General features: G+C 70.1%; 41 protein-coding genes and 2 riboswitches (2 of these 43 running past the window's edge). Of the genes, 13 read left to right on the top strand and 28 right to left on the bottom strand.

Features of this window, described 5'->3' with window-relative positions; translation table 11 throughout:
- Positions 1–211 carry the 3' end of a precorrin-2 C(20)-methyltransferase gene (locus E9536_RS20995; protein ID WP_059700239.1) on the top strand. It extends 524 nt beyond the left edge of the window, so 211 of the gene's 735 nt are visible here — the last part of the coding sequence; its start codon lies off the left edge, out of view; it ends in the stop codon at positions 209–211.
- On the top strand, positions 208–1,935 hold the full coding sequence (cobJ, locus tag E9536_RS20990; protein WP_136470541.1) for a precorrin-3B C(17)-methyltransferase: 1,728 nt from the start codon (positions 208–210) through the stop codon (positions 1,933–1,935). Before E9536_RS20995 ends, cobJ begins: the two co-directional genes overlap by 4 nt.
- A gap of 6 nt (positions 1,936–1,941) precedes the next feature.
- On the opposite strand, the gene E9536_RS20985 is transcribed toward cobJ, so the two are convergent.
- On the bottom strand, positions 1,942–3,141 hold the full coding sequence (locus E9536_RS20985; protein WP_060317892.1) for an MFS transporter: 1,200 nt from the start codon (positions 3,139–3,141) through the stop codon (positions 1,942–1,944).
- Positions 3,142–3,235: 94 nt separating this feature from the next.
- On the opposite strand from E9536_RS20985, the gene E9536_RS20980 reads away from it, so the two are divergent.
- Complete coding sequence (locus tag E9536_RS20980) at positions 3,236–4,138, top strand: LysR substrate-binding domain-containing protein (RefSeq protein WP_060317895.1); 903 nt, start codon at positions 3,236–3,238, stop codon at positions 4,136–4,138.
- A 216-nt stretch (positions 4,139–4,354) separates the two neighbouring features.
- Here the strand turns inward: E9536_RS20980 and E9536_RS20975 are convergent, their stop codons facing one another.
- Together E9536_RS20975 and E9536_RS20970 are read right to left on the bottom strand one after the other, a co-directional pair.
- On the bottom strand, positions 4,355–6,619 hold the full coding sequence (locus E9536_RS20975) for an Ig domain-containing protein (RefSeq protein WP_081080720.1): 2,265 nt from the start codon (positions 6,617–6,619) through the stop codon (positions 4,355–4,357).
- Between the two features lie 511 nt (positions 6,620–7,130).
- Complete coding sequence (locus E9536_RS20970; protein WP_027787415.1) at positions 7,131–7,454, bottom strand: H-type lectin domain-containing protein; 324 nt, start codon at positions 7,452–7,454, stop codon at positions 7,131–7,133.
- Between the two features lie 390 nt (positions 7,455–7,844).
- Here E9536_RS20970 and E9536_RS20965 point away from each other — a divergent pair, with 390 nt between their 5' ends.
- Positions 7,845–9,200: a chitinase gene (locus tag E9536_RS20965; protein WP_060205523.1), complete on the top strand. Its 1,356-nt coding sequence runs from the start codon at positions 7,845–7,847 to the stop codon at positions 9,198–9,200.
- A gap of 125 nt (positions 9,201–9,325) precedes the next feature.
- Here the strand turns inward: E9536_RS20965 and E9536_RS20960 are convergent, their stop codons facing one another.
- The 4 genes from E9536_RS20960 to E9536_RS20945 all read right to left on the bottom strand — a co-directional run bounded on the left by E9536_RS20960 (position 9,326) and on the right by E9536_RS20945 (position 14,050).
- Positions 9,326–10,069, bottom strand: a complete 744-nt coding sequence (locus E9536_RS20960) for an IclR family transcriptional regulator (RefSeq protein ID WP_060205525.1) — start codon at positions 10,067–10,069, stop codon at positions 9,326–9,328.
- 60 nt (positions 10,070–10,129) lie between these two features.
- Positions 10,130–11,296, bottom strand: coding sequence for an acyl-CoA dehydrogenase family protein (locus E9536_RS20955; RefSeq protein WP_021160073.1), 1,167 nt, complete (start codon positions 11,294–11,296; stop codon positions 10,130–10,132).
- 142 nt (positions 11,297–11,438) lie between these two features.
- Complete coding sequence (locus E9536_RS20950; protein ID WP_027787418.1) at positions 11,439–12,740, bottom strand: citrate:proton symporter; 1,302 nt, start codon at positions 12,738–12,740, stop codon at positions 11,439–11,441.
- Between the two features lie 113 nt (positions 12,741–12,853).
- The gene (locus E9536_RS20945; protein WP_247873477.1) at positions 12,854–14,050 is read right to left on the bottom strand and encodes a CoA transferase; all 1,197 of its coding nucleotides are present in this window, start codon (positions 14,048–14,050) and stop codon (positions 12,854–12,856) included.
- A gap of 277 nt (positions 14,051–14,327) precedes the next feature.
- On the opposite strand from E9536_RS20945, the gene E9536_RS20935 reads away from it, so the two are divergent.
- Together E9536_RS20935 and E9536_RS20930 are read left to right on the top strand one after the other, a co-directional pair.
- Positions 14,328–14,567, top strand: a complete 240-nt coding sequence (locus E9536_RS20935; RefSeq protein WP_136470539.1) for a hypothetical protein — start codon at positions 14,328–14,330, stop codon at positions 14,565–14,567.
- Positions 14,568–14,716: 149 nt separating this feature from the next.
- Complete coding sequence (locus E9536_RS20930) at positions 14,717–15,139, top strand: NUDIX hydrolase (RefSeq protein ID WP_059710208.1); 423 nt, start codon at positions 14,717–14,719, stop codon at positions 15,137–15,139.
- Between the two features lie 21 nt (positions 15,140–15,160).
- Here E9536_RS20930 and E9536_RS20925 read toward each other — a convergent pair whose 3' ends face one another.
- The 8 genes from E9536_RS20925 to E9536_RS41500 form a co-directional block, all read right to left on the bottom strand.
- Positions 15,161–15,487, bottom strand: coding sequence for a low molecular weight protein tyrosine phosphatase family protein (locus E9536_RS20925; protein WP_027787422.1), 327 nt, complete (start codon positions 15,485–15,487; stop codon positions 15,161–15,163).
- A gap of 13 nt (positions 15,488–15,500) precedes the next feature.
- Positions 15,501–16,073 (bottom strand): DUF1993 domain-containing protein, encoded by a 573-nt coding sequence (locus E9536_RS20920; protein ID WP_211097477.1) that lies wholly within the window; start codon positions 16,071–16,073, stop codon positions 15,501–15,503.
- 182 nt (positions 16,074–16,255) lie between these two features.
- Positions 16,256–16,708, bottom strand: a complete 453-nt coding sequence (locus E9536_RS20915; protein WP_021160082.1) for a YaiI/YqxD family protein — start codon at positions 16,706–16,708, stop codon at positions 16,256–16,258.
- Between the two features lie 60 nt (positions 16,709–16,768).
- Entirely contained in the window at positions 16,769–17,377 is a 609-nt protein-coding gene (locus E9536_RS20910) for a VWA domain-containing protein (RefSeq protein ID WP_059700221.1), read from the bottom strand.
- Between the two features lie 68 nt (positions 17,378–17,445).
- The gene (locus tag E9536_RS20905) at positions 17,446–18,522 is read right to left on the bottom strand and encodes an ATP-binding protein (RefSeq protein ID WP_136470538.1); all 1,077 of its coding nucleotides are present in this window, start codon (positions 18,520–18,522) and stop codon (positions 17,446–17,448) included.
- Positions 18,519–22,331 (bottom strand): cobaltochelatase subunit CobN, encoded by a 3,813-nt coding sequence (gene cobN / locus E9536_RS20900; RefSeq protein ID WP_136470537.1) that lies wholly within the window; start codon positions 22,329–22,331, stop codon positions 18,519–18,521. The genes E9536_RS20905 and cobN overlap by 4 nt, the downstream gene beginning before the upstream one ends.
- 6 nt (positions 22,332–22,337) lie before the next feature.
- Positions 22,338–23,426, bottom strand: a complete 1,089-nt coding sequence (gene cobW, locus E9536_RS20895) for a cobalamin biosynthesis protein CobW (RefSeq protein WP_136470536.1) — start codon at positions 23,424–23,426, stop codon at positions 22,338–22,340.
- Positions 23,427–23,451: 25 nt separating this feature from the next.
- Positions 23,452–23,766, bottom strand: coding sequence for a hypothetical protein (locus tag E9536_RS41500; RefSeq protein ID WP_168799542.1), 315 nt, complete (start codon positions 23,764–23,766; stop codon positions 23,452–23,454).
- Positions 23,755–24,020: riboswitch (cobalamin riboswitch) on the bottom strand. It overlaps the preceding gene by 12 nt.
- 113 nt (positions 24,021–24,133) lie before the next feature.
- Positions 24,134–24,371, top strand: a riboswitch (cobalamin riboswitch).
- A 166-nt stretch (positions 24,372–24,537) separates the two neighbouring features.
- On the opposite strand from E9536_RS41500, the gene cobA reads away from it, so the two are divergent.
- Genes cobA through E9536_RS20875 form a run of 4 tightly spaced genes read left to right on the top strand, consistent with a single transcriptional unit; the run spans position 24,538 to position 27,608 of the window.
- Positions 24,538–25,287, top strand: a complete 750-nt coding sequence (gene cobA, locus E9536_RS20890; RefSeq protein WP_136470535.1) for a uroporphyrinogen-III C-methyltransferase — start codon at positions 24,538–24,540, stop codon at positions 25,285–25,287.
- Positions 25,287–25,661 (top strand): cobalamin biosynthesis protein, encoded by a 375-nt coding sequence (locus tag E9536_RS20885; protein WP_136470534.1) that lies wholly within the window; start codon positions 25,287–25,289, stop codon positions 25,659–25,661. The genes cobA and E9536_RS20885 overlap by 1 nt, the downstream gene beginning before the upstream one ends.
- Positions 25,662–25,698: 37 nt before the next feature.
- Positions 25,699–26,301, top strand: a complete 603-nt coding sequence (cobO, locus tag E9536_RS20880) for a cob(I)yrinic acid a,c-diamide adenosyltransferase (protein WP_021160089.1) — start codon at positions 25,699–25,701, stop codon at positions 26,299–26,301.
- A 2-nt stretch (positions 26,302–26,303) separates the two neighbouring features.
- Positions 26,304–27,608, top strand: coding sequence for a cobyrinate a,c-diamide synthase (locus E9536_RS20875; RefSeq protein ID WP_027787431.1), 1,305 nt, complete (start codon positions 26,304–26,306; stop codon positions 27,606–27,608).
- Between the two features lie 26 nt (positions 27,609–27,634).
- Here the strand turns inward: E9536_RS20875 and bamE are convergent, their stop codons facing one another.
- Together bamE and E9536_RS20865 are read right to left on the bottom strand one after the other, a co-directional pair.
- Positions 27,635–28,174: an outer membrane protein assembly factor BamE gene (gene bamE, locus E9536_RS20870; RefSeq protein WP_027787432.1), complete on the bottom strand. Its 540-nt coding sequence runs from the start codon at positions 28,172–28,174 to the stop codon at positions 27,635–27,637.
- Between the two features lie 153 nt (positions 28,175–28,327).
- Positions 28,328–29,491, bottom strand: a complete 1,164-nt coding sequence (locus E9536_RS20865; RefSeq protein WP_059700208.1) for a M20 aminoacylase family protein — start codon at positions 29,489–29,491, stop codon at positions 28,328–28,330.
- Between the two features lie 341 nt (positions 29,492–29,832).
- On the opposite strand from E9536_RS20865, the gene E9536_RS20860 reads away from it, so the two are divergent.
- Both E9536_RS20860 and E9536_RS20855 read left to right on the top strand, forming a co-directional pair.
- Complete coding sequence (locus E9536_RS20860) at positions 29,833–30,906, top strand: type IV toxin-antitoxin system AbiEi family antitoxin (RefSeq protein ID WP_136470558.1); 1,074 nt, start codon at positions 29,833–29,835, stop codon at positions 30,904–30,906.
- A complete protein-coding gene (locus E9536_RS20855) occupies positions 30,875–31,780 on the top strand; it encodes a nucleotidyl transferase AbiEii/AbiGii toxin family protein (RefSeq protein WP_136470533.1) in 906 nt (301 codons plus the stop codon). Before E9536_RS20860 ends, E9536_RS20855 begins: the two co-directional genes overlap by 32 nt.
- A 54-nt stretch (positions 31,781–31,834) precedes the next feature.
- Here the strand turns inward: E9536_RS20855 and E9536_RS20850 are convergent, their stop codons facing one another.
- The 9 genes from E9536_RS20850 to E9536_RS20810 form a co-directional block, all read right to left on the bottom strand.
- Positions 31,835–32,251: a PIN domain-containing protein gene (locus E9536_RS20850; protein WP_060196455.1), complete on the bottom strand. Its 417-nt coding sequence runs from the start codon at positions 32,249–32,251 to the stop codon at positions 31,835–31,837.
- Positions 32,248–32,508, bottom strand: a complete 261-nt coding sequence (vapB, locus tag E9536_RS20845; protein WP_049096496.1) for a type II toxin-antitoxin system VapB family antitoxin — start codon at positions 32,506–32,508, stop codon at positions 32,248–32,250. The genes E9536_RS20850 and vapB overlap by 4 nt, the downstream gene beginning before the upstream one ends.
- 250 nt (positions 32,509–32,758) lie before the next feature.
- Positions 32,759–33,775, bottom strand: coding sequence for a GNAT family N-acetyltransferase (locus tag E9536_RS20840; RefSeq protein ID WP_060358145.1), 1,017 nt, complete (start codon positions 33,773–33,775; stop codon positions 32,759–32,761).
- The gene (locus E9536_RS20835) at positions 33,775–34,614 is read right to left on the bottom strand and encodes a formyltransferase family protein (protein ID WP_042975471.1); all 840 of its coding nucleotides are present in this window, start codon (positions 34,612–34,614) and stop codon (positions 33,775–33,777) included. The genes E9536_RS20840 and E9536_RS20835 overlap by 1 nt, the downstream gene beginning before the upstream one ends.
- An 86-nt stretch (positions 34,615–34,700) precedes the next feature.
- Positions 34,701–36,953, bottom strand: a complete 2,253-nt coding sequence (locus E9536_RS20830) for a TonB-dependent siderophore receptor (protein ID WP_136470532.1) — start codon at positions 36,951–36,953, stop codon at positions 34,701–34,703.
- Positions 36,954–36,975: 22 nt separating this feature from the next.
- Positions 36,976–38,340 carry a lysine N(6)-hydroxylase/L-ornithine N(5)-oxygenase family protein gene (locus E9536_RS20825; RefSeq protein WP_136470531.1) on the bottom strand — a complete coding sequence of 455 codons (1,365 nt, stop codon included), beginning with the start codon at positions 38,338–38,340 and terminating at the stop codon, positions 36,976–36,978.
- 32 nt (positions 38,341–38,372) lie between these two features.
- Positions 38,373–39,407 (bottom strand): GNAT family N-acetyltransferase, encoded by a 1,035-nt coding sequence (locus E9536_RS20820; protein ID WP_136470530.1) that lies wholly within the window; start codon positions 39,405–39,407, stop codon positions 38,373–38,375.
- On the bottom strand, positions 39,397–44,391 hold the full coding sequence (locus E9536_RS20815; RefSeq protein ID WP_136470529.1) for a non-ribosomal peptide synthetase: 4,995 nt from the start codon (positions 44,389–44,391) through the stop codon (positions 39,397–39,399). The genes E9536_RS20820 and E9536_RS20815 overlap by 11 nt, the downstream gene beginning before the upstream one ends.
- A gap of 9 nt (positions 44,392–44,400) precedes the next feature.
- Positions 44,401–54,084, bottom strand: a complete 9,684-nt coding sequence (locus E9536_RS20810; RefSeq protein WP_136470528.1) for a non-ribosomal peptide synthetase — start codon at positions 54,082–54,084, stop codon at positions 44,401–44,403.
- A gap of 272 nt (positions 54,085–54,356) precedes the next feature.
- Here E9536_RS20810 and E9536_RS20800 point away from each other — a divergent pair, with 272 nt between their 5' ends.
- Positions 54,357–56,102: a cyclic peptide export ABC transporter gene (locus E9536_RS20800; RefSeq protein WP_060205557.1), complete on the top strand. Its 1,746-nt coding sequence runs from the start codon at positions 54,357–54,359 to the stop codon at positions 56,100–56,102.
- 177 nt (positions 56,103–56,279) lie between these two features.
- Here the strand turns inward: E9536_RS20800 and E9536_RS20795 are convergent, their stop codons facing one another.
- Positions 56,280–57,311, bottom strand: a complete 1,032-nt coding sequence (locus E9536_RS20795) for an iron-siderophore ABC transporter substrate-binding protein (protein ID WP_136470527.1) — start codon at positions 57,309–57,311, stop codon at positions 56,280–56,282.
- Positions 57,308–57,671, bottom strand: the 3' end of a protein-coding gene (gene fhuF, locus E9536_RS20790; protein ID WP_059484560.1) for a siderophore-iron reductase FhuF. Its footprint extends 437 nt past the window's final position; only the last 364 of its 801 coding nucleotides appear in the window; its start codon lies off the right edge, out of view — the gene reads right to left on this strand; its stop codon occupies positions 57,308–57,310. The genes E9536_RS20795 and fhuF overlap by 4 nt, the downstream gene beginning before the upstream one ends.

The following is a 57,671-nucleotide window of genomic DNA, read 5'->3' as shown; positions in this document are numbered from 1 at the left end:
GCAGGCCGATGCGGCCGTCGTGATGAAGCTCGGCCGCAATTTCGACAAGGTGCGGCGCGTGCTCGACGAGCTGGGGCTCGCGAAGCGCGCGCTGTATGTCGAGCGCGCGACGATGGCAAGCCAGCGCATCGTGCCGCTCGATGAAGTCGATCCGATGGCGTCGCCGTATTTCTCGCTGCTCGTCGTGCCGGGGGAAAAATGGCAAGGATGACGACCCCGCCCGCGATCGTGATCCTCGGCGCGGGCGCGCTCGATACCGCGCGGCGCATCCAGGCGCGTTATCCGGGGGCGCGCGTGCACGGCCTCGCGTCGCGCGTCGCCGCCGACGTGCCGTTCGACGATCTCGGCGCGCACTTGCGCGAACTCTATGCACGCGGCCTGCCGATCGTCGCGCTGTGCGCGGCCGGCATCGTGATCCGCTGCATCGCTCCGGCGCTTGCCGACAAGGGCGTCGAACCGCCCGTGCTCGCGGTGGCGGAAGACGGTTCTGCGGTCGTGCCGCTGCTCGGCGGGCTGACGGGCGTCAACGTGATGGCGCGCGAAATCGCTGCCTGCGTCGGCGTCGCGCCGGCGATCACGACGAGCGGCGAACTGCGCTTCGGCGCGTGCGTGCTCAATCCGCCGGATGGCTATGCACTCGCCGATCTCGCCCAGGGCAAGCGCTTCGTGTCCGATCTGCTCGCGGGTGCATCGACGCGCATCGACGGCGCGGCGCCGTGGCTCGACGATGTCGCGTTGCCGCGCGACGCCGCCGCGGCGCATGCGATCCGCGTGACGCCCGAAGCCTGGCGCGGCACGCGTGACGAGCTCGTGATTCATCCGCGCAGCGTGGTGGTGGGCGTCGATGCGCACGCTATTCGCGCGGATGGCGCGCTCGCGGCGCGCATCGCGGCGTCACTCGACGCGCAGGGACTCGCCCGGCTGGCGCTCGCGGCCATCGTGGCGCCCGCAGCGGCGATCGGCGATGCCGCGCTGGAGGATGCGGCGCACACGCTCGACGTGCCGCTTCGTTTCGTCGATACAGACGTCGATGGCGACGGTGACGGCAGCGCACCGACCGACGCGGCCGCGCTGCTCGGCCGCGCGTTGCGTGTCGCGCACACGCTGCGGGCCACGACGAACGGCATCGCATGCGCGGTCGCGGCGCATCCGGTCGATCCCGCCACGCTCGGCCGTGCGCGCGGCCGCCTGACGGTGCTCGGGCTCGGCCCGGGCGCCGCCGCGTGGCTCACGCCGGCCGCGCGCGCCGCGCTCGCGGACGCGACCGACATCCTCGGCTACACCACCTACGTGAACATGGCCGGCCCGTTCCGCGACGACCAGCGCGTGCACGGCACCGACAATCGCGAGGAGATGCAGCGCGCGCGCCATGCGTTCGAACTTGCGGCCGAGGGCCGGCGTGTCGCGGTCGTGTCGTCCGGCGACCCGGGCGTGTTCGCGATGGCCGCGGCCGTGCTCGAGGCGCTCGACGAAGCGCGCGACCCGCACTGGGCCGCGGTCGACCTGCGCGTGGAGCCCGGCATCTCGGCGTCGCTCGCGACGGCCGCCCAGGCCGGCGCGCCGCTCGGCCACGATTTCTGCGCGATCTCGCTGTCGGACAACCTGAAGCCGTGGGACGTGATCGAGACGCGCCTGCGGCATGCGGCGCAAGCCGATCTGGTGATGGCGTTCTACAACCCGATCTCGCGCGCACGGCCGTGGCAGCTCGATCGCGCGCTCGATGTCGTGCGCGCGCATCGCACGGCCGATACGGTGGTCGTGCTGGGCCGCGACATCGGCCGGCCGGGCGCGACGCTCGCGACGACGACGCTCGGTGCATTGCGCAGCGACCAGGTCGACATGCGCACGATGGTGATCGTCGGCTCGTCGACGACGCGCCGCTTCGCGATCGGCGAGGGTCGCGAGTGGGTCTATACGCCGCGCTGGTATCGCTGAACCCGGTCAGCGCGCCGGCCTGACGCCGTGCGCGCGGGCATACGCCGTGCCGCCCGCCCCCCAGAACCGGTACACGAGCACGCCGACGACGGCCTGCGCAGCGACCACGAACGCGACGCAGCCGGCCCATCCCCACCGGTGCCAGCCGGGCACCGGCAGGATCGAGCCGAGGCTGCCGCCGAAGTAATAGCAGGACAGGTAGATGCCGATCGCCGTCGAGCGCGCGCTCGACGCCGCCTGCGAAATGAACGTGTTGGCCGACGCCTGTTCGACGAACACGGCGGTCGAGCCGAGCGCGAGGCCGGCCAGGATCACCGGCACGTGGTCGGACAGCGTGAGCAGCGCTCCGCCGATCGCGAGCGCGGCCGCGGCGAGCCCCGGTGCGCGCGGGCCGCGATGCCGCGCGAGGCGCCCTGCCAGCGGCGTCACGACCACCGCCACCAGGAACACCGCATAGATCGCGCCGATCCCGACCGTGCCGAAGCCGAACGGCGCGCGGGCCAGGCGCAGGCCGACGAACGTGAACGTCGCGACCTGCGACGCGAGCACGCACGCGCCGATCGCGAACGACGCGAGCAGCGGGCCGCGCGTGACGATGCGCCAGGCCGGCCCCGCACCGGCGTCCGTGTCGGGTTCGACACGCCGCGCGATCGCGCCGGACGCCGGCAGGCTCGCGTAGATCGCGACGCCCGTGACGAGACACAGCGCTGCGACGACGTCGAGCGCATGCCGCCAGCCCCACATCGACGTCATCAGGTTGGTCGCGAAGCGGCCGGCGAAACCGCCGAGCGTCGTGCCGGCGACGAACAGCGCGCTGATCTCGGCCGACGTACCGCGATCGAAGCGCTCGGCGATATACGCGATCGACAGCGCGAAGACGAACGGCATCACCAGGCCGGCGGCAAAGCGCGCGCCGAGAAACGACGCGAAACCTGCCGCATGCGCGGACCACACGACCGGCAGCGCGACGGCCATCGCGGCCAGCGAGATCGCGATGCGCCGCTCGATGCGCGCGGCCAGCACGCCGACGAACGGCGCGATAATGGCGACGGCCGTCGTGGTGGCGCTCACGCCCTGCCCCGCGCGTTCCGCGCTGACGCCGAAGGTGGCCGCGAGTTCGTGCAGGATGCCCTGCGTCGAATACAGATTGAGAAACGCGGCGAAGCCGCAGAGAAAGAACGCGATGCGCGTGGTCCTGTCGTTCATCGGAGCTGCCTGGTCGTCGATGCCGACAGTCTGACGAGCGCGCCGTGCGCACGCCAATACCGTTTTCATCGCGATTGATACCGGAACGACAACAATGCTCGACCTGCGCCGCCTCCGCTATTTCGTGGTCGTCGCCGACGAACTGCACTTCGGCCGCGCGGCATTGCGCCTGCGCGTCGCGCAGCCGCCGCTCACGCGCCATATCGCCGCGCTGGAAAGCGAGCTCGGCGTGCGGCTGTTCGAGCGTTCGACGCGCGCGGTGCGGCTGACGCCGGCAGGCGCCGCGTTCCTCGAACAGGCGCGCAACGTCGTCAGCGCGGCCGCCGAGGCCGAGGCGAGCGCGCGCAAGCTCGCGCAAGGCATCGCCGGACGAATCGTGATCGGCTACGCGAGTGCCATTCCGATGTCCGACACGTTCCCGGACGTCATCCGCGCCGCGAGCCGCACGATGCCCGACGTCGAATTCGCGTTCCGCGAGGCGGCGACCGCCAGCCAGCACCGGCAGATCGCGGACGGCACGATGGACATCGGTTTCGGCTGGGCATGGGGCGACGCGCCTGGCGTGCCGGTGGCGTCGCTCGTCGTGTCGCGTGAACCGCTCGTGGCCGCCGTGCCGGCCGGGAATCCGCTCGCGGGCCGCGCGAGCATCGACGTCGCGGCACTGGCGAACGAAACCTTCGTGACTTTTCCGCCGGGTTACGGCTCGGCATTGGCCGCGGCACTGGACGACCTGTGCGCACAGTCCGGATTCGCGCCGCGCATCGGCGCGACCGCGGCACAGATCACGACGCTCGTATCGCTGGTGGCCGCCGAACGCGGCATCGCGATCGTGCCGGGCTTCACGGCGACGCTGCGGCGTCCGGGCGTCGTGTACGTGCCGCTCGCCGGCGCGTGTGCGGTCGAGCAGATCATGTCGTGGGGCGAGCCGTTTGCGTCGGCGTGCGTCGAACGCTTCGTCGCACTCGCGCGCTCGCTTGTGCAGCCCGCATCGGCTTGATGCGAATCAAGCGATCCGGATCGACCTTCCCCGTGGTTTCCGCGTTCCGGCCGCGCGACACCCTCTTCCGTACCGATCACGTTCGCCGGAACGGTTGATCGCCCTCACCGAATGCCGCGGGTATCGCCGGAATGACGCGCGCCGCACAGCCGCCGCGACGCGCGTCCCGAATGCCGGCGCGCTCGCCCGCGAAATCGACGAGGGCTGCTCGCTACCTCACTGCACCACGATGGTGTAAACCGCTCGCGCGTCAGCCAGTCCTCCGTCATTCGTGGCCGTGACGGTAAACGTGTACCGCCCGGTCTTCCTCGGCGTACCAACGATCCCGCCCGTATCCTGATTGAACTGGAGACCGGGGGGCAAGCCCCCGTTGGTCACCGTGAAGCGGACGGTCGCAGGCGTATTCGTCGTGATTTTCGCTCCGTAGAGCGTGCCTTGAGTGGCGACCGGCAGGACGGCGGGGCCCAGTTGCGGTGTGGGTGCCGATACGGTCTGCGGAGTGCCGATCGGGACGCCGTCGGCATTCACCTGCTGCAACGACCAGCGTTGCCCGGGGGTGACGGCGCTCAGGGTCCACGAGGTCGTCTGGTCGCGAAGCGCGGCCCTCTGCTTTTCGGTGAACGCGCCGAGATTCCTGGCGGTTTCCCACTGCTTGATCTTGTCGAGGATATCCGGCGTCGACTCTGCCGAGAGCAGGAATGCCACCGTGCTCTGGAAGCCAATGCCGGCGTTGAGCGCCGCGCCGCGTGCGAGCCTGGTTTCGATCATGGTCAACGAGACGCCCGTGATATCGAACCATCCAAGCATGCCCGGCAGGTAGTTGGCCTGGTAGAAGGCGTTGTCGCGATACAGCTGATCCACGTCCGGGTTGGACCAGCTCGCGCGGGTCAGCGTGTCCCATGCGTTCGAGGTCATCCGGCTCGTCTCGCTGATGTATCCGTCGTGCCCGGTCTGGGCGGCGTAGGTGCCGTTGATCAACCGGGCAATGCCGAAGCTGCCCCAGCCGGTATCGCTGGCGGATTCCACCCCGTCGAAGGAGTGGGACCGGATGCCGACGTTGTTCCTGATGGCGCCCAGCCGGGTGGCGATCTCGTCGATGATGCCGAGGCCGCCGATGGCCCCGCCGTACGAATTCACGATCACCCTCGCAACGGGCGTGCCACGCGCGGCTTCGGCCGGGACGGAGCCCCACTGGCCTCGGGTCAGTCCACTGACTTGCCATTCGGTGACGCCCCTTTGGACCGCGTTGAACGAGATGAACTCGTTGCCGATACGCAGCATCTGCTCGTTGATCCCGTCCCGCACCGGCGCGAATCCGCTCAAGTAGAGCATCGTGCTCGTCATGCTCAACTGCCGGGACAAGGCGGCTTGACCGCCCAAGGCCAGACGAGGGTCCGCGGGCGGCGAAACGTACGGATCGATGGAGGTGGGCTGGCCGACGCTGATGAAGTCCGACATGGTATGGACGCCGACGCGGACGCCGTACTCCTTTGCGGTTTCCACCAGCTTTTCGGCTCCGCTGTCGCTGTCGCCGAAGGTGAAGTCGAACTGATAATGCCCGGTGTATTTCCAGGGGCCGCGAAAATTCCGTGGCGAGTAGATGTAGTTGATTCCCGCGCTGCTGGCGAATCGGGCTGCCTTGCCGACATTGCCGGTGTCGAGATCGTCCAGCACGAAAGACGACTGGCCGCTGGCCTGCGCCACTTTCTGCCACTGGCCGTTCTGGGTCGGATACGGGAGGTTTTCACCCGAGGCAATGAACGACAACAGGGTCGTCACGAGTTCCGGTGCGCTGCCGTACAGCGCAATCTTCGATCCGATGACCGAGCCTGCGCTGTCGAGCGGGCCGAGCGGGATCGGATAGCCATTGGGATTGAGCCGGTCGCGCCGGCGCGTATAGTCGAACGTGAAGGCGCGCAGCACGGCCCCCCACGACGTCTTCGCCGCCGCGCACCACGGCTCCAGCGCCGCCACGTCCACGTTGTAAGGATTGGGGATGACGTCGCTTTCCCAGCCGTATTGCGGATATTCCTTGGGCCACGCACCTTCGGTGCGGTCGTTGAGCGGCTTGAGGCCGATCGCGAATTCGTTGTCTCGCACCACGCCCGCGGCTTCGCCGACGGTCTGGTTGATCGCGACAGGCAACGGCCCCCACAGCAGCGTCTGAACGTCGGAAGCGAGATCGGTCGACACGCGGGTGACTTCAAAGGTGGCGTAGCCGTTTTTCTGCAGGACGCGGACGTCGACCTCGAATGCGAGGCCGGCATCATTCACGAAGGACAGCGTGTTGTCGGCGGACGACCATCGGACGCCGGCGGGCTTCGCCAGTACGCCGTTGATCACGAGCCTGACGAGCGGGACGGACTTCCCGGGCGAGATGTAGTTGCGGCCGCTGCGCGAATCGATGAGTTCGACGACAGCGCCGGTGGAGTCCAGGCCGAGCGTCAAGTAGCCGGCCGGAATGTGTAGAGTGCTTGTCATGTTTCGACTTTCCTGACGAAAATGGCGGGGCCGCGTGCGGCGCAGATGCACCCGTGCCCCCGTCCTTGGCGTGCCGCGAGCCAATGTTGGAATTCCGAATCGATCGACCCGACGGACAGATGGCGACGGTCGGCGGATACCCCGGACATTGGGCGTAGCGGGTCTGCCCGACCGATTCGAGCGCTCCCGCGTGCCGTCGATGCCGGCATTTTTCATTGGAAGGCCACCGTGCCGGCTATCGAGCGCGATCCTTTGCGGCATCTGGATCGCGGGATCTGCGTCGCGAGCCCTGGGTCCGACAACACACCGTCACCGCCTCAACTGCCCTCGACCGCCCTCGCCTGCGCAAACAACCTGCGCGGAGCATGCGGCGCGACAGGCGACGCCGATGGCGGCCAGCCGCAGTGAATGGCTGCGGCTGGCCGGCCGCCGGAACTGCCTCGTCAAACTTCCGGCGGTGAAGCCGGCGCAATTGGAAAGAGGCAGCGGCCGCGTGATTCCGGTTCGGGTTTTACTGGCTCGGCACTTCGGCGATATACGAAACGTAGAGGTTTTGCCCCCAGTCGCTGCCCGAATAGTTGGGGAACACCCTGTCTTCGCGGGTGATGTTGACGTTGAATCCGGTCGTCGTGACCTTGGTCACCGTCACCGAGAACGTGTCCGGATAACTGGATGCGTCGTTGGGGTCCTGGAGGGCCGTCACGACCACGATGGGAGCGGTCGAAAACGTGCCCGGAAACGTGATTTGGGCATTGAAAGGCGGGTTGATCCAGGAATCCTGATTGCCGCCTTGAACGCTTCCGACTGCCTGCTTTGCTACGATTCTTTCCAGCATGTTGAGCTCCTGATGGTTGGAACGACGTGACGTCGTGAGTGAGCCTCGCGCGAAAGCACTTCGCTCGAAGACAACGTTATGCCGCGCATGCGTCGAAAGCGATTACACGTGATTACATGCTTGAGGCGGCCATCAAGGGGCGTCGAAAGCGTCGATTTCATGTCGAAATCGACGGCAATTTTGTCCCGCTCCACGCCCGATGCATGACGGAACGATGTCGAATCGGCAAGATCGTTACGTATCGAGAATCAAATAACAAAAAGAACAACTAAGCATTCACTATTCGATGCGAATCCTCCAAGATGGGCACGCCGCCGGCCGGGCATGCCCGGTCGCCCGACCGGCGGCGATACGCGGGCCAGCGTATCCCTCTTCCACTTGGAGAACACAATGCACAACAATGTGTTGCCGCGTTTCATCCCGCGCGCGCTTGCCGCGGGTTGCCTGCTCGCCGTGGCGAGCGTGTCCCAGGGCGCCGGCGTCTATGCGCCCTACGTCGACGTGACGCTCTATCCGACGCCGCTCGTCGACCAGATCGGCGTCCGGCAAGGCATCCAGCAGTTCACGCTCGCGTTCGTGGTCGCGGGCAACGGGTGTACGCCGTCGTGGGGCGGCGTGCAGCCGATCGGCAACGGCGCGAGCGGCGGCCTGCTGACCGCGCTGTCGACGTCGATCGCGAGCTATCGCGCGAAAGGCGGCGAAGTCGCCGTGTCGTTCGGCGGCGCGAACGGCACGCCGCTGATGCAGGCATGCTCGACGGTTCCCGCGCTGGCGGGCGCGTACCAGACCGTGATCGACACGTACGGCCTCACGCACATCGACTTCGACATCGAGGGCGCGTCGCAGCTGGACACGGCCGCGGTCGCGCGCAACTTCCAGGCCGTCGCCCAGCTGCAGGCGAGTTATGCGGCGAAAGGCAAGCCGCTGCACGTCACGCTGACGCTGCCGACGATGCCGACCGGGCTCACGCAGGACGGCCTGAACGTCGTCAACGCGGCGATCTCGAACAAGGCCGTGTTCGATGCGGTGAACGTGATGGCGATGGACTACGGCCCCGCGAACATCGATATGGGGGCGGCCGCGATCAGCGCCGCGCAGGCGCTGTACGCGCAACTCGATACGGCCTTCAAGTCGGCCGGCCAGCCGAAGACCCATGCCCAGCTCTGGCAGATGGTCGGCGTCACGCCGATGATCGGCGTGAACGACGTGCAGGGCGAAACCTTCACGCTCGCGAATGCGCAGAGCGTGCTGAACGCGGCGGTCGCCAACGGCTACGGCTTCTTCGGCAACTGGTCGGTCGGCCGCGACCAGGCGTGCCCGTCCGGCGGCACCTATGCGTCGCCGACCTGTTCGGGCGTCGCGCAGCAGCCGTACGCGTTCGCGACGATCTTCAAGCAGCTCGACGGCAAGTGGGGCGCGGGCGTCACGCAGGATCCGAACTACGGCGGCGGCTCGGACGGCGGCACGCCGCAACCGGGCGCGCCCTGGGCGGCCGGCCAGGTCTATACGGCCGGCGCGACCGTCACCTACCAGGGCACGACGTATCAGGCGCAATGGTGGACGCAGGGCGACGTGCCCGGCCAGGCCGCCGTGTGGAAACCGGTCGGCGGCGGCACGGCCACGTGGTCGGCGACCACCGCGTATTCAGGCGGCACCTGCGTGATGTACCAGGGCGCGAAATACTGCGCGAAATGGTGGACGCAAGGCGACAACCCGAGTGCGGGCGGTGTGTGGGTGAAATCGTGATGCCGCGTACCGTCCGTCGCTAGGACTGCACGCTCATCGGGGGCCGTTCACGGCGATCGCGACCCGATCGCCGGCGGACGGCCCGCTTCGCTGGCCGGCCCTCCTCCGGCGCGCCCCGCCCGCCGTCAGCCGCGCGCGTGCTCGGCGAGCAGCCTGGCCTTCGCGTCGACGAGCAGCGCCGCATGCGTATCGCGATGCTGGCGGATCCGCTCGGACGGCCCGACCACCGACAGCCCGTACCAGTCGCCGTCGAGCGTCAGCGCGACCGCGATCGCCGACAGCTCGGGCGCGCTCTCGCCGAAGTTCTCGGCCCAGCCGAGTTCGCGAAACCGGGCGGTTTGCGCGACGAGCGCGGGCAGGTCCGCCACCGTCGCGTCGGTAAAGCGCTCGAACGGCAACTGCGCGCCGAGCGCCTGCTGCGCGTCGCCGGTCAGTTCCGCGAAGATCGCCTTGCCGATCGAGTTCGCATGCAGCGGGCGCAGTTCGCCCGGCTCGCGCGTATAACGGATCGCCTGCTCCGACTCGACGACGTCGAGGTAGGTGACCGACACGCCCTGGATCTTGCCGAGCACGGCCGTCTCGCGGCTCGCGTCGCGCAGCGCGACGAGATGCGGATGGACGATGTCGACGACCGGGTCGGTCGCGTCGATCGCCGCGGCGATCGTCTGCAGGCGGCGCGTCGGGTAGTAGCCGCCGCGCCTGCGCACTTCGTACAGGTAGCCGCGGCTCACGAGCGTGCGCGCCATCGCGAGGCAGCTCGACGCCGGCACATTGAGCAGGCGCGCGAGTTCGGTGAGCGGCAGCGGCCGCCGTTCGGCGGCGAACAGCTCGAACAGGTCGAGCGTGCGGGCAACGAGTTTGACGTCCATGACGAGCGCTTGAATCGGAACGGGAAACCGCGCGCCGGGCCGGCCGCCGGGTCGGTACGGTCAGTACGACTTCGGCAGCCCGAGCACCTTCTCCGCGATGTAGCACAGGATCAGTTGCGGACTCACGGGCGCGAGCCTCGGAATCATACACTCGCGCAGGTAGCGTTCGACATGGTATTCCTTCGCGTAGCCCATCCCGCCGTGCGTCGCGACCGCCGTCTGGCACGCCTGGAACGCGGCTTCCGCGCCGAGGTATTTCGCGGCGTTCGCTTCCGCGCCGCACGGCTGCCCCGCGTCGTAGCGCGTCGCGGCCTTCATCACCATCAGCCACGCGGCCTCGAGCTGCATCCACGCCTGCGCGAGCGGATGCTGGATCGACTGGTTCTGCCCGATCGGCCGGCCGAACACGACGCGCTCGCACGCATACTGCGTCGCGCGGCGCAGCGCGGCCTGCCCGAGCCCGATCGCCTCCGCCGCGATCAGGATGCGTTCCGGATTCAGCCCGTGCAGCAGATAGCGGAAGCCGTCGCCTTCGTTGCCGATCAGGTCGCCTTCCGGCACGCGCAGGTTGTCGATGAACAGCATGTTCGAATCGACCGCCTTGCGACCCATCTTCTCGATCTCGCGCACCTCGACACGCGACCGGTCGAGATCGGTGTAGAACAGGCTCAGCCCGTCGGTCGGCTTCGCGACCCGGTCGAGCGGCGTCGTGCGCGCGATGATCAGCATCTTGTTCGCCACCTGCGCGGTCGAGATCCAGATCTTGCGCCCGCTCAGCACGTAGTGGTCGCCGTCGCGGCGGGCCTGCGTGCTCAAGTGCGTGGTGTCGAGGCCCGCATCGGGTTCCGTCACCGCGAAGCACGCCTTGTCGCGCCCGGCGATCAGCGGCGGCAGGAAACGCGCCTTCTGTGCGTCGTTGCCGAACACCTGCACCGGGTTCAGCCCGAAGATGTTCATGTGGACGGCCGACGCGCCGGACAGGCCGGCTCCCGATGCGCTGATCGTGCGCATCATCAGCGCGGCCTCGGTCATCCCGAGCCCGGCCCCGCCGTGCGCCGGGTCCATCGCGATGCCGAGCCAGCCGGCCTCGGCAAGCGCCGCGTGAAAGTCGGCGGGAAATCCGCCCGCGCGATCGCGTTCGAGCCAGTAGTCGTCGCCGAAGCGCGCACAGATTTTCTCGATCGCGCTTTCGATTGCGCGCTGGTCGTCGGTCAGGTCGAACTGCATGGATGGCTCTCCGGGAAAAGGCCGAGCGGCCGCGCCGCTCTGAAGAAAATGCCAGGCGACGCCAGGGGGTGCGCCCGGCGGAACGTTCCCTCGCGGGATCGCCCCGTCGGAGCGCCGGCACGACGCGGCAGGCCTGGGGCGCTCACAACGGAAACACGCCGACGATCACCGCGGCGAACACCATCAGCACCGTGGCGGCGAACAGGAACGGAAGCGTGAATTTCTGATGCTCGGCGAGCTCGACGCCGGTCAGACCGACGATCAGGAACGTCGCGGGCGTGAGCGGGCTCACCGGGAACCCCGTCGTCATCTGGCCGAGCAGCGCGGCCTGCGCCATCTGGATCGGCGGCACGCCGAGCAGCTTCGCGCTTTCCGCGAGCACCGGCAGCACGCCGAAGTAGAACGAATCGGGGTCGAACAGCAGGCTGAGCGGCATCGACAGCAGCCCGAGCACGAACGGCATGTGGCGCGCATGCTCGACCGGCACGTGCGCGACCACCACGTCCGCCATCGCCTTCAGCATCCCGGTGCCGGACATGATGCCGGTGAACGCGCCGGCCGCGAGCAGCACGCTCGCCATCATCAGCGCGGCCTTCGCATGCGCGTCGATCCGCTCGCGCTGGGCCTGCACGTCCGGGTAGTTGATCACGAGCGCGGCGACCGTGCCGAGCATGAACATCACCATCGGGTCGACGATGCCCGACACGAGCGTGACGAGCACCACGAGCGTCAGCGCGAGATTGATCCGGAAGCGTTCCGGCCGGCGTAACGCGCGCTCGGCATCGGTCAGCGCACGCGGCGCGATCTCGAGCGGCGCCGCGCCGGCACGATCGAGCCCGAGGCGTTTTGCCTCGCGCACGCCGAGCACGTACGCGGTGCCGAACACGAACACGAGCCCGACGATCTGCACCGGAATCATCGGCATGAAGATCGCGGAACCGGGAATGTGCAGCGCCGCCGACGCCCGCAGCATCGGCCCGACCCACGGCAGGAAATTGACGCCGGCCGCCATCGACGCGACGCATGCGAGGATGCGGCGATCCATTCCGAGCCGCGTATAGAGCGGCATCATCGCGGGCAGCGTGACGAGAAACGTGACGGCGCCGGAGCCGTCGAGGTGAATCAGCAGCGCGAGCAGCGCCGAGCCCATCACGATGCGCGGCGGATGGCAGCCGATCACGCGCAGCACGCCCGCGATGATCGGGTCGAGCATCCCGGCGTCGGTGAGGATACCGAAAAAAAGAATCGCAAAAACGAACATCCCGGCGATCGGGCCGATGTTCTGTACGCCGTGCACGATGAACTTGCCGGTCGCGAGCCCGAAACCGGCCGCGAGCGACGCGGCCACCGGCACGACGATCAGCGCGACGAGCGGCGACAGCCGCTTCGTGATGATCAGGCCGAACAGCGCGACGATGGCGATCGCGCCGATCCATGCAAGCATGATGCGTCTCCTCTTCAGCCGGTGCGCCCGTGGGTGGGCCGGCGTGGGGTTCGAATGGTCGTGCGGCACAGCGCCGCCGGTCGCGCGGTACGCGCCGGCGGCCGTGATGCCGGTCAGTTCCGGCGCGGGGTGTTGTCGCGGTCGTTATCGCGTTCGGTCGCGCAGCCGGTCGTGCCGGCGTCGGCGAATACCTGCGCCGCGTGTTCGTTCAGCGCGGGCGGCGGCCGCCGGTAGGTGGCCGGCGTGCGGCCGAGCTTGATCGGCGACGCGATGCCGCGATGCCGGCCCAGCTCGACTTTCATCGCCCGATGCGCGACATGCGGATGATCGAGCGCCGCATCGAGCCCAAGCACCGGCGCACACGGCACGCCGCGGCGCATCAGCTGCTCGGCGAGCGCCGCGCCGTCGTGCGCGGCCAGCGCCGTTTCGAGCAGCGTGCGCAGCACGGCGCGGTTCGCGCTGCGCGCGCGGTTGTCCGCGAAACGCGGATCGCCGGGCCAGTCGCGCGTGCCGAGCACGTCGCACAGCGCCGCGAACTGTCCGTTGTTGCCGACCGCGAGAAAGATGTCGACGCTCGCCGTCGGAAAGCTGTCGTACGGCGTGATGTTCGGATGCGCGTTGCCGGTGCGCACGGGCGCGTTGCCCGAATGGAAGAAGTTCGGCGTGTGCGGATGCAGGATCGACAGCGCGCAGTCGAACAGCGTCGCTTCGACGAACTGGCCGCGGCCGCTCGCGTCGCGCTCGCGCAGCGCCATCAGCACGCCGAGCGCCGCGTTCAGCCCGGTGACGAGATCGACGATCGGCACGCCGACCCGCAGCGGCGCGCCGCCCGCTTCGCCATTGACGCTCATCAGCCCCGCGAGCGCCTGCACGGCCGCGTCGTAGCCGGGCAACCCGCCGAGCGGGCCGTCCGCACCGAAGCCCGACACGCGGCAATGGACGAGGCGCGGAAACCGCGCATGCAGCGCGTCGAAACCGAGCCCCCAGCGCTCCATCGTGCCGATCTTGAAGTTCTCGACGATGGCGTCCGCGTCTTCGAGCAGGCCGAGCAGCCGCTCGCGGTCGGCCGCTTGCGTCAGGTCGAGCGCGATGCCGAGCTTGTTGCGGTTCACCCCGAGGAAGTACGACGCGGTATCGCCGTCGAACGGCGGCCCCCACGTGCGCGTTTCATCGCCGGACGGCGGTTCGACCTTGATCACCTCCGCGCCGTGGTCGGCAAGGATCTGCGTGGCGTACGGGCCGCCCAGCACCCGCGACAGATCGATGATGCGCAATCCCGCCAGCGCGCCCTGCTGCTCGTATTCCGCCATGCGTCCCGCTCCTGGTTCCGGTTGATCGGACTGCCGGTTCCGGCAGGCCAGGCGCCTGCGGCGCGACCGTCCGGATTCGACGAATAATTCTTGTGTGTGAATTTATATTCACACTGGGGAATTATGTTGTCAACCCCGGCGGCACCCTGAGACCGTGCGGAAGACGTCGCCGTGCGCAAGTGGGGACGACACCGAACACGGGCCGGTTGCGAGGGCGCCCCGCCTTTCGCTAAGCTGGCGGGAAACCTCTATCTCGAAAAATTCAGGCGGACTATTCATGAAACGGATGCTGCTGGCGGCCCTCGTGCTGGCGTCGACACTGGGTGTCGGACACGCGCAGACCCAGACGTTCCATTTCGGCGAGGGACAGACGCAGATGCCGGGGGGAGCGCCGCACGCCACCGCGCCGACCGCACGGCACGCGAGCCCGCCGCCTCACCATCGGCGTGCCGTTCACAAGCGCCGCCATCCGCGCCACGTGAAGCCGACGCGCAACGGGATCTATACGCACACATGACCCGGCGTCCGTTGCGCGACGCCGTGCACGGAACTGTCATGAACGACCGGTAGGATCGCTGCGGCTGCCTGCAAGCCGTCGCGGCCGCGGCCGGGCAACGCGCCGCCGACGCGCACTTTCTCCACGATTCAGCACCTGTTTTGCCGAACATGAGTACCGGGCCGGACACCCTCGCCGTCATCAAGGAACGCGCCACGATCGTGTGCCGCCAGCACGGCAGCGTGCTGCTGGTCGCTCGCACCGCGTCGCGCTGGTCGCTGCCGGGCGGCACGATCCGGCGCGGCGAGACGCCGCTCGACGCCGCACTGCGGGAGCTTGCCGAGGAAACACGGCTGGAGGGGCTCGCACTCGACTACGCGGTGCAGTTCGGCGGGCTGACGAAGCTCCACCACGTGTTCGTGGCCGACGTGCCGGCGCACCTGACGCCGCGCGCGAGCAACGAGATCGCCCGCTGCAAGTGGTTCACCGTCGACCGGCTCGACACGCTCCGGGCGAGCGTGCCGACGCGCAAGATCATCGAGTTGCTGCGGCTCGACTGTTTTTCGGCGATCGCGAACGGCCGGCTGCGCTGACGTCGATCCCGCCCGCGCCCGTCACGTGCGCAGGAACGGGCCGGCCTTGCGTTCGAGCAGCATGACGAGTTCGGGCTGCATGTACGTGTAGCGATCGGGAATGTCGAGGCAGACGACCTTCTTGTGCCGCAGATGCGTACCGAATTGCGCGGCCAGCCTGGTCTTGTGCGCGCGCTCCATCACGAACACGACGTCGGCCCAGTCGAGCTGCTCGGCGCACACGTGCGTGTCCGCATCGGGCGCGAGGCCCGCCGAATCGGTTTCGACACCCGGCCACGCGGCGAATACCGCTTCGGCCGTCGGGCTGCGCAGCCGGTTGCGGCTGCAGATGAAGAGTGCCCGTGTCATGTCGCTGCGAGGTTCAACCTTGCGGAATCGTGCCCGGCCGGACGTACGCGAGCATGTGCGACACGTAGTCGGCCTTGCCGAGTTCGACGCCATGGTGGCGCAGGATCGCGTAAGCGGTGATCGCGTGGAAATTGAACTGCGGCAGTGCCCAGTCGCGCGCGTACTGTTCGCCCGTCATGTCGAATGCGACTCCGTTCGGCAACTCGAGCGCGATCGGCAGCGCGCCGCCGCCGTCGAGCGCGTCCGGCGCGAGTTCGCCGAGAAATGCGAGCGTGCCGGCGATGATCGCCTGCGCATCGGCGAGCGAGCCGGGCTGCGCATCCGCATTCCATCCCGCCTCGCGCAAGGCCAGCAGTGCAGCCGGCAACGGTTCGCCACGCAGCCGGTGGATGGGCTCCATGGCCTGGAAGCACGAGAAGCGCACCTGCGCCGCGAGCGGATACATGTCGGGCGCCAGCTTCAACGTCATCGCCATGTCGGGCGCGTCGCCCGCGGCCTGCCGGTGCGCAGCGGCCTTGTCGAGCCACGCGGTCTGTGCGCGCAGCATGTGGGTGAAGGTCGGAACGAGAAGTTGGGTCGGTGTCACGCGTGCGCTCCTGGGTCGGGTTGTCGTTTGCGCCACGATAGCAGCGTCGGTGCAAACGTGCATCCCGGCCCGGGTGACGAGCGCGATTCGATGCGGATTCAACGATCCGGCAAGGTGACGCAAGCGTGCGCGTGTTCCCCTACCGCAAGACGATCACGGCGCGCGGCCGTTGCTGCCCGGCCTCAAGGCTTGCCGTGCCGGGCCAGGAACCGGTCGAGCTGCGATGCAAACGCCTTGCCGTCGCGCGCGCTGAACGGCGCCGGCCCGCCCGTGTCGATCCCGGCGCTGCGCAACTGGTCCATCATCGCGCGCGTCGACAGGCGTTCCTCGATGTTCTCGCGGCTGAACCAGTTGCCGCGCGGGTCGAGCGCATGCGCGCCCTTGTCGAGGACGGCGGCGGCCAGCGGGATGTCGGCGGTGATCACGAGGTCGCCGGCTTCCGCCAGCTCGACGATCCGCGCATCGGCGACGTCGAAGCCGGCCGGCACCTGCACCGCCTTGATGAACGGCGAAGGCGGCGTGCGCAGGAACTGGTTCGCGACCAGCGTCACGCAGATTTCGGCACGACGCGCGGCGCGAAACAGCATGTCCTTGATGACGGCGGGACACGCGTCGGCATCGACCAGTACTTGCATGGCGGTTTTTTCCAGTGGGCAGAAGCAGAAGCGGCGATCATAGCGCACCGCGGCCGGCGATCAGCCGGTGCGGCCCGTGCACAGCGCGTCGGCCGTGACCCACTGCGCGCCCCACGCGGCGGCCAGCCGCTCGCCCTGCCCGATCCGCACGGCCGCATCGTCGAAGTCGACGAACACGACGTGATCGGCCGCCGCGGGTTTGGCCGGCATCTCGCGCGTGCGTCCGTCGGACAGCACCCACAGCCAGCGCTGCTTGTCCGGATCGCGCCGCGCCGCGCGCGCGAGCAACTGCGCGGCGGCCGCGATGCCGTCCGCGAGCGGCGTACCGCCGCCACCGTCGACCGGTTCGAGCCAGCGCGCATTCCACCAGCGCGGCACGGCCGGGCCGAAGCGCCGCGCCGCGCCGTCGCCGCCGAAACAGACCAGCGCGGTTTCGACCCGATCGCGCGCGGCCTGGTCGAAATACGCGACGATCAGCCCCTTCGCCAGTGCGAGCCGCTCGTGCGACAGCATCGACGCCGAACAGTCGAGCACGAAGCAATGCAGTGCATCCGGTGCGCCCGCCCGCTTGCGGAAGCGCAGATGGCCGCGATGCAACGGATCGCCGCGCTTCGCGGCGAACGTCGCCGGCCATGCGACGGCCGTGCCGGTGCGCGCCGTGCCCGGCACGCGCGCAGCTGCGCCTGGCTGCCATCGAGGACCGCGAACGGCGTTCGCGGCGGCGCCGGCTCGATGGCTCAGAGTTTTTTTAGCGGCAGCGGCACCACGCTTTTCACGTCGCGCAGCCCCGCCGGCTCGGGCCGCAGGTAGCCCCAGTCGCCTTGCGCGACGGCGGCGCCGTTCCCGCTGGCGGCCGGTTGATCGTCCGGCTGCTGGCGTGCATCCGGCGGCGAACGGTCGTCGCGTGCATGATCCGGCTGCGACGCGCCGGACGACGGCGGCGCGCCGGCATGGCGCCGGTGCCGCAGCACGGCTTCGGCCACGCGCGCCACATGCGACACCGTCACCGCATCGGCCTGCTCCAGTGCGGCGAGCGCGCGCGCCGCGCGCAACATCACGAGATCGGCACGCAGCCCGTCGACGGCCGCGTCGATGCACAGCGCGCTGACGTGCGCATGCACCGCATCGCCGAAATCGAATGTCGCCAGCCGTGCGCGCGCCGCGTGAATCCGTTCGCCGAGTGCGCGCTGCGCGGATGCATGGCGCGCGCGGAACGCCTCCGGATCGAGATCGAAGGCAAGCCGCGCCTTCACGATCCGCTCGCGCTGCGCGGCGTCGAAGCAGTTCTCCAGTTCGACCATCAGGCCGAAGCGGTCGAGCAGTTGCGGACGCAGCTCGCCCTCCTCGGGATTCATCGTGCCGACGAGCACGAAGCGCGCGTCGTGCGCATGCGACACGCCATCGCGTTCGACGATGTTCACGCCGCTCGCGGCGACGTCGAGCAGCGTATCGACGAGCCCGTCGGCGAGCAGGTTCACCTCGTCGACATACAGCACGCCGAGATGCGCCCGCGCGAGCAGGCCCGGCCGGAAGCGCACGCCGTTTTCGGCGAGTGCATGCGCGAGGTCGAGCGTCCCCGTCACCTGCTCGTCGCTCGCCGACAGCGGCAGCGTGACGAACTGCCCTTCCGGCAACAACTCGGCGAGGCCGCGCGCGGCGGTCGATTTCGCGGTACCGCGCGGGCCGCTCACGAGCACGCCGCCGAGCGACGGGTCGATCGCGGCGAGCAGCAGCGCCTGCTGCAGTGCGTCCTGTGCGACGAGCGCCGCAAACGGAAAAACCGCGCGCGCGCGGTGCGTCGTCGGATCGGTCATCGCCGTCCCCCTTCCTGAAGTTGTTCGCTGTCGAGCCAGACCGTTTCGATCCGCTCGCGATAGTCGCCCGGCTGCTGCCACAGGCCGCGCTGCATCGCCTCGACGAAGCGTTCGCAGATGCCGTGCAGCGCCTTCGGATTGTGCCGTTCGAGGAACGCGCGGGTGGCGTCGTCGAACAGGTACGCGTCGGCGACGAGCGCGTACTGGTGGTCGGACAGCACGCGCGCGGTCGCGTCATAGCCGTACAGGTAGTCGACGGTCGCCGCCAGCTCGGCCGCACCCTTGTAACCATGGCGCTTCACGCCGTCGAGCCATTTCGGGTTGACGACGCGCGAACGGATCACGCGCGCGATTTCCTCGCGCAGCGTGCGCATCTTCGGCGCGACCGGGTTCGCGTGGTCGCCGTGGTAGATGCTCGGCTGCTGCCCGGACAGGTATCGCACCGCCGCGGTCATCCCGCCCTGGAACTGGTAGTAGTCGTTCGAATCGAGGATGTCGTGCTCGCGGCTGTCCTGGTTCTGCACGACCACGTCGATCGTTGCGAGCCGCTCGCCGAACACGTCGGCCGCGGCGTCGCCCGCGCTGTTCTGCGCATACGCATGGCCGCCCCACTGGCGGTAGGCCTCCGCGAGATCGGCATCGGTCTGCCAGCGGCGCTGGTCGATCAGGTCCTGCAGGCCCGCGCCGTAGCTGCCCGGCCGCGCGCCGAACACGCGCCAGCCGGCGCGGCGGCGCGCTTCGTCCGGCGCCACGCCCTGTGCGACCCACTTCGCGCGTTCGCGCTCGATGCGCGCGCGGATCGGGTTCAGTTCCTCCGGCTCGTCGAGCGCGGCCACCGCCTGCACCGCTGCGTCGAACAGATGCATCAGGTTCGGGAACGCGTCGCGGAAGAAACCCGATACGCGCAGCGTCACGTCGATGCGCGGCCGGTCGAAGATCTCGATCGGCAGGATCTCGAAGTCGGTCACGCGGTGGCTGCCGTGCGCCCATTTCGGCCGCACGCCAAGCAGCGCAAACGCCTGCGCGATGTCGTCGCCGCCCGTGCGCATCGTCGCCGTGCCCCACACCGACAGCCCGATCGCGCGCGGATAGTCGCCGTGATCCTGCAGATGGCGCTCGATCAGCTGCTGCGCGGATTTCAGGCCGAGCGTCCATGCGGCCTGCGTCGGCACCGCGCGCGTGTCGACCGAGTAGAAATTGCGGCCGGTCGGCAGCACGTCGGGGCGGCCGCGCGATGGCGAGCCGCTCGGCCCCGGCGGCACGAAGCGGCCGTCGAGCCCGCGCAGCAGCTGACGCATTTCCTCGCCGCCGCACGCGTCGAGCGCCGGCAGCAGCGTCGCGCGGACGCGCTCGATCACGGCGAGCGTGTGCGGCCAGTCGCCGGGGGGCGTCGCGTCTTCCGCGCCCGTATGGCTGCCGTCGGCTGCACACAGCCTGTCCAGCCATTGCTGCGCGAGCCGTTCGAGCCGCTCGCGCGTATCGCCCGCGTGGCGCCACGGCGATGCGTCGAGCGCCTGCAGGATCGCCGGTCGCGGGCCGCCCCACGGCGCGGCCCAGTCGGCCGCGAGCGGATCGAAATCGTCGCCGAGGGCGAGATCGCGCGCGAGCGCGCCGATCAGTCCTGCGCGTGCGCCCTTGCCGTCGCCGACCGGAAAGCGCGCGAGCGCCAGCAGCGTGTCGCGCCGCTGGCGCCCGGCCGGCGACGCGCCGAACACGTGCAGCCCGTCGCGAATCTGCGCTTCCTTCAGTTCGCACAGCCACGCGTCGACGCGCGTCAGCAGCGCGTCCTCGTCGCCCGCGTCGCGCGGCGGCGACACGCTCAGTTCGTCGTGCAGCCGGTGTTCGGCGATCGTCGCGAGGATCGTCTTGCGCAGCAGCTTCGCGCGCCGCGCATCGACCATCAGCGCTTCGTAGTATTCGTCGACCTGCCGCTCGAGATCCTGCAGCGGGCCGTAGTTTTCCGCGCGCGTGAGCGGCGGCATCAGGTGATCGACGATCACGGCCTGCGCGCGGCGCTTCGCCTGGCTGCCCTCGCCCGGATCGTTGACGATGAACGGATAAAGATGCGGCAGCGGCCCGAGGGTCAGGTCGGGCCAGCACGCGTCGGACAGCGCGACGCTCTTGCCCGGCAGCCATTCGAGGTTGCCGTGCTTGCCGAGGTGGATGATCGCGTCGATGCGATACGCATCGCGCAGCCAGAAATAGAACGCGAGATACGCATGCGGCGGCACGAGATCCGCGTCGTGGTAGCTCGCGTAGTCGTTCTCGCCGCGCGAGCGCGACGGCTGGATGCCGACGAACACGTTGCCCGCGCGCCAGCCGGCGATCGTGAAGCGCCCTTGCCGCAGCGTCGGATCGGCTTCGGGCGGGCCCCAGCGTGCGTTCAGCGCGTCGCGCACGGCCGCCGGCAGCCGTGCGAAATGCGCGACGTAGTCGGCCAGCGGGAAGCTCTGGAAGGCGGGGCGCAGCGCATGCACGGCCGCGTCGTTGGTCACGCCTTCGGTGAGCCGCGCGATCAGCGCGTCGCCGTCGGGCGGCAGGTCGGCCACCGCATAGCCCGCGTCGCGCAGCGCCGCGAGCACGCGCAGCGCGGACGCCGGCGTATCGAGCCCGACGCCGTTGCCGATCCGCCCTTCGCTTTGCGGATAGTTCGCGAGAATCAGCGCGACGCGCTTGGTCGCGTTGTCGAGCGTGCGAAGCCGGCACCAGCCGCGCGCGAGCGCCGCGACGAACGCGATCCGCTCGGCGTCCGGCTGGTAGCGCACGACGTCGACCTCGGTGTGCGGGCAGCGGTACGCGAGCCCCTTGAAGCTCACCGCGCGCGTGACGATCCGGCCGTCGACCTCGGGCAGCGCGATGTGCATCGCGATGTCGCGCGCATGCAGGCCCTGGTTGTCGGCCACCCATGCGTCGCGATTGCCGCCGGACAGGATCACCTGCAATACCGGCGCGTCGCCGGCGAGCACGTCGTGTTCCGGGCTGTCGATCGCGCCGGCCGCGAACGCGGTCGTGTTCAGCACGAGTGCGACGTCGTGCGTGTCGCAGAGCTGCGTGATGACTTCGCGGCTCACCGCATCCTTCAGCGACGTGACCGCGATCGGCAGCGGATTCAGCCCTTCCCGCACGAGCGCATCGGCCAGCGCATCGAACACGGCCGTGTTCGCGGCCTGCCAGTGCGCGCGATAGAACAGGATCGCGACGACGGGCGCGCCCGGCGTCCAGCGTGGCCGCCAGTCGTCGACGCTCGCGCGGTCGCGCGCCGGGTGATACAGCGCGGCGGCCGGCAGCGGGCGCGGCGGTTCGGGTTCGTCGCCGAACCCGAGTGTGTGGAATGCGATGCTGCGCAGCAGCGCCTCGGCGTTGTGCACGCCGCCTTCTCGCAGGTAGCGCCACCACAGCCGGCACAGGCCGGGCGCGACGGTGCTCTTCGCGACGAGGTTCGGGTCTTCCTGCAGGTCGCCCGAGAACATCGCGAGCTGCTGCGCGCGCTTCGACGCGAGCGACACGGCCTGCTCGATCCCGTACGGCCAGTACGCCTCGCCGCCGAGATGGTCGATCACGACCGCCTTCGCGTGCTGCAACACGTCGTCGACGTAGAAATCGACCGACGCCGGCTGCCGCAGGAACGTGACGTTCGCGAGCCGCACGCTCGGGAAGCCGGCCGGCAGGTGCGGCACGACGCTGGCAAGCAGCGACAGCGTCGTGTCGGCCGAACTCAGGATCACGATGTCGGCCGGCTGCTGGTCGATCCGGACGACACCCTGCGTATCGTCGACGAAGCCTCCCGGCGTGGTGCGCAGCAGATGCATCGTGCGTTACGCCTGTTGCGGCTCGACCGCGCACGCGGCGTCGAACGCGCGTTGCAGCGCCGCCGCGTCGAGATCCTCGCCGATCAGCACGAAACGGCTCGCGCGCGTTTCGCCGTCCTGCCAGCGACGGTCGAAATAGCTGTCGAAGCGGCGGCCGACACCCTGGATCACGAGCCGCATCGGTGCGCCGGGCAGCGCGGCGAAACCTTTCGCGCGGTAGATCGTATGCGCTTCGACGACGCGCTGCAGCGCGGCGATCGTCGCCTCGCGCGTGCCGGCGTCGCCGGACACGACCACCGAGTCGAAATCGTCGTGATGGTGATCGTGATCGCCGTCGTCGGCCGAGCCGTGATGGTCGTGGCGCAGGTGAATCGTTTCTTCCGACGCCGATTCGAGGCCGAGCAGCATCGCGAGATCGAGCTCGCCGCGCGTCGCGCGCACGATCTTCACCTGCGGCGGGATCTCGTCGCGGATCGCGGTTTCGATCTGCGCAAATTCCGCGTCTTCGACGAGATCGGCCTTGTTCACGATCACGAGATCGGCGGACGACAGTTGATCGGCGAACAGCTCGTGCAGCGGCGATTCGTGGTCGAGGTTCGGATCGGCGCGGCGCTGCGCGTCCACGGCCTGCGGGTTTTCCGCGAACTGGCCGGCTGCGGCGGCCGGCCCGTCGACGACGGTCACGACCGCGTCGACCGTGAAGCTGTTGCGGATCGTCGGCCAGTTGAACGCCTGCACGAGCGGCTTCGGCAGCGCGAGCCCGGACGTCTCGATCAGCACGTGGTCGATGTCCGCGCGGCGCTCGACGAGCGCTTCCATCACCGGATAGAACTCCTCCTGCACGGTGCAGCACAGGCAGCCGTTCGCGAGTTCGTACAACTGGCCCGATGCTTCGCCCTGCGCACCGTCGGCCTCCTCGCAGCCGATGCCGCAACCCTTGAGGATTTCGCCGTCGATGCCGAGTTCGCCGAATTCGTTGACGATCACCGCGATGCGGCGGCCTTCGGCGTGCTGCAGGATGTGGCGCATCAGCGTCGTCTTGCCGCTGCCGAGAAAGCCCGTGACGATCGTGACGGGAAGCTTGCGTAGGGTCATGGTAGGTCCTGTGTCGAAAAAGGAATCAGCCCGGGATCGTCGCGTCGATGGCGGCGTGGCAGTTCATCTGGCGGATCGCGGGCATGCCGCCGCGCGATCCGGACGGACAGTCGCGGGACGGGCGGAACGACGAATCGGACATGGTGCTTCCTTGCGAACGGTCGACATCGTGAATGCCAACACGGCTGCCGCCGGCCCGGCTCGCGCGCCTGCCGCGCACCGCGCCGGCCGGCGCGGGTTCGCGCAGCGGCAGATCGGCGGTGGAAACGAGCAACACGCGGGCGTCGGGCCTGCTGCGGCCGTGGACGATGCGCCGCCTCCCCGCGGCGCTGAACCCCAACGTTTGGGCCGGTATCCGGGCTGGCGAACACGCCGCTTCGCCTTCCCGGATGCACAGCAATCCAGTGGCGGTCGTCCGCATGCGCGCGGCATGCGGCGAAGCGGCGCTGCGTGGCGCTTGCGCGCGACGCGTTCGCTTACCGTTGCGGGGGCAGCACAGGTTGGCTCGACTGCGGCGCAGGCAGGCTCCCTGTTTCCCGTTTAACTGCGCGCACCGGAGCGGCGCGCGCGAGCACCAAAACGCGTGCGAGTGTAGGCGGCGGTGCGGGGAGCGTCAAGGCAAAACGGGCCGCCGGGCGCGGTTCCGGAGGGCCGCCGCGCACGGCCGGACGCCGCGCACGGCGGTTCGCGCGGGGGGATCGCTGTGCTATCGTAGCGCCGCGTTCGGTGCTCGCATGCGCATTCCGTGCATGCAGTTAAACGGGAAACAGGAGGCGGATCGCCGCCCTGCCTGTGCTGTCCCCGCAACGGTACGCCGCCCGCGCGACGCGCTTCCCCGCGCACGCGCCCATGCCGCCCACGATGCCACTGCCCGTCCACCGGGCGGGAAGGCTGCGGCCTGGCAAGCGGCCAGCCCGGATACCGGCCGACGCAAGGGGCGAGCCCGATGCTCGCCGAACGCCCGATCCGCGGGGGACGGATCGAGTGCGCATTCCGCCCGCGTCCGCGCGGGCTTCGTCCGATCCGTCATGCTTCACCTGTCTGCTGGCCGCCGCCCCGCCCGCCTTCCCGTTTCCACTGTTTCGACACGGTGCGCGCCGTGCCGCGCCCGATGAGCCGCGCCTGGCTCATCGGCGCCGGCCCCGGCGACGCCGACCTGCTGACGCTCAAGGCCGTCCACGCGATCGGCTCGGCCGACGTGCTGCTCGTCGACGATCTCGTGAACCCCGACGTGCTGCGCCATGCGCGCACCGATGCGCACATCGAGCACGTCGGCAAGCGCGGCGGTCATGCATCGACGCCGCAGGAGGCGATCGTCGCGGCGATGCTCGCGCATCTGCGCGCGGGCCGCAGCGTCGCACGGCTCAAGGGCGGCGACCCGTTCGTGTTCGGCCGCGGCGGCGAGGAGCTGGCCGCGCTCGGCGCCGCGGGATTTCAAGTCGAGGTCGTGAGCGGCGTCACGGCGGGCATCGCCGCGCCGGCCGCGCTCGGCATTCCGGTCACGCAGCGCGGCGACGCGCAGGGCGTGATCTTCGTCACGGGCCACGGCGCGGGCGCCGACGAACCCGACTGGCGCGCGCTCGCGGCCACGCGCATGACGATCGTCGTCTACATGGGCATCCGCCGGCTCGACACGATTGCAGCCGCGCTGCGCGAAGGCGGCCTGCCCGGCGACACGCCGTGCGCGGCGATCGAGAACGCGACGCGCCCCGAACAGCGGCACGTGCTCGCGACGCTCGACACGCTCGTCGAGCGTGTCGGCGCGACCGGCATCGGTTCGCCGGCGATCGTCGTGATCGGCCGCGTCGCGGCGTTCGCCAACGATCCCGCGGTACGCGCCGCACTCGGCGGCCGCGCGTGATGCGCGTCGCGATCGGTGTCGGTTTCCGCGCGGGCGTGACGGCCGCGCAACTCGATGCCGCGATCCGCGTCGCGCTGATGCGGTACCCGGCTGCCGAACCGGCGCTCGTCGCCACGCTCGCCGACAAGGCGCGCGCACGCGCGTTGCGTACGCTGTGCGCGAGACGCGGCTGGCCGCTCGTCGCGTTCGACGCGGCACAGCTCGCGAGCCGCCCCGAACTGGCCGTGAGCGGCCCGTCGGATGCCGCGCTCGCCCGCTTCGGCGTCGCGGGCGTGGCCGAGCCGTGCGCGCAGCTCGCGGCGCCGCACGGCCGGCTGCTGGGCCCCAAATCCATCCGGGCCGGCGTGACGGTCGCACTCGCCGGCCCGCTCTGAACCCTTTGTTTCGCTTTCTTTCGACAGGACGAATCCGATGAAAACCGACGCCGAATCCCATCAACGGATGACCGAACGCCGCCGCGCGGGCCACGAGAAGAAGCAGGCCGCCGCCGTCAACGAAAAGGGCCTGCTGATCGTCAACACCGGCAACGGCAAGGGCAAGAGCACGGCCGCGTTCGGCATGGCCGTGCGCGTGCTCGGCCACGGCATGCGGCTCGGTGTCGTGCAGTTCATCAAGGGCGCGCTGCACACGTCCGAGCGCGACTTCCTCGGCGCGGTTGCCGAATGCGATTTCGTGACGATGGGCGACGGCTACACGTGGAACACGCAGAACCGCGACGCCGACATCGCGACCGCGCGCAAGGGCTGGGACGAGGCGCGCCGGATGATCGAAAGCGGCGACTACCGGATGGTGATCCTCGACGAGTTGAACACGGTGCTGAAGTACGAATACCTGCCGCTCGACGAAGTGCTCGCGACGCTTGCCGCGCGTCCCGATTCGGTCCACGTCGTCGTGACCGGGCGGCATGCGCCCGACGCGCTGATCGACGCGGCCGACCTCGTCACCGAGATGCGGCTCGTCAAGCATCCGTACAAGGAGCAAGGCGTGAAGGCGCAGCGCGGCGTGGAGTTCTGAGCATGCCCGCCTGCCCCGCGCTGTTCGTCAGTGCGCCCGCGTCGGGCCAGGGCAAGACGTCGGTGACGGCCGGCCTCGCGCGGCTGCACCGCCGGCTCGGCCGCCGTGTGCGCGTGTTCAAGACCGGGCCCGACTTTCTCGATCCGATGCTGCTCGAACGTGCGAGCGGCGCCCCCGTGCATGCGCTCGATCTCGGAATGGTCGGCGAGGCCGGTTGCCGCGCGTTGCTTGCCGATGCCGCACGCGATGCCGACCTGATCCTGATCGAAGGCGTGATGGGGCTGTTCGACGGCACGCCGAGCAGTGCCGACCTCGCGGCTGCGTTCGGCGTGCCGGTCGTCGCGGTGATTTCAGCGAAGGCGATGGCGCAGACGTTCGCGGCGATCGCGTTCGGGCTCGCCCGGTTCCGGCCGGGGCTGCCGTTTCACGGCGTGCTCGCGAACCGCGTCGGCTCGGCCCGGCACGCGGAACTGCTGCAACAGGCGCTGCCCGACGACTTGCACTGGCTCGGGCACGTGCCGGCCGATGCGGGCATCGCGCTGCCGGAGCGGCATCTCGGCCTGCACCAGCCGGCCGACATCGACGATCTCGACGCACGGCTCGATCGCGCGGCGGACGTGCTCGCGCAGACGGCGCTCGCCGAATTGCCGCCCGCCGTCGCGTTCGCCGAACCGGACGCCGCGGCGCCGCTGCCGCGTGCGCTCGCCGGCAAGCGGATCGCGATTGCGCGCGACGCGGCGTTTTCGTTCATCTATCCGGCGAATCTCGCGCTGCTCGAGGCGCTCGGCGCGCGGTTGCGCTTCTTCTCGCCGCTCGCCGACGAACCCGTGCCGGACGATTGCGACGCGCTGTTCCTGCCGGGCGGCTATCCGGAGCTGCATGCGGCGACGCTCGCGGCGAATGACGCCACCGCCCGGACCCTTCGCGCGCATGCGGCGGCTCGCCGGCCGATCGTCGCGGAATGCGGGGGGATGGTGTATCTGTGTGAATCGCTGACCGACGTCGACGGTGTCACGACGTCGATGCTCGGGCTGTTGCCGGGGCGGGCGACGATGCAGCGCCGGTTCGCGGCGCTCGGCATGCAGCAGCTCGATACGCGTACCGGGCCGATGCGCGGCCATACGTTTCATTATTCGACGCTCGCGACGCCGCTGGAACCGGTCGCGAACGCGGCGCGCCCCGACGGCAAGCCGGGCAGCGGCGAAGCCGTCTATCGCCACGGCGCGATCGTCGCGACGTACATGCACCTGTACTGGCCGTCGAATCCGGAGGCAGTCGTGGCGCTGTTCGGCGGCACGGCGTTCTGACCGAAAAACGGCGAGGCGCCGCGCTGTCAGGGTTTTTCGCGGCCCGGCGCTTCCGAGCGCGAAGTGCGGATCACGGTGCCGTCGGGCGAGAAATGTGCGTTGAACATCGCGTCGCCCGATACGCCGCCCTCGGCCCAGTGCCAGCTCCACACCTCTTCGTGGCTCAGCGCGTATTGCGCGATCTCGGTCGGCTTGCCGAGCAGTTGGCGCACGTCGTCCTTCGACATCCCGGGCACGACCTTCGCGATGTTCGCCGCCGTCAGCGCCTGCGTGATCGACACGAGCCGGCCGTCGGGCCCGAAATCGAGCATGTACGTGCTCGTGCCGTACGGGCCGCGCGGATATTCGAACCGTTGCGAGCCGTCGTCGCCCTGCCTGACCATTTCCGGCTTGCCCGCCTGGCGGAGTACGTCCTCGGTCGTCGACACGCCCGGCTGCAGATTGCCGAACGCCATCGGATCGGGCTTGATCGCATTCACCGCGTCAGCCACTTTCTGGTCGTCGCACCCGGCTGCCAGCATGGCGACCGCACAGGCGGTCAGCACGGTCAGAAACTGTTTTCGCATTTCATCCACACCTGTATTCATCGCGCCGGTCCGGCGTCGCGCGCAGCGTAGCACGCGACCTGTTCCGTCGATGTCAAGGAGCGTCAAATGCGGTCACGGCCGCCGCGACCGGTTTTGCAGGCGCGGCAGCTCGCACGCCGCCGCGCCGCCGCATCACACCAGGAACGCCTCGGTCAGCTTGACCCAATACGATGCGCCGGTAGGCAGTGCCGCGTCGTTGAAGTCGTAGCCGGGGTTGTGCACCATGCAGCCGCCCTCTCCGTCGCCGTTGCCGATGATCAGGTAGCAGCCCGGCCGCTTCTCGAGCAGGAACGCGAAATCCTCGCTGCCGGTGAGCGGCACCATCCCGTCGATCAGGTTCGCTTCGCCCACCCACTCGCGCGCGACGCCGCGCGCGAACGCGGTCATATCCGTGTCGTTGACGAGCACCGGGTAGCGGCGCTGGTAGTCGATCGTCGCGGTCGCGCCGAACACGGCGGCCTGCGCATGCACGACTTCCTTGATGCGCGTCTCGAGCAGGTCGCGCACCTCCGGCTTCAGCGCGCGCACCGACAGGCGCATCTGCGCGCGATCGGGAATCACGTTCGGCGCCTCGCCCGCGTGGATCGCGCCGACCGTGACGATCGCCATGTCGAGCGGCGACACGTTGCGCGACACGATCGTCTGCAGCGCAATGACGATCTGCGCGCACACGACCACCGAATCGACCGCCTTGTGCGGCACCGCGCCGTGGCCGCCGCGGCCCTGCACGTCGATGACGACGGTATCGGACGACGCCATGAACGGCCCCGGCAGGAAGCCGAATTTGCCCGTGGGGAACCCCGGCATGTTGTGCATCGCGAAGATCGCGTCGCACGGGAACAGCTCGAACAGCCCTTCGTCGAGCATCTTCTTTGCGCCGCCGAGCCCTTCTTCCGCCGGCTGGAAAATCAGGTTCAGCGTGCCCGAGAAGCGGCGCTCGCGCGCAAGATGCTTCGCGGCCGCGAGCAGCATCGCCGTGTGGCCGTCGTGACCGCATGCGTGCATCTTGCCGGCGATCTTGCTCTCGTACGGCAGGCCCGTGGCCTCGTGGATCGGCAACGCATCCATGTCGGCGCGCAGGCCGAGGCGCTGCGTGCCGTTGCCGACCTTCAGCTGCGCGACGACGCCCGTGCCGCCCAGCCCGCGATGCACCGTGTAGCCCCACGACTGCAGTTGCTCGGCGACGAGATCGCTCGTCGCGAATTCCTCGAAGCCGAGCTCGGGGTGGGCATGGATGCGGTGCCGGATCTCGATCATTTCATCGGCGAGGCCTGCGGGAATCACGCTGTGCGTCACGGTGTCGTCTCCTGTTTCTGCGGGGAATGTGCAGGCAAGGATAGTCGGTTCGCCGGCAACCGGGCAGACGAAAAGTCGTCGCGGTAGCAACCGATGGTTGCCGTATCTGGTACCGCGCACGATATGAGTTAACCGGCCATCCGGGTGACTGCCGCACACGGTTCGGGCGCGTGAAACTGTGGGCTTGACATCGATTTGACGAGCGCCAGGATTCGACGATGACCGTTCAAGCATCCGGAATAATGCCGACACATCAACGTGTTACAGGCAATTGTTCACTTTTTGACGCATGTACATTTTTTGTGTACGCTGATGAACAAGTGAACAAGCAATCGCCTCCGATGCCCGAGAACGCCCCCCTTCCGATGTCGGAACAGCACGTGCTCGACGAAGCCTGCGCCGCGTTCGAACGCGCGACCCGGCGCTTCGGCGCGCGGCCCGTGCGCGTGCCAGCCGCGTATGCCGGGCAAGCCGACGCGATGATCCGCTTCGACGTTGCCGGGCACGTATTCGAGATGCCGGCCGCCGTGAGCCTGCGCGTCGAATCGCTGCCGGGCGCACTCGCGGCACTGCGCCGCCGCGGCGGCGCGACCACGACACCCGGCGAGCGGCCGCTGATGCTGATCGCCCCCTATCTTTCGGCCGAACTGGCCGCCGGCCTGACCGACCAGGGCATCCCGTTTCTCGACACCGCGGGCAACGCATGCCTGATCCAGCCGGAAGCGACCGTGATGATCGCGGGCCGGCCGAAACCCGCACGCACGCCGCGCCGGCAGGCATCGCGCGCGACGACGCCGAAGGGGCTGGCCGTGATGTTCGCGGTCGCGACACAGCCGGGCCTCGTCGCGCAGCCGTATCGGGCGATTGCGGCCGCATCGGGTGTCGCGCTCGGCACGGTCAACCTCGCGATGGACGACCTGATCGCGCGCGGCCTCGTCGGGCAGCGCCGCAATGGCGAGCGCCTGATACCCGACTGGCCGCGCTTCGTGCACGAATGGGTTGCGCTGTACCCGAGCCGCCTGCGCGCGAAACTGCCGAGCCGTCGTTATGCCAGCCTCGCGCCCGACTGGTGGCGCGATTTCGATTTCGCGTCGTTCGATGCGCGGCTCGGCGGCGAACCGGCGGCCGACCTGCTGACGCACGATCTGAAGCCGGCCGAGATCACCGTCTATACGCACGGCGCGGCATCGAACCGCCTGCTGCTCCAGGCCCGCCTGCGCCCGGACGACCGCGGCGACGTCGAAATCGTCGAAGCATTCTGGCCGCACTCGCCCGCGCTCGATTGGCACGAGCCGCGCATGCCGCTCGTACCGCCGCTCCTGATCTATGCGGATCTCGTCTCGTCCGGGGACAGCCGCAACCTTGCCGCCGCCGAACGGATCCATGACCGATACCTCGCCCATCCGCCCGCTTGAAGTCGACGCGCGCCGGCCGCTCGACCCGGCGGCGGTCGCACTCTTGCAAGCGGTGAGCCGTGCCTGCGCGCGCGTCGATGCGGCCTTCGTCGTCGCCGGCGCAACCGCGCGCGACATCCTGATGTGGCACGTCCACGGCATCCGGCCGGTGCGTGCGACACGGGACGTCGACGTCGCGGTGTGCGCGGTGAGCTGGCCGTTTCACGCGCAGCTCGTCGATACGCTCGTTGCGACCGGGCAATTCGCGCGCGCACCGAAACAACAGCAGAAACTGCTGTTCGACAGCGGCACGCACGGTTTTCGCACCGAACTCGATCTCGTGCCTTTCGGGCCGCTCGAAACGCCGCCGGGCGAGATCGCTTGGCCACCGGGCGGCGAATTCGTGCTGAACGTGCTCGGTTTCCAGGAAGCGGTGGACACCGCGCAGCCGGTGTCGATCGACGCGCGCACCGTCGTGCCGGTGGCCAGCCTGCCGGCGCTCGCGCTGCTGAAGCTGCTCGCCTGGAAGGACCGGCGTGCACGCCAGAACAGCGATGCGTACGACCTGCTGTTCCTGCTGCGGAATTTTCACGATGCAGGCAATCGCGAGCGCATCTGGGACGCCGCCCCCGACCTGCTGGAGCTGCATGCGTTCCAGCCCGGCCTTGCCGCCGCCGCGCTGCTCGCGCGAGACGCGAAACGGATTGCCTCGCCGCACACGCGCGACGCGATCCGCGTGCTGTTGTCCGACGAAGCGACCTATGCCACGCTCGGCCAGGATCTGCTGGCACGTGCGTTCGCGCTGTTGCCGGGTGAATTCAGCGATGACGCCAACCGGTATCTCGACGCATTCCGCGACGCCTTTCTCGCGGATTCACCCGCACCGCACGCATGACACGACGCTGTGGATGTGAAGCCGCGACGTCATCCCGCTTTCGCACTGCCGCGCTCAGGCCGCCCAGTCTTCGAGCGACAACCCGGCCACCCGGCCGAATTCCCGGCCGTTGTTCGTGACGAGCACCGCACCGGCGGCGATCGCATGCCCGGCGATCGACGCATCGTTCGCACCGATCGGCGTGCCGCGCGCGGCGAGATCGGCGCAAATCGCGGCCGTCGCATCGACGGCCGCCGTATCCCACGACAGCACGCCATCGAGCCGCGAGACAAAGGCCGTCACGAGTTCCGCATGCTTCGGCGACGCCTTCCTGCCGACTGCGCCGAACCGCATTTCGGCATAAGTGATGGCCGACACGACGATCCGGTGCTGCGCATTGACGCACGATTGAAGCCGCGACAGCACTACCGGCGGCCGCTCGCGCATGATGAACGAACAGATGTTCGTATCGAGCATGTAGAGCGTGGTCACTGGCCGGACTCCGTCGGCGCGGCGCCGCCGGAAAGGTCGAAGCGGCCGGACTCGATCACGGCCGGGCGTTCGGCGAGGAAATCGGCGTCGGCCAGCGGTTCGCTCGCGAACGAGAGCCATGTGGGCCGCACCGGCCGCAGCATCAGTGTGTCGCCCTCGCGGCGGATCTCGAGTTCCGTCACCCCCTCGAACTCCATGTCCTTCGGGATGCGGATTGCCTGGTTACGGGCGTTCTTGAAAATGGAAACGGTGCGCATGAGCCACTCCATGGGAGTACGATGCGTCCATTCTAGACATATGCCAGCATATGTCAAATTGAGAGGACGCAAATCGGACGTCGCGCCCCACGCTGCCACGGGTGTTTTTGTCATGTTGCCGGCCTGTCGTCGATGAGGAGAGCGATCCATTCTTCACGACGCAGGCCACGCAGTCCATATCCCGAACGGCCGATGCCGGTGCGGCACCGCACCGCGCGCAACGTCGCACCGACGCTGCGCACCCGCGCCGTCACGGCAACCGGAAAGTGTCGAAGAATGTGTCTCGCTCGATCACGGTGAGCGCCGCGCGCTTGTGCGGGAAGTCGAACTCCTTCAGCGTGTAGAACCCGAGCCGGTGCATGTACGCGATGTGCCGCACGTGATCGACGCGCGGCTCGCCGACGAGCCGCTGCGTGCGCGGTTCGTCGACGAACATGTAGTGCAGCACCCCGCTCCACCATGCATGCAGCTTGCCGGCGCTCTGGAACCGCGAATCGCCGATCAGCAGGTGCAGCCCGCGATCGTAGTCGTGCGCATCGTAGAACGGCGCGAGACGATCCTCCTTCGCCCAGTAGAACTCGAAATAGCCGAACGGCGTGTCGTCGAAATAGCCGATCATCGGGTGCATGTGCGGATCGGCGAGCCGCTCGGCAAGATACGCCGCGTGCTCGTCGCGCGTGCCGCGCTGATCCCAGAAATGCGCGACGCGATCGAGGTTCATCCAGCCGCTGAACAGGTCCGCATGCGCGTCGATGTCGACGGTGCGCAGGCTGAACGTCATCCCGACCTGCGGCATATGGCGTGCATAGATCTCGCCGGCCGGCGACGGCGGCCGCACCGGGTGCCGGTGCCCGTTCGTGATCGCATGGCGCAGCGGCATCCCGCCCGACGCGGGCGCCTTCAGCCACGGTCGCGGGTTCTGCCAGAAGGTCGTGCGCGATACGGTGAACCGCAGCGTGTCGCCCTCGGCCTGCGCGCCGTCGATCACGCCCTCGCGCACCGCGCGCGCGACGTACGACGCAACAGCCGCCGCATCGGCGCCGCCGAGCGGCACCGTGATCGTCGCCGCGTCGTATCGCGTGTCGGTGTTGAAGAGCGCGACGAACGCCGCGAGCAGTGCCTCCGGCGAATCGTCGGGCCGCCACGCGTCGAGCGAGCGCTCGGCGACCATCATCGCCGGCCCGTGCGCGGCGCCGTCGAGCGCCGCGGCCACTTCACCTTCGACGGCGTCGGCGGCGCCGGCCGGTTTCGTCAGCGTGTCTTGCATCACAGTGCTCCCGCGTCGTGGCGATCGGCGAGAACGTGCAGCCCCCGCTCGAGCGCCGGAAACAGGCTGCGCTGGAAGTTGTTCCAGCGCAGTTCGAGAATCGTGTCGTCCGGTGCGATCGGCGTGTCGAGCACGTCGCAGATCACCTCGCCGGAATCGATGCCGTTGTCGACGTAGTGGAACGACGCGCCCGTCATCATCACGGGCTCGACGGACGACGTCGCGCCGCTCGCCCAGTCGACCCGTTCGCCGCGCGCGCCGTGCAGCGCGTCGAGCGTCGCCCATGCGCCGCGCCGCTGGTACGGCGAACCGTCGGCGGTGATGCCCGGGTGGATGTTGGCGATGCGCCGGTGAAAGCGCGCGCCGGGCCGCACGAGCTCGTCGAGGATCACGAGCAGCCCGTCGAGCACGACGACATCGGCTTCGAGTTCGAGCAGGCGCTCGAGCAGGCGGCGCTCGAACGCCTGTTTTCCGGCTGCACGCTCGCGTGCGTCGCGCGGCAGCCGCCGGTACGTCGACGCAATCGTGCAGAACAGTTCGTCGACCGGCCGGCCCTGCACCGTCAACCCTTCCGGCAGGATCCACGGGCGGCCCGGCGTGCGCGCGAAGCCGTAGTCGGCCACCTTCGCGCGGTCGGCCGGCGAACCGTCGTCGTCGTCGACGATCACGCCCTTGAGCGTGTAGCGCTCGCCGAGCGGCGAGTCGTTCAGGCGCTCGACGAGGAATTCGAGCGGCGCCTTCATGTAGCGCGTGCCGCCCTGATACGCGACCGGCTGGCCGGCGCGATCGGCCGCGCCGTTGCGCAGCGACTGGATGTAGACGAGATTTTTCTTCGGCATGGATGCGTCGTGGAAAAGCGGACGAAGGCGCCGCGACCGGCCCGCACCGGCCACGAAGGCCGGCCGGCGGGCCGCGGCGCGCATCGTCACCAGTTGTATTTCGCGGTCGCGATCACCGTGCGGTCGGTGCCGAACACGCAGACGTTCATCGACTGGCAACCGCTGATGTAGTGGCGGTTGGCCAGGTTCGTCGCATTCACGGCGAAGCGCCAGTTGCGCGTGTCGTAGTGCACGCCCGCGTCGAACAGCGTGACGCTCGACACCGTCAGCGCGTTGTCGGACCCACCGGCCGACGCGCTCTGGTAGCGAACACCGCCGCCGAAGCCCAGCCCCGCAAGCGCCCCCGTATGCCACGTCCAGTCGGCCCACAGCGACGCCATCTGGCGCGGACGCGGAATGTCGACCGGCCAGTTGTTCAGCGAGTTGTCGTTCGCCTTGATGACCTTCACGTCCTGGTAGACGTACGAGGCGATCAGCGACAGGTTCGGCGTGACCTTGCCGGTCGCACTCAGCTCGATCCCGCGCGAACGCACCTCGCCGGACTGTACCGACTTGGTGCCGCTGTCGTCCTGGCTCGGCAGCGCCGGCGTGATGCCGTTGGTCTGGTTGATCTGGTAGATCGCCGCGTTCAGCATCAGGTTCTTGCCGGGCGGCTGCCAGCGCAGGCCGGCCTCGATCTGCTTGCCGCGCGTCGGCTGGGGCAGCCCGCCGCCGAGCAGGTTCACGCCGATCAGCGGGTTGAACGACGTCGCGTAGCTGACGTACGGCGACAGCCCGTAGTCGCCCTGGTACGTGAGGCCGACGCGGCCGGTGAACGCCGTCACGTCCGCCTTCGTCGACGTGCCGCCCGCGCGGTCGTCCATCCGCATGTTGACCCAGTCCTCGCGGCCGCCGAGCGTCAGCGTCCAGCGGTTCCACTTGATCTGATCCTGCGCGTACAGGCCGAACGTGTTCATCGTCGTGTACGTGTTCGTACGGAACGTGGTGTCCGGATTCGAGAACACCGACAGCGTGACCGGCGTGTAGACCGGGTTGTAGATGTTCAGCGGCGACGCGGCGGCGAGCCATTCGCTGTCGGTCGCGGTCTGGCGGTTGTACTGGAAGCCGAGCAGCAGCGTGTGCTGGAGCGGGCCCGTCGCGAAGCGGCCCTCGACGTTGTTGTCGATGTCGAAGCGGCTGTAGTTCATCTGGAACACGCCGGCCCAGCGTGACACGTCGGTCGTGCTGCCGTCGACGAAGCCGTTGCCGAACACCGAGCCGTTGTCGAGCGACAGGTGCATCAGGCGGACGTTCTGCCGGAACTTCCACGCCGAAGTCAGGTTCTGCTCGAACTGGTAGCCGACCGACCACTGCTTCTTGCGGTAGTAGTTGAAGTTCGGGTCACCTTCGTACACGTCCTTGTTGATTTGCCCGCTCGGGTTCGGCAGCACCGTGCCCACCGCCGGGACGAAGTTCGACGAGATGTCGCCCCAGTCCTGCAGGTACGTCGCGGACAGCGTCAGCGACGTATCCGCGTTCGGGCGCCAGCGGAACGACGGCGCGAGCGCGACGCGCTGGTCGTTGTTCGGGCCGGTCAGCGCATTGCCGTCGCGCGCGACGCCGACGAACCGGTACGCGTACTTGCCGTCCGGGTCGAGCTTGTCGCCCACGTCGATCATGAACTGCTTGCGCGCGTAGTTGCCGATCTGCACGCCGGCCTCGCGCACGCGCTCGCCGTCGGCGAGCTTGGTCTGCACGTCGATGATCGCGCCGGGGTCGCCCGCGCCGTACAGCACCGAGGTCGGCCCGCGCAGCACGGTGATGTTGTCGATCATGTACGGATCGACGCGCCAGCTCGCGAGGTTGATCGTGTTCGGCACCTGCAGCCCGTTCACGTAGGCGGTCGGCGTGAAGCCGCGCAGTGCCGCGTACCAGTCGGAACGGTTGTCCGAACCGTACGACGAGAAACCCGGCACGTAGCGCAGTGCCGCGTTCACGTCGGTCGCGCCGGTCATCTCGATCTGCTGCGCGGTGACGACGTTGATCGTCTGCGGGATCTCGTTGATCGGTGTATCGGTCTTCGTGCCGGTCCGGCTGCGCTTCGCGACGAGCCCGACCGTGCCGTCCCCTTCCGAGGCCGCGTTGACGTTGATCGTCGGCAGCGTACCGGTCGACGCACTGGCCGCCGCACCGCCCTGCGCACTGCTGGCCGACGCCGCGGCGCCTGCGTTCACGGCCGGCGCCGTCTGGGCATATGCCTGCCCCGCCGCCGCACCGAACGCCACGCTTGCCGCGGCTGCGATCGCACGCAAACGCGTGCCTGTTGCCCACTCCATCTTTCTCTGCTCCACTTTTTTCATGCGGTCTCCGACCGCGCCTTTGTCAAAGAGCGAAAGCCATCCGGCCCGCGCTCACCCCGTTTTCTTGTCTTGCCTTGGCCGCGCCTTCGTCATGGGCGCGCGCGATCCCGTCTTCGAGCGACGCGCAGATTTCGTCCGCGCGGCGTGCCAGCACCGACAGCAGCGTGTCGGACAAACCGTGGCTGTCTTCGCAGCAGCCTTGCAGGTAGATGCGCGGCGCGAAGTGCGCGGGCGTCGCGAGCAGGTAGTCGCGCGTCACGTCGCCACGCGCGAGCGCATCGCCCAGGTGCGGCGCGAGCCCTTCGAGCAGCGCCGAATGCGTGTCGCGGCGGTAGCCGGTCGCGAGCACGAGCGCGTCGAAGCGCTCGACGCGCGTCGCACCGCTCATCCGGTCGCGCAACGTCAACTCGATGCGGCCGTCGGCGGTGCGCGCCGCGCCCTCGATCGCGCTGTTCGCGAGCAGCGCATGACGCGGCGTGCCGTCGATGCGCTGCAGGTACAGCATTTCGTAGATCTGTTCGATCAGCGGCCGGTCGACCACCGCGTAGTTCGTGTCGCGATAGCGCTCGAGCAGCGCGCGGCGCGCGTCATGCGGCTGCGCATAGACGACATCGGTGAATTCGGGGCTGAAGATCTCGTTGACGAACGGGCTGTCGTCGGCCGGCTTGAGCGCGCCCGCGCGCATCACGAGGCTCGCGTCGACATGCTGGAAGCGGCGCGCGAGATCGATGAACACCTCGGCCGCGCTCTGCCCCGCGCCGATCACCGCGACGCGGCGGCGCTCGCCGTCCGGCGATGCGACGAGCCGGTCGATGTCGGTCAGGTAGGACGACGAGTGGATCACGCGGTCGCGGCCGAGCGCGGCGAACGCGTCCGGGATCGCCGGCGTACCGCCGACGCCGACCGACAGCGCGCGCGTGACGCGCTGGCGCTCGTGGCCGGCGGCGTCACGCGACAGCACGCGCAGCGCGTCGATCCGCGCGCCGTCGCCGCGCACGGGCTCGATGCCCAGCACGGTCTCGCTGTAATGGACGCGATCGTCGAACGCGTCGGCCACCCAGCTCAGGTAGTCGTGGAACTCGACGCGGGTCGGGTAGAAGTTCTTCAGGTTGACGAATTCGTTCAGCCGGCCGCGTTCGAACAGGTAGTTGATGAACGTGTAGCGGCTTTTCGGATCGCGCATCGTGACGAGATCCTTCAGAAACGAGATCTGCATCCGGCAGTCGTCGAGCAGCATCCCGCGATGCCAGCCGAATTCAGGCTGGCGCTCGACGAAGCAATGGGCGAGCGTACGTGCGCCACCGCGCTCTGCGAGGCGCACGGCCAGCGCCAGATTCGACGGCCCGAAGCCGACGCCGATCAGGTCGAATACGGTTTCTCTCTGCATGTCTCAGCTCCCTTGTCGGTGAATCCGGCCCGTCAGACGTGACGGCCGGAGAAGAACGTCTCGCGCAGCGTGCGCATCCACAGCGGCTGCGCGTCGGCCAGCGCGAGGCGGCGCTGCCGCGCGAAGCCATGCCGCGCGAGATGGTCGGCAACCCGCGCGTGGCCGGCCGGAACGGCACAGCCGACCGCTTCGGTACGCGGGTCGTCGAGAAACAGGTAATGAACGACGGACGGCAGCCAGCCCGCCACGCAATGCGGGCCGCGCCAGCGCGATTCGCCGACCAGCATCCGCAGCCCGCGGTCGTAGTCGCGCGCCGCGACGTGCGGCGCGAGCGCGTCTTCCTTCAGCCAGAACGCCTCGAAATACGCGAACGGTTCGCCGTCGAAGCAGCCGACGAGCGGTATGACGTGCGGATCGGCATCCGGCACCGCACCCTGCCCGCCGTCCACGCCAGGCTGCGCGCCCGGCCAGCCGTCGCGCACGCGCGGCTCGTCGAACCAGCGCGCGACGCGTTGTGCATCCTCGGCCGGCTGCCAGCCGCGCAGCGTGAAGCGCACGCCGAGCGCCGGCAGGTCGCGCGCATAGACTTCGCCGCGCGGCGCCGGCGGCCGGCGCGGGTGGCGGCGGCCATCGGTCAATACCGGCAGCGTCGCGCACGGCAGATGCGGGCCGACGAGCCACAGGTCGGCCTGCTGCGCCCAGCCTTCGCGCATGCAACGGCCGGCGTCGGCGAGCACGCCGCTCGCGCGCAGCGCATCGAGCGCGACCGCCGGCCATGCGGCCGGGTCGAGCCGGATCGACGCGTGGCGCGCGCTGTCGGAAAACGCCGCGGCCAATGCGGCCAGCAGCGCACGCCGCTGGTCGGCCGACGACGCGCGATGGTTGTATGCGACGAGGCGCAGCGCGCCGTCGTCGCCGAGTTGCGCGCGCAACAGCTGCGCGCCGATGCCGTCGCCCTGCGCGACGCGGATCTCCGCGCCGTCGCGCACGGCGAACAGGCCGTCCGCGAACGCGAGGCGGTAGGTATCGAGCATCGTGAATCCGTCCGGACGCACTTCAGCCAGCATGGCGTTCCTCCTGTCCCGTTTCCGTGCATGCGTCGAGCCGCGCGCCGAGTGCTGCGAAGGTCGGCGACGCGAACAGGTCGGCGACCGTCAGCGCGTGACCGGCCCGGCTGGCCGCGTCGACGAAGCGCACGACGTCGAACGACGTCGCGCCCGCGTCGAACAGGTCGGCATCGGGCTCGGGCGCGGCCGTCGCGAACGTGTCGGACCACAGCGCCGCGAGCGCGGCAGCCGCATGCGGTGCGCGTGACGACGTTGCGGCGCGTGCGTCGCCTGCCGCGTGCGTGCGCGGCGACGCTTGCGTAACGGCATGCGTGTCGGGCGCGCCGAGCGCGGCTTCCGACGCGCCGGCGAAGCGCGCGACTTCGTCGTGGTAAACGTCGACGAGCGCATCGACGAAGCGGCGGTCGAGCAGTTCGTCCGCATACGAGAACGCGGCGCTCACGCGCCCGTCCGGATGCTCGACGACGTCCAGCTCCAGCGTGAACACGACGCGATGGCGCACCTCGTCGAACCCGGCCAGCGACAGGCCGGCCCAGTCGCGCGCGGCGGCACCGGTCGGGCGCAGGTAGTTGAACATCACCTGGAACAGCGGATTGGCCTGCGCGGCACGCGGCGCGCGCAGCGCCGCGACGACGTCCGCGAACGGCACGTCGGCGTGCGCATAGGCCGCGAGTGCCGTGTCGCGCACCTGTGCCAGCACGTCCGCGCGACGCGCGGCCGGGTCGATCCGCGTGCGCACGACGACCGAATTGATGAAGAGGCCGAGCGCCTCGCGGGCCGCGTCGCCCGTCAGCTCGCGCGTCGACGCGAGCACGCCGACCGGCTGGTCGGCCGCACCCGTCGCGCGGAACAAGGCGGTGTTGAGCGCCGCGTGCAGCAGCATCGGCAGCGTCGCGTGCGCGGCCGACGCCGTATCGCGTGCGGCGCGGATCAACGCGCCGTCGAATTCGAACGCGATGCGCGCCGCGCGCCATTGCGGCACGGCCGGCGCGTTGGCGCGCTGCGGCAGCAGGCGCGCCGGCAGGTCGGCCAGCGCATCGCGCCAGTAAGCGACGCGGGCCGGATGGCACGGCGCGGGCAGCACGAGCGGCCGGGCGACCGGCTGGACGATCTCCCCGGCCGCCATGGCATCGCCCTGCACGCGGGCGACATAGCGCGCGCGAACCGCATCGAGCCACAGCTCGATCGATTCGCCATCCGACACGATGTGATGAATCGTCAGCGACAGCACGTGATCGTCCGCGCCGAGCCGCAGCACCCGCGCGCGCCACAGCGGCGCATCGGCCGCGAGGTCGAACGGCGCGAGCGCATCCTCGTCGGTCAGTGCCGCCGCGCGGGCAAGCACATCGGCTTGCGCCGACAGGTCGATCACCGGCAGTTCGACGGAAACGTCCGCGTCGATCCGCTGGCCCGGCAGCGCGCCGTCGCGCGCCACGAGCCGTGCGCGCAGCGCCGGATGCATGGCCGCGACATCCGAGAAGGCCGCACGCAGCGCATCGACGTCGAGCGGGCCGCGCACCCGCAGCGCGACCGGAATGTTGTACGCGGCGCTGTCCGGCTGCGCGCGCCACAGGAACCACAGGCCGAGCTGCGCCGGCGACAGCGGCCATACGCCGTGGGCGTCCGGTTTCGCCACCGCAACGCCCGGCGCCGCGGCGCCGGCATGCGCGGCGCGCGGCGCATCGGCCACCTGACGCGCGTACTGCGCGAGCACCGGCGCTTCGAACAGCGCGCGCACCGGCACGTCGCGGCCGAGCCGTTCGGCCACGCGCGTCGCGACGCGCACGGCGGCGAGCGAATGGCCGCCGAGATCGAAGAAGTGATCGCCCCGGCCCACACGCTCGAGATTGAGCACGTCGCACCAGATCGCCGCGAGCGCGGCTTCATCGCCGCCCTGCGGCGCTTCGTACGCGCGTTCGACACGCACGGGCGCCGGCAGCCGTGCGCGGTCGACCTTGCTGTTCGCGTTGCGCGGCAGCGCGTCGAGTACGATCAGTTGCGCGGGCACCATGTAATCGGGCAGCGTGCGGCGCAGGTGTGCGTCGAGCGTCGCGGCTTCGACCGGCTGCGCGGCCGCCCATGCGTCGGCGGTCAGCTCGACGTACGCGACGAGCTGCGCGAGTGCGCCCTGCCCGTGCACGACCGCGCATGCTTCACGCACCGCGTCGTGCGCGGCAAGCTGTGCCTCGATCTCGCCGAGTTCGATGCGCAGCCCGCGCAGCTTCACCTGGTGGTCGACGCGGCCGATGAAGTCGAACACGCCGTCCGCGCGGCGCCGCACGAGGTCGCCGGTGCGGTACAGCCGCGCACCCGGCGCGCCGTACGGATCGGGCACGAAACGCTCGGCCGTCAGCGCCGGGCGGTCGAGATAGCCGCGCGCGACGCCGATCCCCTCGCCGCCCAGGTACAGTTCGCCGATCACGCCGACCGGCAGCGGATGCAGCCGCTCGTCGAGCACGTGCGCGGTGCGTGCACCGACCAGCGTACCGATCGGCAGGTACGCGGCGTCGCCGAGCTTCGCGAGATCGTCGCCGGGCCGGAACATCCACAGCGTCGGCGTGATGACCGTCTCGGTCGGCCCGTAGCCGTTGACCACGCGCACGTTCGGCAGCGCGCGGCGCAGCATCGCGAACGCCTCGCGCGACGTCGCTTCGCCGCCGACGGTCAGCGACCGCAGTGTCGGCGGCGCGCCGTGCGCGAGCGCCCATTCGGCGAGCTGGGCGGCGCAGCCGGGCGGCACGTAGGTCATCGTCACGCCGTCGCGGACCATCATCGCGCAGGTCTGCGCGGGCGGCCACAGCACGTCGGCCGTCACCGACACGGCGGCGCCCGACATGTATTGAGAGAACCAGCCTTCATGCGCGCCGTCGAAGTTGACCGACTGGAACAGCAGGAACACGTCCTGCTCGCCCGCGCCGTAGCGCTCGGCGATCGCCGCGCAATGCAGCGCGAACGATGCATGGTCGACGATCACGCCCTTCGGCTTGCCGGTCGAGCCCGACGTGTAGATCGCATAAGCCGCGTGCCCCGGCAGCACGTCCGGCAGCACGACGTGCGCCGCTTCGTCGAGTGCAGCAACTTCATCGGCGCGCCACACGCGCAGCGCCGGCAGCTCGGGCAACGACGCGGCGCTCGCGCCGTCGGTCAGCACGTGCGCGATGTTCGCGTCGCCGACGATCTGCGCGAGCCGTTCGCGCGGATGAGCCGGATCGAGCGGCACGAACGCGGCGCCCGACTTCAAGACCGCGATCAGCGCGACGAGCAGGTCGACCGAGCGCTGCAGCGCAACGCCGACCCGCATTTCCGGCCGCACGCCGGCCGCCACCAGATGGCGCGCCAGGCGGGCCGCACGCGCATCGACTTCGCCGCGCGTGAACGCACGATCGATATCGGCGACGCCGCGCGCGTCGGGCCGTGCCTGGGCATGCGCGGCGATGCGTGCATGCACGGGCACGAACGGCTCGGCATCGGTCGCGCCGGCCGGCGCGTTCCATGCAAGGAGCTGCGCGCGCTCGGCGGCGGGCAGCCAGTCGAGATCGCCGACCGGCATGTCCGGGCGCGCGAGCGCATCGGCAAGCAGCGTGACGAAGCGCGCAGCCAGCCGTTCGATCGCATCCGCATCGAACAGGTCGAGCGCGTAGATGAACGCGGCGTCGAAGGTGCCGTCCGGCGTCGCTTCGACCGACAGCGTCAGGTCGAATTTCGCGGAAGGCGTACCGGACGGCAGCAACGCGGCCGACGCCGCGCCGAGCGCCGGCAACGCGCGACGCTCGCCGTACGCGGCCATCACCTGGAACAGCGGATGGTGGCTCGCGCTGCGCGGCACGCCGAGCGCATCGACCACCTGCTCGAACGGCACGTCCTGATGCATCTGCGCGTCGACGAGCGCACGCTGCGTGCGCGCGACCAGCGACGAGAAATCGCCGTGCGCGGGCACGTCGACGTCGATCGCCAGCGTGTTGACGAAGAAGCCGATCAGGCCGGCGACTTCCGCGCGTTCGCGGTTCGCGGCCGGCACGCCGACGCAGATCCGCGCATCGCCCGTCGCGCGCGCGAGCAGCGCATCGAGCGCGGCGAGCAGCACCGCGAACGGCGTGGCGCCCGATGCGGCCGCGAATGCGCGCAGTTGCGCACCGATGCGCGCGTCGAGCGAAAACACGTGGCGGGCGCCGCGCGCACTGCGGCGCGCGGGTCGTGCGGCCGCGCCCGGCAGCGTCAGCACGCCGCGCTGCGGATCGAGCCGTTCGCGCCAGAACGCGAGCTGGCGTTCGCGCTCGCCGGCGTCGAGCCAGCGGCGCTGCCACAGCGCGTAGTCGGCGTACTGGATCGGCAGCGGCGCGAGCGGCACCGGCCGGTCGGACGCATACGTGCGATAGAACGCCGCGAGTTCCTCGAGCATCACGCCCGACGACCAGCCGTCCGACACGATGTGGTGCACGGTCAGCGCGAGCCAGTGATGCGTCGCGTCGAAGCGCACCAGGTGGGCGCGCACGAGCGGCGCCACGCCGAGATCGAACGGTTCGGCTTCCTCGGCCGTCGCGACGGCTTGCGCGCGCGCCATGCGCTGCGCGTCCGGCAGCGCCTCGAGACCGGTTTCGCGCCACGGGCAGCGCATCGGCGCGTGGATCGTTTGCGCGACGCCGTCCGGCGCTTCGTCGAAGGTCGTGCGCAGCGCCTCGTGGCGCGCGATCAGCGCGTCGCATGCCAGGCGCAACGCGTGCGCGTCGAGCGGGCCCGTCAGCGCCAGGCGCTCGGTGATGTGGTACGCGTCCGGCGCATCGATCAGCCGCGCATGCAGCCACAGCCGCGTCTGTGCGAACGACGCCGGCACACGGTCGCTACGCGGCGTGCGCGGCGGAATCGGCAGCACGCGAAAATCGATGCCGGCCGCGCCGAGCTTGTCGATGAACACCGCGCGCTGCGCGTCGGGCAGTTGCGCGAAACGCGTCGCGAGCGCCAGCCAGTCGGGTTGAACCTTCGTCATCCGTCGTCCTTATTGGGTTTCCAGTTCGCCGAGCAGCGCGTCGATCGCGCTCGCCGCATCGGTCGCGCCGCGTGCCGCGCAGGCCGCATCGATCGCTTCCGCGCAACGCGCCAGCGTGCGCGTGTCGAACAGCGTGCGCAGCGGCAACGCGAGCCCCCAATGCAGGTTCGCCTGCGCATGGGCCTGCGTCGCGAGCAGCGAATGGCCGCCGAGCAGGAAGAAGTCGCCGTCGCGGCCGATCGCGTCCACGTGCAGCACGCGTTGCCAGATCCCGGCGAGCGTGCGTTCCGTGTCGGTCGCGAGTGCCGCTTCGGCCGCCGTCTCGCGTACCGGCGCGGGCAGCGCATGGCGGTCGCACTTGCCGTTCGGCGTGACGGGCAACGCGTCGAGTTCGACCAGCTGCGACGGCACCATGTAGGCTGGCAGTTGCGCGCGCAGCGAGTCGAGCAGCGCCGCCCGGTCGAGCGGGGCCGCATCGCCGCGTGCGACATAACCGACCAGTTGCTCGTCGCGCACGATCACGACCGCATCGTTGACGCCGGGCGCCGCGCGCAGCAGCGCCTCGATCTCGCCCGGCTCGATCCGCTGGCCGCGCAGCTTGACCTGCGTATCGACGCGGCCGAGGTAGTCGAGCGCACCGTCCGCACGCCGTCGCGCGAGGTCGCCCGTGCGGTACATGCGCGCGCCCGGTACGAACGGATCGGGCACGAAGCGCTCGGCGGTCAGCGCCGGACGGCCGAGATAGCCGCGCGCGAGGCCCGCGCCCGCGAGATACAGTTCGCCGGTCGCGCCGGCCGGCACCGGCTGCCATGCGGCATCGAGCACGTGCAATTGCAGGTTCGCGATCGGATGGCCGATCGGCACCGCGACCGCCTGCGCGTCGTCGGGGCCGCACGTCCAGTGCGACACGTCGATCGCGGCCTCGGTCGGCCCGTACAGGTTGACGAGCGTCGCGTACGGCAGCAGCCGCGCCATTTTCTCGACAAGTTCGGGCGCGAGCGCCTCGCCGCTCGCGACGATCAGGCGCACGCTGTCGCATTGCGCGGCGGCCGCGAAATCGTCGAGATGCGCGGCGAACGCGGCGAGCATCGACGGCACGAAGTGCAGCACCGTCACGCCGTGCGCATGGATCGCGGCCGCGAGACGCGCCGGATCGCGATGGTCGCCGGGCGCGGCGATCGCGAGCTTCGCGCCGATCGCCAGCGGCCACACGAATTCCCACACCGACACGTCGAAGCCGAACGGCGTCTTGTGCAGCACGACGTCGTCGCGCGTCAGCCGGTACGCGTGCTGCATCCACGCGATCCGGTTCGCGAGCGCGCCGTGCGTGTTGCCGGCGCCCTTCGGCTTGCCGGTCGAGCCGGACGTGTAGATCAGGTAGGCAAGCTGTGCGTCGTCGACCTCGGCGGTCACGCCGGCGTTGTCGTCGACCGTTTCGTCGACGGTTTCATCGGCCAGCAGGTCCGCGACCGTCAGCAACTGCGTCGTTGCGCCGTCGCCCAGCGCCGCCTCGACCTGCTCGCGCAGATGGGCCTGGGTGATCGCGACGGCCGGCCGCGCGTCGCGCAGCAGATACGCGATGCGTTCGGCCGGATAGTCGGGATCGACCGGCAGGTAGGCCGCGCCGGCCTTCAGCACGCCGACCAGCGCCATCACCATGTCGAACGAACGTTCGACGCACAGCGCGACCGGCGTATCGGGCCGCACGCCGCGCCGGCGCAGCGCGGCCGCGATGCGCGACGTACCGACGTCGAGCTCGCGATAGGTCGCGCGATGCACGCCGCCGTGAACGTCCGCGTATTCGAGCGCGATCGCGTCGGGCGTCGCCCGCGCCGCATCGGCGAATTGCAGGTGCAGCGGCTGCCGTTGCGAAGCCGGCCATGTGCGCGCGGTGTCCTGCGCCCGCGCCAGTGCGTCGCGGGTGGCGTCGTCGGCGATCGACAGTGTGCCGAGCAGCGCATCCGGCGTGCGGGCCAGCGCATCGAGTGCGCAGGCGAACGCGCGGTGCCAGGTTTCGACCTGCCGCGCATCGACGCGCGCGGTGTCGTAGCCGTAGTCGATCGTCAGCTCGGCGCCGCTCTCGATCACGAGCGTCAGCGCGAAATCGGTGGCTTCGATGCTGTGCACGCCGTTCAAAACCAGCGCGCGCGGATCGGCGTCGCGCGCCGTGTCGTCGACCGGGTAGTTCTCGAACACGACCAGCGTGTCGAACAGTGCGCCGCCCGCGCCGCGCGCCCAGCGCTGGATGTCGGCAAGCGGCGTATGCGCGTGCTCGGCGGCCGCCGCGTTGTCGCGTTGCAGGGCTTGCAGCCAGTCGGCCGCGCGTTGCTGCGGCGCCGGCGCGGTGATCACCGGCACCGTGTTGATGAAGAGGCCGAGCACCGAATCGACGTCCGCGAGTGCGTCGGGACGGCCTGCGACGGTCGCGCCGAACGCGACGGCCGGCTGGTGCGTCATCCGTTGCAGCGCGAGCGCCCATGCGCCCTGCACCAGCGTGTTGACGGTCAGCTTCAGCGCCCGTGCCGTCTGCGCGACACGCGTCATCGCGTCGGCATCGAGCGTCGCGCGCCACGTGACCATGTCGGCATCCGCACGGTCGGCCGTGCGGTCCGCGATCAGCGTCGGGGCGTCGAGTCGTGCGAGGCGTTCGGTCCAGAAGCGTTCGTCGGCGTCGCGGTCGCGTGTGCCGAGCCAGGCGATGAAGTCGCGATACCGGAGTGCCGGGCGGCTCGCGAACGGCGATACGGCGTCCGGGTCGCGATAGTCGCGCAGCACGTCGGCCAGCAGGCGCGCGGTGCTCCAGCCGTCGAGCAGCACGTGGTGACGCGTCCACACGACGCGCCATGCGTCGTCGGTCACGCGGATCAGCGTGACGCGCATCAACGGCGGCTCGCGCCAGTCGAAGCCGCGTGCGCGATCGGCCGCGAGCCATGCGTCGAAATCGGCGTCGAGCGTGTCGCCGCGCGTGCGCCAGTCGAGCTGTTCGACCGGCATCCGGGCGTGGCGATGCACGCACTGCAGCGGCGCGGCTTCGTCCGGCATCACGCTCGTGCGCAGGATGTCGTGGCGCGCGACGGACGCTTCGAACGCGGCGACGAGCCGGTCGGCATCGAGCGCGGCCGCGGTCGCGACGAGCTGGTTCACGTAGCTGGCGTGACCGGGTGCGAACAGCGCATGGAACAGGATGCCCTGCTGCATCGGCGACAGCGGATAGACGTCGTCGATCGTGCGCCAGTCGAGCGGCGTGCGTTCGATCGCGGCCTGCGCGAGACCGGCGGCCTGCGCGAGCGGGAAATCGCCCGGCGTCGCGCCGGCGCCGCGATGCGCGACGCGTGACGCACACGCATCGACGAGCTCGCGCAGCGCCGCCGCGAAGCGTTCGGCACATGCGTCGATCGTCGTGCGCTCGAATTGCGGTGCACCGTAGACCCAGTGCACTTTCAGCGTGCGTGCGCCGTGGCGATCCGTATCGAGGTACGCGTGGATCGCGAGCGCATTGCCGAGCGGACCTTGCGGATCGCGCTCGACGCCGGTGCCGCCGAAGCGCGGCACGAGCGTGGCATCGCGCGGGGCGTCGAACTGGCCGAGATAATTGAACGTGACGCGCGGACGCGGCACGGCGGCGAGCGCCGCGCGCGTCGCCGCATCGCCGTAGTGCGCGAGCACGCCGAAGCCGAGCCCCTTGTGCGGCACGGCGCGCAACGTGTCCTTGACCGCGCACAGCGTGTCGCGCGCGGTGGCCGCGACCGGCAGTGTCACCGGGTAATGGCTCGTCAGCCAGCCGATCGTGCGGCTCGCATCGGCATCGTCGAACAGCGCCTCGCGGCCATGCCCTTCCAGTTCGACACGGCACGAGGCGGCGCCGCTCGCGCCGGCCAGCGCCAGTGCGAGCGCGGCACCCAGCAATTCGATCGTCTGCGTGCGATAGGCGGCATGCGCATCGGTCAGCGCCGCGCGGGTCAATGCCGCGTCGATCGTCTGCACGACGACGGCTGCATCGGCGTTCGTCGCCGTCGCGTCGGGATGGTCGGGCACGACGTCGTCACCCTGCGCCATGCCGGCCCAGTACGTCGCCTCGGCCGCGAACGGCGATGCCGGTTCCGTCGCCGCACGGGCCAGCCGCGACGCCCAGGCATCCGCGCGCAGGCCCGGCTGCGACAGCCGGATGGGCGTGCGCTCGCATGCCGCGCGGTAGGCCGAGTCCAGGTCGTCGAGCAGGATGCGCCACGACACGCCGTCGACGATCGCATGGTGAATCGCCAGATAGAGCTGCGTCGAGCCGTCCGGCAAGCGAGCCGCGCATGCGCAGGCCAGCGGCCCGCGACCGAGGTCGAGGCGGCGCTGCAACGCGTCGAAGCGCGCGAGCGCGTCGGCTTCGTCGCGTGCGGCGACTTCGACGAACGGCAGCGCGTCGTACGGTTTCGCGGCATCGCTGGCGTGCCACGTGCCGTCCGCGCCGCGTGCGAAACGCCGGCGGAATGCGTCGTGATGCGTCAGCAATGCGTCGAAGGCGCGCGCGAACGCATCGGCGTCGAACGGCCCGCGCACGTCGAATGCGACCGACTGGTTCCAGTGGCCCGGGCGCGGGATGTCGAGCGCGAAGAAGCGCTGCTGCGCGGGCGTCAGGACCTGCGCTGCCTCCGGTGCGCCGGCAGCAGATCCGGCCGCAGGCTGCGCGACGGCGGCGGCGGCAGCCACGTCCTCCGTCTTCGCGATGCGTGCGAGTTCGGCGACCGTCGGGCCGTCGAACAGCTGCTTCGGCGTGAAGCGCACGCCGCGCTTGCGCGCACGGGCGATCACCTGCAGCACGAGGATCGAATCGCCGCCGAGTTCGAAGAAGTTGTCGTCGCGGCCGACCTGCGGCGCCTTCAGCACGGCCTGCCAGACTTCGGCGAGCACCGTTTCGACCGCGCCCTGCGGCGCATTCCCGGGCGCCGTCGCGACCGGCGCGGCCGCCTGTTCACGCAACGCGGCGCGATCGATCTTGCCGTTCGCGGTCACGGGAAGGCGTGCGAGCGCGACGAACTGCGCGGGCACCATGTAGTCGGGCAGCTTCGCGGCAAGCGCCGCACGCACGGCGGCCTCGTCGAAGGTCGCGCCGTCGCGCATCACGACGAACGTCGCGAGCCGCAGGCGGCCATCGTGTTCGATCGCGAGCGTTTCGGCCTGCGCGACCGGCCCGGCCGCACGCACGGCCGCACTCACCTCGCCCGGTTCGACACGGTAGCCCCGAATCTTCACCTGGTCGTCGATGCGGCCGAGGAACGCGAGACGGCCGTCGGCGCGCAACCGGACGCGGTCGCCCGAGCGATACAGCCGCGCACCGGGCGTAAACGGATCGGGCACGAAGCGCTCGGCGGTCTGCGCCGGGCGCCCCAGGTAGCCGCGCGCGACGCCCGGCCCGCCCAGATACAGCTCGCCCGTCGCGCCGGCCGGCACGCACGCGCCGAACGCGTCGAGCACCAGCGCGCGCGCATTCGGCAGCGGCAGGCCAAGCGGCACGCCGCTCGCGGGATCGCGCGCATCGGCGGCGATCGACGCCGTATCGCACGCGATCGCACCGACCGTCGCTTCGGTCGGCCCGTAGTGGTTGATCACGCGACAGGCCGGCGCAAGCGCGGCCAGGCGCGCGACGAGCGCCCACGTCAGCGTTTCGCCGCCGGTCACGAGCGCATGGCGCGGCAGCACGTCGGCCGGCACGCGCGCGTCGAGCAGCGCCTGCAGGTGGCTCGGCACGATCTTCAGCACGCCGACGTCCCGGCGGCGCATCTCGTCGGCGAACAGGTCCGGATCGAACGCGCACGCGGCCGGCAGCAGGTGCAGCGTGCGGCCCGCGCACAGCGCGCCGAACAGCGTCGTGTGACCGAGGTCGGCCGCGACGGTCGATACCATCGCGAACGATGCGTCCGGTGCGAACGCGAGTTCGTCGAGCATCCCCTGCACGTAATCGGCCAGCGCGCCGTGTGACACGACGACACCCTTCGGCGTGCCGGTCGAGCCCGACGTATAGATCAGGTAAGCGCCCTGTTCCGGGTGCGGCGCGACGCGCACGCCGGCCGCGAGTGTTGCGTCCTGCGCGAGCGTGTCGACGTCGAGCGGCTGCGCGTCGATGCCGGCCGGCCACGCCGCGGTATCCGCGACGAGCGCCCAGCGCGCGCCGCAGTCGGCTGCCGCCGCGGCCAGCCGGGCGGCCGGCTGCGCGGGATCGAGCAGCACGGCGAGCGCGCCGGCCTTCAGCGCGCCGAGCAGGCCGACGACGAAGCGCGCGGAGCGTTCGATGCAGACGATCACCGGCGCTTCGGCGCCCACGCCTCGCCCGGACAGCGCGCGTGCGATGCGGTTCGATGCGTCGTCGAGTTCGCCGAACGTCAGCGACGCCGACGCGTCGGCAAGCGCGACGCGATGCGGATACGCGGCCGCCTGCCGCGCGAACGCGGCGACGATGTCGGCATGTTCGATGCGCAGCGCACGGCCGTCGCGCGGCTGGCGCGCAGCGGCCGACGCGTCGCACGGCAGGACGGCCGTCGTCTGGTGCGGATCGCGCGCGGCGGCACCGACGAGCGCCGCGTAGCTGTGGAGCCACGCGCGCGCGGTGTCCGCATCGATGCAGTCGGTCGCATAGGCCGCGACCAGTTCGATGCCGTTCGCGTCGTCGGTGAAATCCACCGCGTAGTCGAAGCGTGCGGCGAGATCGGGGCCCGGCGTCGCAACGGCCGTCGCGCCCGGCAGCACGCTGTCGTGCCGCGCGTCGAACTGCTGCGCGAATTTCACGCGCAGCCATTCGTCGCCGCGCTTGACCGGCGGCTTCACCGCATCGACGACACGCTCGAACGGCACGTCCTGGTGGGCAACCGCGTCGAGCGCCGCCGTGCGCGCCGCATCGACGAGCGCGCGGAAGGGCAGCGTCGGCGCCACCCGCACGCGCAGCGCGACCGTATTCAGGAACAGGCCCAGCAGCGCACGCGTTTCGGGGCGCTGACGATGCGCGACCGGTACCGCGACCACGACATCCGTTGCGCCGGTCAGGCGCGACAGCCATGCGTCGAGCGCGGCCAGCAGCACCGTGAAGACGGTCGCCTGCGCGTCGCGCGCGAGTTGCCGCACGTCGGCCGCGACCGCGTCGGGCAGCCGCACCGACACGCGCGCGCCTTGCAGCGTGCGCGCCGCGCCCGGCTGGCGGTCGACCGGCAGCGCGAGCGGGCCCGGCACGTCGCGCAATGCGTCGCGCCAGTAATCGAGCTGACGTTCACCCTCGCCGCCGGCCAGCATGTCGCGTTGCCAGTCCGCATAGTCGGCGTACTGGATCGGCAGATCGGGCAGCGACGGCGCGCGGCCTTCCGCATATGCGCGATAGGCGGCCGACAGTTCGTCGAACGCGCAGCGCGAGCTCCAGCCGTCGGTGATGGCGTGATGGGCGGTCAGCAGCAGGCGGTGACGGTCGCCCGCGAGCGCGACCAGCGTCGCGCGCAGCAGCGGGCCGCGCGCGAGGTCGAACGGTTCGGCCGCCTCGCGCTCGGCAAGGCGCGCGGCTTGGGCGTCGCGGGCGGCGGGCGGCTGGTCGCGCAGGTCGACGTCGGCGATCGACACCGGCAGATGCGCATGAATCCGCTGCATCACCACGCCGTCGTCGTTGTCGACGAGCGTCGTGCGCCATGCCTCGTGCCGGCCGATCACGTGATCGAGCGCGCGTTGCAGCGCGTCGCGATCGAGCGTGCCGTCGATCGTCCAGTGCGCGGCGATGTGATAGGCGGCGCTCGCGTCACGCGTTTGCGCGAGCACCCAGAAACGTTGCTGCGCGAGCGAGGCGGCGCGATCGACGTACGGCGCGCATGCCGCGGCAGCATCGGCCGCATCCGTCGTCAAACGGCGCGCGGCGATCGCGGCCAGCGGTTCGCCGGTTTCGCGTTCCGCACGATCGACCGCTTCGGCCAGTTCCGCGAGCGCCGGATCGGCGAACAGCGTATCGAGCCGCAGGTTCACGCGTACCGCGGCACGGATCGCGGCCTGCAACTGCATCGCGGCGAGCGAATCGGCGCCCAGCGCGAAAAAGCGATCGTCGCGCGACGGTGCGGCATCGAGGCCGAGCAGCGTCTGCCAGAGGCCGGCGAGCTGCTGTTCGGTCGGCGTGCGCGGTGCGTCGCCGCCACCTTGCGTCGTGTCGCGCGCGGCGGCAATCTTCTCGCGCAGCGCGGCACGGTCGATCTTGCCGTTCAACGTATACGGCAGCGCATCGCAACGCACGAACCGGTGCGGCTGCCATGCGGCCGGCAGTTGCTCGGCCACGTGCGCCTTGAGCGCCGCATCGTCGGCCGCCGCGCGCAGTGCGACGCACGCGATCAGGCGCGTCGGCCCATTGCCGGTTTCGGCGACCACGGCCGCGTCGGCCACGGCCGGATGAGAGCGCAGGCACGCGGCGATTTCGGCCGGCTCCACGCGCACGCCGCGTACCTGGACCTGGTCGTCGAGGCGGCCGAGATAGTCGAATGCGCCGTCGTCGCGCAGCCGGGCGAGGTCGCCGGTACGGTACACGCGCGCACCGGGTTCGCCGTCGGCATCCGGAATGAAACGTTCGGCCGTCAGCGCCGGGCGGCCGTGATAGCCGCGCGCGACGCAGACGCCGCCCAGCAGCAATTCGCCCACGCCGTCGCCCTCGCCACCGTCAACGCGCGCGACGCGCGGGCCGATCACGCGGCCGATCGGCAACGACGCATACGCATCGTCGGCGGCCAGCGCGGGCGTCTCGCCCGGTTCGACCGGCCACAGCATCGGCGAAATCACGGCCTCGGTCGGCCCGTAACCGTTGATCAGGCGTACCGACGGGAAGGTGCGGCGCACGAATTCGAATGCCTGCTGCGGCAGCGCTTCGCCGCCGAACGCGAGTACGCGTAGCGCCGGCGGCACGCCGTCGCGCGCGGCCACCGCGGCGAATTCGCGCAGGTACGCAGGCGGGAACGCCGCCACGTTGACCGCTTCGCTCACCATCAGCGCATGCGCGGCATCCGGCGCGAACGGCTGCGGCGGTGCGACGACGATGCTCGCGCCGGTCGCGAGCGGCGCGAGCCAGCACTCGTGCGCGGCATCGAAATTGACCGACGCGAAATGCAGCAGGCGGTCGCCGGCCTCGATCGGCAGCGCGGCCGCGAGCGCGTCGCAGTGCGCGGCGAGCGGCCCGTGTTCGACGACGACCGCCTTCGGCGTGCCGGTCGAACCCGACGTGTAGATCATGTAGGCGGCCGCACGCGGGTGGACGGGCGCCGCCTCGTCATCCTCGGCGACCTCCCGGCCGTCCGCCGCATCGGCTGCCGCGTCGAACGCGTGCTCGAACGGCGCGCCGAGCGCCGCGCGGCCGGCCGCGTCGACGATGCCGTGCCGCAACTGGGCATCCCGGACGATCCAGTCGAGGCGCGCGGCCGGATGGCGCGGGTCGAGCGGCACGAACACGCCGCCCGCCTTCAGCACGGCCAGCAGCGCGACGAACAGTTCGCACGAACGCTCGACGCACACGCCCACCCGCACTTCCGCGCCGACACCGGCCGCGCGCAGTTGCCGGGCCAGCCGCGACGCCCGCGCGTCGAGCGCGCCGCGCGACAGGCGCAAGCCGTTCTGGAAAGGTGCCGCGATTGCAGGCGCGTCGGGCGCGATGCGCGCCAGTTCGCGGATTCGGTGATGCAGCGCAGTCGGGAAACTCGTCATGTGCGTGAAGTCCTTCGGTCCGGCCGCTTCGGCCAAGTCTCGGGGCCGCTTGGGGCGGCTTCACTGGTGTGACGAACGGCGCGGCCGATTTTTTACCGTTTTGTGCGCAAAGTGCGGGCGGACGCTTTTTTTGAACGTGCGGCTAAATATTTGCGCGGCCCGTTCGTCTATCAGGGAGGAAAGCCGCAACGGGGCCCCGCCTCGCCCGCCGCTTTCGCGCCAGTTTTGCCGTTCTGGCGTTTTCGCCTGCCTTCCCTTTACCGACGTTGCCGATGACCGCTGCCCACGAGCCTTCTTCCCCGCCGTCCCTCGACGCCTCCCCCGCCCGCCCCGCGGCGCGGCTGATCCTCGCGCTGCTGCGCGAAAGCCGCGCGTCGCTCGCGCTGGCGCTCACCGCGTGCGTGCTGAACGGCGTCGCGAGCGTGCTGCTCGTCGCGACGCTGAACCGCGCGCTGTCGCAGCCGGGCGCGGCCGACGCGTCGCTCGCGTGGCGCTTCGCGCTGTGCGCGGTGATCGCGCTCGTCACCCGGATCGTGTCGGGCACGCTGTTCGCGCGCCTGTCGCAGGACACGATGGCGCGGCTGCGCGTGCATCTCGCGCGGCGCGTCGGCGCGGCCGAGCTGCGCGACATCGAGCGGATCGGCGCGGCGCCCGTGCAGTCGGTGCTGACCGACGACGCGACCAACGTGTCGATGCTGTTCTTCGCGCTGCCGAACCTGGTCATGCACGGCTCGATCGTGTTCGGCTGCCTCGGTTATCTCGCGTGGCTGTCATGGCCGGTGTGCCTGCTGGCGCTGGCCGCGATCGTCGCCGGCTCGCTCGGCTATCACACCGGCGACCGTCGCGCGATCGCGTCGCTCGAAGCGGCCGGCCAGGCGCAGGACCGCCTGTTCGGTTATCTCGGCTCGCTGTTTTCCGGCGCGAAGGAGCTGAAGCTGCACGATGAACGCGCAAGACAGTTCGTCGACGGCCAGCTCGGCGCCGCGATCGGTGAAGTGCGCGACCACCGCCGCCGCGCGTTCAGCGCGTACGCGGTCGGCGTCGGCTGGATCATCTTCCTGTTCTATGCGTTCCTCGGCGTCGCGTCGTTCTGGCCGCAGCTCGGCGTGCATGCCGATCCGGCCGCGGCCGCCGGCTACGTCGTCGTGTTCCTGTTCATGCTCGTGCCGCTCGACGGGCTGCTGAACAACCTGCCGACCGTCAACGCGGCACGCGTGTCGCTGACGCGGATCGAAGGCGTGATGGCCGAATTCGGCGCGCTGCGCACGGTGCCCCCCGCGGCCGACGCACCCGACGTGCCGCCGGCCGGCGCCGTCACGCTGCGCGGCGTCACGCATGCGTACTTCCACGAACGCGACGAACGGATGTTCAGCGTCGGGCCGATCGACCTGACGATCAGGCCGGGTGAGCTCGTGTTCATCGTCGGCGGCAACGGCAGCGGCAAGACGACGCTCGCGAAAGTGCTGACGGGGCTTTACGAACCGGAGGAAGGCACGATCGAGGTCGACGGCCGCCCGATCGGCTGGCGCGAGCGCGCCGCCTATCGGCAGCGCTTCAGCGCGGTGTTCAACGATTTCCACCTGTTCGACGCGCTGCTCGGCATCGTCGACCCCGACGATCCGTCCCGCGCGCAGGCCGATGCGCGCGCGAACGCGCTCGTCGCGAAGCTCGCGCTCGATCACAAGGTGAAGGTGGTCGACGGCGCGTTCTCGACCCGCGCGCTGTCGACCGGGCAGCGCAAGCGGCTCGCCCTCGTCGTCGCGTACCTGGAGGACCGGCCGTTCTACCTGTTCGACGAATGGGCGGCCGACCAGGATCCGTCGTTCAAGGCCGTGTTCTACGAACAACTGCTGCCCGAGCTGCGCGCGCGCGGCAAGGCCGTGATCGTGATCACGCACGACGACCGCTACTTCGATCTCGCCGACCGTTTGTTGAAGCTCGACAACGGACGCATCGTCAGCGACACGATGCCCGCGCGGTCACGCGCGCAGGATGGCGTCGACGCGCTGAGCGCGTAATCCGGCAGTCGATGAAAAAATCGCCGGTGGGCTGCAATGGCAGCGCACCGGCGATATTCGTTTCAGAAGGAAATGTTGGTGGCGCGCGGCGCGATCGTCGCAATGCCCCGGCCGTCCAGCGCGAGTCGGGTCTACCGCCACACCCTGCCCGCGCGGGCGGCATCGACCGCCGCACACTCAACGCACGGCCGGCAGCTTCAGCATCGTGTCGGTCATCACGTCGGCCAGTTTCAGCGCCGACATCGGCCCGCCGAACCCCCAGATATTGCGTTCGATCAGCGCGATCCGGCGTTCCTTCATCGCGGGGACGAAACGCCACACCGGCGAATCGAGTTTCGCGGACAGCGGCACGTCCATGCCCGATGCGGTCACGAACAGCACGGCCAGCTCGCGCTGCCTGAGCAGATCGGCCGACGTCACGTACAGCGTGCCTTCCCGCGTCGGTTTCTTCGGCCACGGATCGAGCCCGAGCGCTCGCGCGAGGCCCGCCGACGTGCTGTTGCCCGTATAGGCCCAGTAGCGATCGGGCAAGCCGAGATCCTGCAGCAGCGCGATGCGCTCGCCTTTCCTGCCCGCGGCCGCGAGCCGCGCCGCATTGCGCGCGATGCCCGCGTCGAGTTGCGCATCGACCGCCTGCGCGCGCGCGTCGCGCCCCGTGACCGCACCGATCGTCCGGAAGATCTGCCGCATCCAGTCGAGCTGCGTCACCGGCACGCCGCCATCCGACACGTTCGGGCTGAACTGGAACAGGATCGTCGGCGCGATCCGGTCGAGCGCATCGAAAATCGGCGCATGACGGAAGCCGACGCCGATGATGAGATCGGGCTTGACCGCCGCAATTGCTTCGAGGCCCGGCTCCTGGCGCGAACCGATGTCGGTCACGCTGGCGAGCCGGTCGCTTTGATAACCGAGCCAGCCCGGATAGAACGCCGTATCGGCCATCCCGACCGGCACGATGTCGAGCGCGATCACGCTTTCCGCGAACATGAAGTCGAGCGCGACCACGCGCTGCGGCCGCACCGGCATCGTCGCGCTCGCCTGCGACACGACGGGATTGCCGGCCAGCGATACCGCACCCTGCGCGCGATGTGCATCGAGGGCCGCGGCAACGGCGCCGGACGAGGCCGACAGCGCGCCGCAACACGCGGCGCCGAGCGCCGCGAGTGCGCCGATTGCGCCAAGTGCGTGCCGGCGGCCGGCATTCGTCACCGGATCGCGTCCTGCTCGGCCAGCGCCGCGTCGTCCATCGTCAGTAGCAGGGGGCAGCTTCCACACAGTTGCGTTTCTCCAGGAATTTCATAGCGCAGGCAGCACACGCGTCGCGCGCGGAACGGCGTGGGCAGCAGCGCCGAACGCGGCACCGCATCGCGCACGGGCATGCGCAACGGATTCGGTTCGCACGCAAAGCATGTCGCACCGAACAGCCAGCCGGCGTCGCGCACCGGATCGGCCACGCATGGCAGCGCACGATACGTATCGAGCAGATAGTCGAGCAGGTTGCCCGCGTTGCTCCACAGCACGCGCGGCGTGACGCGCCCCATCGCCGCGAGCAGGTCGATCACCGCGCCG

This window comes from Burkholderia sp. LS-044, assembly GCF_004803625.1.
Classification (GTDB): Bacteria; Pseudomonadota; Gammaproteobacteria; order Burkholderiales; family Burkholderiaceae; genus Burkholderia; species Burkholderia cepacia.
The sequence above is the reverse complement of the archived record's forward strand: the minus strand, read 5'-3'. Positions and strand labels throughout refer to the sequence as shown.

Excerpts from the sequence above, each read along its gene's own strand:
- E9536_RS20820 (WP_136470530.1), bottom strand. The coding sequence starts at position 39,407 with ATGCTGGCTGAAGTGCGTCCGGACGGATTCACGATGCTCGATACCTAC.
- E9536_RS20975 (WP_081080720.1), bottom strand. The coding sequence starts at position 6,619 with ATGACAAGCACTCTACACATTCCGGCCGGCTACTTGACGCTCGGCCTG.
- E9536_RS20925 (WP_027787422.1), bottom strand. The coding sequence starts at position 15,487 with ATGACACGGGCACTCTTCATCTGCAGCCGCAACCGGCTGCGCAGCCCG.
- E9536_RS20985 (WP_060317892.1), bottom strand. The coding sequence starts at position 3,141 with ATGAACGACAGGACCACGCGCATCGCGTTCTTTCTCTGCGGCTTCGCC.
- cobA (WP_136470535.1), top strand. The coding sequence starts at position 24,538 with ATGAGCCGCGCCTGGCTCATCGGCGCCGGCCCCGGCGACGCCGACCTG.
- vapB (WP_049096496.1), bottom strand. The coding sequence starts at position 32,508 with ATGCGCACCGTTTCCATTTTCAAGAACGCCCGTAACCAGGCAATCCGC.
- E9536_RS20800 (WP_060205557.1), top strand. The coding sequence starts at position 54,357 with ATGACCGCTGCCCACGAGCCTTCTTCCCCGCCGTCCCTCGACGCCTCC.
- cobW (WP_136470536.1), bottom strand. The coding sequence starts at position 23,426 with ATGACCCTACGCAAGCTTCCCGTCACGATCGTCACGGGCTTTCTCGGC.
- E9536_RS20885 (WP_136470534.1), top strand. The coding sequence starts at position 25,287 with ATGCGCGTCGCGATCGGTGTCGGTTTCCGCGCGGGCGTGACGGCCGCG.
- E9536_RS20860 (WP_136470558.1), top strand. The coding sequence starts at position 29,833 with ATGCCCGAGAACGCCCCCCTTCCGATGTCGGAACAGCACGTGCTCGAC.
- cobJ (WP_136470541.1), top strand. The coding sequence starts at position 208 with ATGACGACCCCGCCCGCGATCGTGATCCTCGGCGCGGGCGCGCTCGAT.
- E9536_RS20915 (WP_021160082.1), bottom strand. The coding sequence starts at position 16,708 with ATGCAAGTACTGGTCGATGCCGACGCGTGTCCCGCCGTCATCAAGGAC.
- E9536_RS20875 (WP_027787431.1), top strand. The coding sequence starts at position 26,304 with ATGCCCGCCTGCCCCGCGCTGTTCGTCAGTGCGCCCGCGTCGGGCCAG.
- E9536_RS20815 (WP_136470529.1), bottom strand. The coding sequence starts at position 44,391 with ATGACGAAGGTTCAACCCGACTGGCTGGCGCTCGCGACGCGTTTCGCG.
- bamE (WP_027787432.1), bottom strand. The coding sequence starts at position 28,174 with ATGCGAAAACAGTTTCTGACCGTGCTGACCGCCTGTGCGGTCGCCATG.
- E9536_RS20945 (WP_247873477.1), bottom strand. The coding sequence starts at position 14,050 with ATGGCGGAATACGAGCAGCAGGGCGCGCTGGCGGGATTGCGCATCATC.
- E9536_RS20905 (WP_136470538.1), bottom strand. The coding sequence starts at position 18,522 with ATGACCGATCCGACGACGCACCGCGCGCGCGCGGTTTTTCCGTTTGCG.
- E9536_RS20965 (WP_060205523.1), top strand. The coding sequence starts at position 7,845 with ATGCACAACAATGTGTTGCCGCGTTTCATCCCGCGCGCGCTTGCCGCG.
- E9536_RS20935 (WP_136470539.1), top strand. The coding sequence starts at position 14,328 with ATGAAACGGATGCTGCTGGCGGCCCTCGTGCTGGCGTCGACACTGGGT.
- E9536_RS20930 (WP_059710208.1), top strand. The coding sequence starts at position 14,717 with ATGAGTACCGGGCCGGACACCCTCGCCGTCATCAAGGAACGCGCCACG.
- E9536_RS20960 (WP_060205525.1), bottom strand. The coding sequence starts at position 10,069 with ATGGACGTCAAACTCGTTGCCCGCACGCTCGACCTGTTCGAGCTGTTC.
- E9536_RS20825 (WP_136470531.1), bottom strand. The coding sequence starts at position 38,340 with ATGCAGAGAGAAACCGTATTCGACCTGATCGGCGTCGGCTTCGGGCCG.
- E9536_RS20950 (WP_027787418.1), bottom strand. The coding sequence starts at position 12,740 with ATGCTTGCATGGATCGGCGCGATCGCCATCGTCGCGCTGTTCGGCCTG.
- cobO (WP_021160089.1), top strand. The coding sequence starts at position 25,699 with ATGAAAACCGACGCCGAATCCCATCAACGGATGACCGAACGCCGCCGC.
- E9536_RS20855 (WP_136470533.1), top strand. The coding sequence starts at position 30,875 with ATGACCGATACCTCGCCCATCCGCCCGCTTGAAGTCGACGCGCGCCGG.
- E9536_RS20830 (WP_136470532.1), bottom strand. The coding sequence starts at position 36,953 with ATGAAAAAAGTGGAGCAGAGAAAGATGGAGTGGGCAACAGGCACGCGT.
- E9536_RS20835 (WP_042975471.1), bottom strand. The coding sequence starts at position 34,614 with ATGCCGAAGAAAAATCTCGTCTACATCCAGTCGCTGCGCAACGGCGCG.
- E9536_RS20980 (WP_060317895.1), top strand. The coding sequence starts at position 3,236 with ATGCTCGACCTGCGCCGCCTCCGCTATTTCGTGGTCGTCGCCGACGAA.
- cobN (WP_136470537.1), bottom strand. The coding sequence starts at position 22,331 with ATGCATCTGCTGCGCACCACGCCGGGAGGCTTCGTCGACGATACGCAG.
- E9536_RS20810 (WP_136470528.1), bottom strand. The coding sequence starts at position 54,084 with ATGACGAGTTTCCCGACTGCGCTGCATCACCGAATCCGCGAACTGGCG.
- E9536_RS20970 (WP_027787415.1), bottom strand. The coding sequence starts at position 7,454 with ATGCTGGAAAGAATCGTAGCAAAGCAGGCAGTCGGAAGCGTTCAAGGC.
- E9536_RS20840 (WP_060358145.1), bottom strand. The coding sequence starts at position 33,775 with ATGCAAGACACGCTGACGAAACCGGCCGGCGCCGCCGACGCCGTCGAA.
- E9536_RS20955 (WP_021160073.1), bottom strand. The coding sequence starts at position 11,296 with ATGCAGTTCGACCTGACCGACGACCAGCGCGCAATCGAAAGCGCGATC.